We start from the raw sequence: 53,333 nt of genomic DNA, 5'->3' as shown, positions 1-53,333 counted from the left end.
GGCGGAAGGGGCCAGTAGCGCCGCCCCCTCAAATGGATAAGCTCAAATCTCTAGAAGCCCAAGCCCAAGCCCACCTCAAAGAAACACAAACTTGGCAATAAAGATCGCACAAAGCACCCAAAGGCTAGCCGAGATCTCCTTGTACTTCCCAGTCCCCGCCTTGAGCACCACATAGCTGATGAACCCCAAGGCAATCCCATCGGCCACCGAAAACGTCAACGGCATCATGATCACCGTGACAATTGCCGGAATGCTGTCAGTCGCCTCATCCCAGTGAATGTGCGCCATGCTTCCCATCATCAGCATCGCCACATAGATCAGCGCCCCCGCGGTGGCATAAGCAGGAATCATCCCCGCCAGCGGGGCAAAGAACATCGCCGCGACAAACAGCAGCCCGACCACCACGGCGGTCAGCCCGGTGCGCCCACCCGCTGCCACGCCCGCAGCACTCTCCACATAGCTGGTCACCGGTGGCACGCCCACCGCAGCACCAAAGACGCTCGACGCACTGTCTGCCTTCAGCGCCCGCGACAGGTTCTCGATCTTGCCATCCGCCGCTACCAGGTTGGCCCGCTGGGCAACGCCCATCAAGGTCCCCGCCGTGTCGAACATATGCACGAACAAGAACGCCAGGACCACGCTGATCATGCTGACGTTGAACACACCCGCCACATCCATGGCCATCCAGGTCGGCGCCAGGCTCGGCGGCAGCGAGAACACCCCGCCATACTGCACCAGGCCCAGACCCCAGCCTGCCAGGGTAACGGTGATGATGGCGATCAGGATCGCGCCGAACACCCGGTGGTAGCTGAGCACGGCAATCATCAGGAAGCACACCGCCGCCAGCAGTGGCCCCGGCTCATGCAGCGAGCCCAGCTTGATCAGGGTGGCAGGGCTATCGACAACGATGCCTGCAGTCTTCAAGCCGATCAGTCCGAGAAACAATCCGACGCCGGCACCCATCGCATGACGCAAGCTCACTGGGATGCTGTTGAGCAGCCACTCACGCACCCGTGACAAGGTCAGGAACATGAACAGCACCCCAGAGACGAACACCGCACCCAGCGCTGCCTCCCAGGTGTACCCCATGGTTCCGACCACGGTATAGGTGAAGAAGGCATTCAGGCCCATGCCCGGTGCCAGGCCAACCGGCCAGTTGGCGTACAGCCCCATCAGCAGGCAACCGAGGGCGGCGGCGATGCAGGTGGCGACGAACGCTGCCCCGTGGTCGATGCCGGCGTCAGCCATGATGTTGGGGTTGACGAAGATGATGTAGGCCATGGTGATGAAGGTGGTCACCCCGGCGATCATTTCGGTCTTGACCGTGGTGCCGTGTCGCTTGAGTTTGAAAATCCGCTCCAGCCAACTCGTTTCGAGCGGTGGGGCGAGATCCAGCGTAGGGGCTTCGGATTTGCGGCTTTCCACAGCGAGTACTCCTCAAGTCTTTCTTGTTGTTCGGAGCCAGTGACCTGCGCTATGCACTTGGTGACTCCGCGAGGGGGATTGGCAGACATCCGACCGTTTGTTGACTTTGGGGTCAAGAAGTTGCTCGCTGGATTATCCTTTTGTGTACAAAGAATGCAAATAATGTTTTATCTTTTGTACGAACAATCTGACGTCTGATGGCTATATGCCGAAAGGCCACCTGCAGAAACGGGTCAGCCTGTGTACAATAGGCCCATACCTTTATCCTTTATTTTCCAACCAGGGCTTGCCATCCACCCTCTGACAGGTATTACAGTCAAGGTCCGACTGGCGGATTCCCGTGCTCGAGTGCCCATGAACGAACAGCTGCAACCTCTCAAGAAACCTGTGCGCAATGGCAAGGCCGGCCGCAGTGGTACCCAGGATGACATCGTCTACGCGCATATTTTCGAGGCGATCCTCGAGCAGCGGCTGGCGCCGGGCACCAAGTTGAGCGAGGAAGCGCTGGGCGAGATCTTCGGTGTCAGCCGCACCATCATCCGTCGCGCTCTGTCGCGTCTGGCCCATGAAAGCGTGGTGCTGCTGCGGCCCAATCGTGGTGCGGTTGTCGCCAGCCCAACGGTTGAAGAAGCCCGCCAGGTGTTTTTCTCCCGGCGTATGGTCGAACGTGCGATCACTGAGCTGGCGGTGCAGCATGCAACGCTTGAGCAACTCAACGAACTGCGCCAGATGGTTCGCGAAGAGCGCGACAGCTTCTCGCGTGGCGACCGTGGCGCGGGTATTCGCCTGTCCGGTGAATTCCACCTCAAGCTGGCCGAGGCTGCCGGTAATGCACCGCTGGTAAGTTTCCAGCGCAGCCTGGTATCGCAGACCTCGTTGATCATCGCCCAGTACGAAAGCGGCAACCGCTCGCATTGCTCGTACGATGAGCACATGCAACTGATCGACGCCATCGAAGCGCGCGATGCGCAGCAGGCGGTGAGCCTGATGATGCATCACATGGACCACATCGACAGCAAGCTGAACCTGGACGAGGAGAGCGCCTCGGACGACCTGCATGCAGTGTTCTCGCACTTGCTGCAGAAAAAGCCCAAGGCTTCTGCCAAAGGTTGATCGTTTGCCTGGATGATAATGGGGCCGTAAAGCGGCCCCAGTCGTTACTGGCCATTAGCCAAAGCTCTGCTAGATTTCACTCCTGCAAACCTTCATCAAGCAGTTGGGCTTGCGCAACCGTTGCGTCCAACTACTTGAGGAAAGGTCCATGACTACGTCCCTGGGTGTGCGCATGGGTGCCGAGCTGGTCGGCACATTCTGGTTGGTCCTGGGGGGATGTGGCAGCGCGGTGCTGGCGGCCAGCTCTCCCATCGGCATCGGCGTTCTGGGTGTCGCGTTCGCGTTCGGTCTCACCGTCCTGACCATGGCCTTCGCCATCGGCCATATCTCTGGTTGTCATCTCAACCCTGCGGTTTCGCTAGGGCTGGTGGTCGGTGGCCGGTTTCCTGCCAAAGAGCTGTTGCCCTACGTCGTCGCCCAGGTGGTCGGGGCAATCCTGGCCGCTGCGGTGATTTACTTCATTGCCAGTGGCAAGGCCGGCTTCGAGTTGTCGTCGGGACTTGCCTCGAACGGCTATGCCGAGCACTCCCCCGGCGGCTATTCGCTGCTGGCGGGGTTCACCAGTGAAGTGGTGATGACGGCGATGTTCCTGGTGATCATCATGGGCGCCACCGATGCTCGTGCGCCGGCGGGCTTTGCGCCAATTGCCATTGGCCTGGCCCTGACCCTTATCCACTTGATCTCCATCCCGGTCACCAACACTTCGGTGAACCCGGCGCGTAGCACCGGGCCGGCGTTGTTCGTGGGAGGCTGGGCGTTGCAGCAGTTGTGGCTGTTCTGGGTGGCGCCGCTGATCGGGGCTGTGATCGGCGGCGCGCTGTATCGAGGGCTGGCGCGCGAACCTTAGCGCTGGTGCACGCAGCGCCCGGCCGCGAAGGTTTCACGCACGGTACGGTCGTCGCCCAGGGTGGTGAGGACGAACAGAGTCTCCTCGATGCTGTTGGACTGCTGAATGCGGTAGTCCAGCAGCGGCGTGGCTTTGTAGTCGAGCACCACGAAGTCGGCGTCGTTGCCAGGCTCCAAGCTGCCGATGCGGTCGTCCAGGCGCAGCGCGCGGGCGCCGCCGAGAGTGGCCAGGTACAGCGACTTGTACGGGTGCAGGCGAGCGCCCTGCAACTGCATGACTTTGTACGCCTCGTTGAGGGTATTGAGCAGCGAGAAGCTGGTGCCGGCTCCCACGTCGGTGCCCAGGCCGACGTTGACCTTGAACTTCTCCGCTTGCGGCAGGTTGAACAGGCCGCTGCCCAGGAACAGGTTGGAGGTCGGGCAGAAGGCGATCGCCGACCCGGTCTCGGCCAGGCGCTGGCATTCTTCATCGCACAGGTGCACGCCGTGGGCGAACACCGAGCGCTCGCCGAGCAGCTCGAAGTGGTCGTAGACGTCCAGATAGCCTGTGCGTTCAGGGAACAGCGCCTTGACCCAGTCGATTTCCTTGAGGTTCTCCGACAGGTGGGTGTGCATGTACACGCCCGGATGCTCCTTGAGCAGTTGTCCGGCCAGGGCCAGTTGCTCTGGGGTGCTGGTCGGGGCGAAGCGAGGAGTAACTGCGTAGTGCAGGCGGCCCTTGCCGTGCCAGCGCTCGATCAGTGCCTTGCTTTCGCTGTAGGAAGATTCGGCGGTGTCGGTGAGGTAGTCCGGTGCGTTGCGGTCCATCATCACCTTGCCGGCGATCAGGCGCAGGTCCAGGCGTTGGGCTTCTTCGAACAGGGCGTTGACCGACTCGGGGTGCACGCTGCCGAACACCAGGGCGGTGGTGGTGCCATTGCGCAGCAGTTCCTGGAGGAAGATCTTCGCGACGTTGTCGGCATGGGCCTTGTCGGCGAACTGCTTCTCGCACGGGAAGGTGTAGGTGTTCAACCAGTCCAGCAGTTGCTCGCCATAGGAGCCGATCATGCCGGTTTGCGGGAAGTGGATATGGGTGTCGATGAAGCCTGGGGTGATCAGGGCATCCTGGTAGTGCACCACTTCGATGTCGGCATCCAGCGTCGGCAGCAGCTCGCTGGCATGCCCCAAGGCACTGATGCGGCCGTCGTCGACTACCAGCAGGCCGTCTTCGTAATAGGCATGGGAGGCCTCCAGGCCGACCTCGGCTGGGTCAGCGATGCTGTGCAGGATGGCCGATCGGTAGGCTTTACGGGTTGCAGTCATATCACGCTCGTCAAATGGCTTGGCTGCGCCGAGAGGGCGGCAGCAGTTGGGCAATGGGGCCGGCGTTCACGCCAGCGTCGTGCTGGCCAAAGCAGGCGTTGTAGGTGACAATGATTTCCGCGGCGATGGACACGGCGATCTCGATCGGCAGCTTGCCCTTGACCTCGGCCAGGCCCATCGGGCAACGCATCCGTGCCAGCAGGGCGTCGTCGTAACCGCGTTCACGCAGGCGGTGCTCGAACTTGACGCGCTTGGTCTTCGAGCCGATCAGACCGAACCAGGTGAAATCGTTGCGCTTGAGGATGGCCGCAGCCAGCTCCAGGTCGAGCTGGTGGTTGTGGGTCATGACGATGCAGTAACTGCCTGCTGGCAGTTCGGCGACTTCGTCGACCGGCTCCTCGCTGATGATCTTGCTCACCCCGGCTGGGATCAGATCGGGGAATTCCTGCACGCGCGAATCGATCCAGCGCACTCGGCAGGGTAGGGCGGCGAGCAAGGGTACCAGAGCGCGACCGACATGGCCCGCGCCGAACACGGCGATCTGTGCCTGTACTGCGGCCATTGGTTCGAACAGCAGCACAGTGGCGCCGCCGCAGCATTGGCCGAGGCTGGCCCCGAGGCTGAAGCGCTCCAGGTGTGGGGTGCTGCGTTGTTCCTCGAGCATCTGCCGGGCGATGTGCAGGGCTTTGTATTCCAGGTGGCCGCCGCCGATGGTGTCGAACATCTGGCTGGCGCTGACGACCATTTTCGAGCCGGCGTTGCGCGGGGTCGAGCCGCGCTCTTCGATGATGGTCACCAGGACGCAGGCTTCGCCGCGAGCTTGCAGGTCGGCGAGGGCGTTGATCCATTGATGCATGATGCAGATCCTCTCTCGATCCCTGTTGGAGCGGACATGCCCGCTCCAACAGAGAGCCGCGGCGTTAGTGCGTTACGGTTTCCACTTCAACTTCTGCAGGTTGCGCTGCGGCCAACGCCTGGCGCATCTGCTCGCAGCCCCACAGTACCCGCTCGGGGGTTGCCGGGGCGTCGATGTTCGGCTGCACCTGGTAGCCGGCAATGCTCGCCACCGCATCCTTGATCGCGCACCAGGCAGCGATGCCGAGCATGAACGGCGGCTCGCCAACGGCCTTGGAATGGAACACGGTGTCCTCCGGATTCTTGCGGTTTTCCACCAGTTTCACCCGCAGGTCCAACGGCATGTCGGCGACGGCGGGAATCTTGTAGCTGGCCGGGCCGTTGGTCATCAGCTTGCCTTTGGCGTTCCACACCAGCTCTTCGGTGGTCAACCAGCCCATACCCTGGATAAAGCCGCCTTCCACCTGGCCGATGTCGATGGCCGGGTTCAGCGAGTCACCGACGTCGTGCAGGATGTCGGCACGCAGCATCTTGTACTCGCCGGTCAACGTATCGACGATCACTTCGACGCAGGCCGCCCCAAAGGCGAAGTAGTAGAACGGCCGACCACGCGCCTGAGTGCGGTCGTAGTAGATCTTCGGGGTGCGGTAGAAGCCGGTGCTCGACAGCGATACCTGGGCAAAGTACGCCTGCTGCACCAACTGCTCGAAACTTACGATCTCTTCGCGAATGCGCACATGGCCATTGCGAAACTCGACGTCTTCCTCGGTGACCTTCCAGTGCCGTGCAGCAAACTCAGTCAACCGTGCCTTGAGGATTTCGGCGGCGTTCTGAGCGGCCTTGCCGTTCAGGTCGGCGCCACTGGAGGCGGCGGTTGGCGAGGTGTTGGGCACCTTGTCGGTGTTGGTTGCGGTGATCTGGATGCGATCGAAATCGACCTGGAATACCTGCGCCACCACCTGCGCGACCTTGGTGTTCAAACCCTGGCCCATCTCGGTGCCGCCGTGGTTGAGGTGAATGCTGCCGTCGGTATAGATGTGGATCAGCGCACCGGCCTGGTTGAGGAAGGTGGCGGTAAAGGAAATACCGAACTTCACCGGCGTTAGCGCCAGGCCCTTTTTCAGGATTGGGCTGTGCTCGTTGAAGCGACGGATCGACTCGCGGCGCTCGGCGTAATCGCTGCTGGCCTCGAGCTCTGCGGTCATCTCCTCGAGCATGTTGTGCTCGACGGTCTGGTAGTAGTGGGTGACGTTGCGCTCGGTCTTGCCGTAGTAGTTGGCCTTGCGCACCGCCAGCGGGTCACGGCCCAGCTGACGGGCGATGTGGTCCATCACCTGCTCGATGGCGACCATCCCTTGCGGGCCGCCGAAGCCGCGGTAGGCGGTATTGGAGGCGGTGTTGGTCTTGCAGCGATGGCCATGCACGGTGGCATCGCCCAGGTAATAGGCGTTGTCGGAGTGGAACATGGCGCGGTCGACGATCGAGCCAGACAGGTCAGGTGAGTAGCCACAGTTGCCGGCCAGGTCGAACTGGATGCCATGCAGGCGGCCGTCGTCATCGAAGCCCACGTCATATTCGACGTAGAACGGGTGACGCTTGCCGGTCATGGTCATGTCTTCGACGCGGGGCAGGCGCATCTTGGTCGGCTGGCCGGTCAGGCGCGCGATCACCGCGCACAGGCAGGCGGGGCTGGCCGCTTGGGTTTCCTTGCCGCCGAAACCGCCACCCATGCGGCGCATGTCGAGGACGATCTTGTTCATCGGTACGTCGAGTACTTCGGCGACCAGCTTCTGCACTTCGGTGGGGTTCTGCGTGGAGCAGTAGACGATCATGCCGCCATCTTCGGTGGGCATCACCGAGGAGATCTGCGTCTCCAGGTAGAAGTGCTCCTGGCCGCCGATGTGCAGCGTGCCCTGCAAGCGGTGCGGGGCGCTGGCCAGTGCTGCTGCCGAGTCACCGCGCTGGTGGGTGTGGCTGTCGAGCACGAAGTGTTTTTTACGCAGCGCTTGGACCACATCGAGCACCGGCTCCAGGTCTTCGTACTCGACGATTGCGGCCATGGCCGCCTGGCGTGCGGTTTCCAGGTCGCGGGCAGCGACGGCGAGCACGGGCTGGCCGAAGAACTCGACCTTGTCGATCGCCAGCAGTGGGTCGCCGGCGACGACCGGGCCGATGTCCTTCAGGCCCGGAATGTCTTCGTGGGTGATGACGATGCGCACACCTTCGAAGGCATAGCAGGGCGTGGTGTCGATGCGCAAGATGCGCGCGTGGGCGCGGTCCGAGGTGCGCGCATAGACGTGCAGCTGGTTGGGGAATTCCAGGCGGTCATCGATGTAGATCGCCTCGCCGGACACATGTTTGTCGGCGCTGTCGTGCTTGACGCTGCGGCCGACCCCGGTGCTCAGGTCCTGGCGGAACAGTTCGGCCATCTCGGCCTGGCTCTTGACGGCGTGATGGTTAGACATAGGCGGTCACCCGGGTTTCGATGTGCGGCGATTGCAGTTCGATGAAGTACTTGCGCAGCAGGTTCTGCGCGGTGAGCAGGCGGTACTCTTTGCTCGCACGGAAGTCCGTGAGCGGGCTGAAGTCTTCAGCCAGCGCCTGGCAGGCGCGCTCCAGGGTGGCCTGGTTCCAAGGCTTGCCGCGCAGTGCCGCTTCACAGGCGTGGGCGCGTTTGGGGATCGCCGCCATGCCGCCGAAGGCGATGCGCACGCCGCTGACCACGCCATTCTCGATGCTCAGGTTGAACGCTGCGCACACCGCCGAGATATCGTCGTCCAGACGCTTGGAGACTTTGTAGGCGCGGAAGGTCCAGTCATTGCTGGCGCGCGGTACGATGATCTTCTCGATGAACTCGCTGTCCTGGCGGGCGGTGATGCGGTAGTCGATGAAGTAGTCTTCCAGGGCCAGGGTGCGCTGACGTTGACCCTGGCGCAGTACCACCTGGGCATCCAGGGCGATCAGCAGGGGCGGTGAGTCGCCAATCGGCGAGGCGTTGCCGATGTTGCCACCCAGGGTGCCCTGGTTGCGGATCTGCAGGGAGGCGAATCGGTGCAGCAGGGCGCCGAAATCTGGGTATTCCTCGCTCAGCGCGCCATAGCAGTCGGTCAGAGGGGTGGCCGCACCGATTTCCAGGTGCGTGGCGCTCTTGTCGATGCGCTTGAGTTCGGCGACGCCACCGACGTAGATCATCACCGGCAAGGTGCGGTGGAACTGGGTGACTTCCAGCGCCAGGTCGGTGCCGCCTGCGAGCAGGCGGGCTTCTGGGTGCGAGCTGTACAGGTCGGCCAGGTCGGCCACGGTAAGCGGTACCAGGCAGCGTTTGTCGCCGCTGTTTAGTTCGCCGGTTTCGCTCGGGGCGATGGCTTTAAGGCGAGCGATGGTTTGCGCCTGCTGGGCATCGAACTGATCGCGGCAGGGCATGGCGCAGCTCTGCTGGGCAGCGGCGAGAATCGGCCGGTAGCCGGTGCAGCGGCACAAGTTGCCGGCGAGGGCTTCCTGGGCTTGGTGCAGGTCATGGCCTTGGCTGTTTTTCTGCAGGGCGAACAGCGACATGACAAAGCCCGGGGTGCAGAAGCCGCATTGCGAACCATGGCAGTCAGCCATTGCCCGCTGCACGCTGTGCAGCTCGCCTTGATGCTTGAGGCCCTCGACGCTGATCAGTTGCTTGCCGTGCAACGACGAGACGAAGGTCAGGCACGAGTTGAGGCTGCGGTAGCGCAGGGTCTCGTGACCTTGGTCGTCCTGGGTGAGCTCGCCCACGACCACGGTGCAGGCGCCGCAGTCGCCACTGGCGCAGCCTTCCTTGGTTCCGGGTTTGCCTAGGTGCTCACGCAGGTATTGCAGCACCGTCATGTTCGGGTCCAGGGCGTGCTCATTACGCAGCTCCTGGTTGACGAGAAACTGGATCACGGGGAAGGCCTCGCAATGGTTTTATTGTTGTTCGGGCGGACTCTAAGCAACCCTTGACCCCTTGGTCAATAATTTTCTGACTCAAAGGTCAAGAAATTACCTGTGATGAGTCTGGGCCGCGAACACTGCCTTAACGTAAGCATAGATCGCGCCGGATTTATTGGGGGTGGAGTGACGAGTTGCGCAGGTATTTGGCGTTTGCAGCCAGCTTGCTTGTAGTTTGCAGGCTTTGCTCCCAGGCAGGCGTTGCGCGTTTGCCTGGGGGCCAGCTCCACTAAGGGCGGAGCTGGTGATCATGCACCGCCAGGCAAATCGCAAAGAGCTTCCCGTTGCCTGGCAGCGAATGTGTGGCGAGGGCTACAGTCCAGCCATGATCACAGCCCTGACGCGGCTGTACCGTTGTTCAACTTTGGCTGCCGGTAAAGCTCGAGCAACACCTGATCGAGCACCTGGGATGCCCCCCAAGGCTTGGGATCATTCAAGATCGCCGCCACCGCCCAGGTATGGCCGTTGCTGTCCCGGCTAAACCCGGCGATCGCCCGCACTGTGTTGAGCGTCCCGGTCTTGATGTGGCCCTCACCGGTCAAGGCGGTACGCTTGAGCCGCTTGCGCATGGTGCCATCCATGCCTACCAGCGGCATGGAACTGATGAACTCGGCAGAGTAGGGGCTCTTCCAGGCCGCTTGCAGCAACTGCGCCATCTCGCGGGTGCTAACGCGTTCAGCGCGAGACAAGCCGGAGCCGTTTTCCATCACCAGGTGCGGCGCGGTGATGCCCTTTTTCGCCATCCACTGACGCACCACGCGCTGGGCAGCACGCGCATCATCGCCGTCGGCATCGGTGCGGAATTGTGCACCCAGGCTGAGGAACAGCTGCTGGGCCATGGTGTTGTTGCTGTATTTGTTGATGTCGCGAATCACTTCTACCAGGTCCGGCGAGAACGCCCGGGCCAGCAGGCGTGCGCTCTTGGGCACGTTCTCGATGCGGTCACGGCCCTGAATGCTGCCACCAAGCTCGTTCCAGATTGCCCGTACGGCCCCGGCGGCGTAGGCCGGATGGTCGAGCAGCGCCAGGTAGGTCTGCGAGTTGCAGCCTTCACCTAACTGGCCGCTGACCACGACACTGACTCCATCAGGTTGAACCTGCGGGTTGTAGCGCACCTCGCCGGTGCATTGCTTGGAGGCTACGGCCTTGACCTGATTGTCGATGCGGATCGTGGCGATGGGTGGCTCGACCGCCACCAGCACTTTGCCGCCATCGTTACGGGCAACGAAGCGCAACGCTTTGAGGTTAACCAGCAGCGAGTCCGGCTTGACCAGGAACGGCTTGTTCATGTCGCCGCCGTCATCGTCGAAGTGCGGCAGGTTGGGCTGGACGAAGTGGCTGCGATCGAGCACCAAATCACCCGTGACCGTGCGCACGCCGTTGGCACGCAGATCGCGCATCAGCAGCCAAAGCTTTTCCATGTTCAGCTTGGGATCACCGCCGCCCTTGAGGTACAGGTTGCCGTTGAGCACGCCGTTGCTCAGGGTGCCATCGGTATAGAACTCGGTTTTCCACTGGAAGGTGGGGCCAAGCAGCTCAAGGGCTGCGTAGGTGGTCACCAGCTTCATGGTCGAAGCCGGGTTGACCGACACATCGGCGTTGAACACCGTTGCTGTGCCAGGGCCGTCCAGAGGCAGCATCACCAACGACAGGGCCGAATCTTGCAGTTTGTTGGTCTTGAGAGCCTGCTGCACCTTCGGTGGCAGGGTGGTGTTGACGGCGGCAGCCTGGCTGGGCATGGCCAAGGGCAGCATGAGGCCGGCGAGAAACAGTGGGCGGAGCGCTTTGATCATAAGAACTGGAACCCTGCGGGCGAGGGGAAAGATAACGGGGCTGTAAAAGATGATGGCCCCAGATCGAAATATAGTGCGCATTATGCCCCAAGCGCACCGAACATGGGCCCCGTTCGACACAAATGCGCCGCTTGGCCGCGGAAACTGGTAAAGTGCCGCCGGTAATTACTCAAGAGGATTGTTTCATGGCTACCAACCGTTCCCGTCGTCTGCGCAAGAAACTCTGCGTGGATGAATTCCAGGAGCTGGGCTTCGAGCTGAACCTTGCTTTCAAGGAAGACCTGTCCGACGAAGCCATCGATGCCTTCCTCGACGCATTCCTTGCAGAAGCAATGGATGCCAACGGCCTGGACTACGTAGGCGGTGATGATTTCGGCCTGGTTTGCCTGGCTAACCGTGGCTCGGTCAGCGAAGAGCAGCGCGCTGCTGTTGAAGCCTGGCTCAAAGGCCGTAACGAGCTGACCAAGATCGAAGTCAGCCCGCTGCTGGATGCCTGGTATCCGGAAAAGCCGATCAACTCGGCTTCCTGATCCACGCCTGAGCGGGTGCTTCAAGCACACCGCTCTGCCAAGCCCTGGTAAGTCAGCCTAGCTGATCAGCCAGGGCTTTTTCTATGCGGCGCATTTGTCGAGCCAGCACCTGTCGGCGCAGTTTGAGCTGCTCTAAAGACAGATTCGCCTGCTCCAGCCGCTCACACGCTTCCATCAACTTCCTTGCCTCCAGCATCCGCGCGGCGCTGAGGATCTTGTGTGCCTGTTCGGCGATCGCTTGCGCTTGCTGCTGCGGATCGAGCGCCATGAGTGCGGCAAAGTCATCATGCAAACTCTGCTGCAGGATAGTCAGTAGGCGCCTGCGATCCTGCGGATTATCACCCACCACAGAGGCCAGCCCAGACAAGCAGAAGTGGCGGTTCAGCGATGCCGGTGCTGCTGTGCGAATTGCAGGCGTAACGCTGGCCAGGCGTTGGCTCAAGGTACGCAGACTGATGGGTTTGAGCAGGCAGTCATCCATGCCCGCATCCAGGCATTTTTGCCGCACCTCCGGCTGGGCGTTGGCGGTATAGCCTAGGATAATGCAGCGCGACCTTGCGCCAGCCTGCTCCTCGGCACGTATAGCCCGGGCGACTTGGTAGCCGCTCAAGTGCGGCATATTGCAATCGAGGATCAACACGTCGAAATCTCGTTCACGCCATCGGTCAAGGCCTTCACGGCCATCGCTTGCGGTGGTGTGGCCAAGACCCAGGAAGCTTAGTTGTTGCGCCATCAGCAGCAAGTTAGCCGGATGGTCGTCGATGACCAGGATGCTCAGGTGCGCGTCCGGGACCTCGACCTCAGGTTCGTCCGAGCCTACCGGGAGTGCGGCCTCGACACGCTGCAGGGGCATCAGCAATCGGACCTGGGTGCCGACATCCTGCAGGCTCTTCAGGGTCAGGTTGCCGCCCATCATTTCACACAGGTTGCGGCTGATCGCCAGGCCCAGTCCAGTACCTGCGCGAGCGCCTTCGCTGTGGGCGTTGGCCTGGACGAACGGGTTGAACAGTCGCTGCACCTCGTCATCGGCGATACCGATGCCGCTGTCGCGCACTTCCAGATCCAGCGTCGGCTCGCTCATCATATCCAGATGTGTGATGGCAACGCTGATGCGCACCTGCCCATGCTCAGTGAACTTGATGGCGTTGCTCACCAGGTTGGAGAGCACTTGTTTGAAGCGCAGGGGGTCGATCAACACGTGGCAGCGAGCACTTGAATCGATCATCAACTGCAACGCCAAGCCTTTCTGCCGCGCCTGGCCCTCGAACACCCGCGCGACTGACTCGATCACGCTGGAAAGATTTACCGGCTCCGGCATCAGCGACAGATGACCCGATTCGATTCTTACTATGTCGAGGATGTCGCCAATCAGGCCCAGCAAATCCTTGGCCGACTGATAAGCGACCTCGATCGCCGGTTTGTCCAGGCGCCCCTGCTCGGCGTGCCCGACGGCCAACTCAAGCATGCCGATAACCGCGTTCATCGGGGTGCGGATTTCATGGCTGATGGTGGCGAGAAACGTACTCTTGGCGCGGTTGGCATCGTCGGCCTGCTTCTTTGCCAGGCGCAACTCTTCGACCAGCTTGCGCCGATCACTGATATCGATCCAGCCCCCGATGATGCCTTGCAGCTCACCCAACGAGTCGCGGAAGGGCAAAACCCAGTGATAGATCGTCAGCTCGCGATCATTGATGCAAATCTGTCGATCAACGATCAATGGCACGCCGGCTTGCATCACGTGCTGATAGTCGGCCTGGATCTGCTGGGTATGCTCATGATTACTACACAGGCTATCTTCCAGGCGCTTGCCGATGACGTCTGTGGCGCAAGCCTGCAGTGCCTCCAGATAACTGTCGTTGCACGATTGCAGACGGCCTTCACGGTCACGTACGAACAGTGGGTGCGGCGTTCCATTGAGCAGCGCACTCATGAATTCGAGTTGATCATTGAGGGCCTTTTCGGCTTGTTGGCGCTGTTTAATCTGGCGGCGTAGTCGCGCATTCCAGAGCAACGCCAGTAGCAGCAGTAGGCAGATGCCTATGACGATTTGAATCGCCAATTGCCGGTATTTTCGCCAATAGACGTCGTCGTGGTTGGTGTAGCCTCGCCAGCGGTTATTGATCACACCGAGCTCTTCTGGCGAGATGCTCATCAGCGCCTTGTCGAGGATCGATGCCAGCAGTTGCGCCTGCAGGGGCGTGGCCATGGAGAAGCTGGCGGGCTCTGTACCGACTGTGCTGCGGATGATCAGCTCGGAACTGCTGGCCAGCGCGTGATTGGCATCGATCATTGTGGTGATTGCGGCGTCGACAGCGCCACTACTGAGCAGCGCCATGGAGAAATACGGGCTTTCGGTTTCGATCGCCATGACTTGGGGGTGCTGCTCGGAAAGCAGTTCGGCGACTGTGCTGTCACGGGTTACCGCAACGCGTTTTCCCGCCAACTGCTCCAAAGCAGGGGGCGTATCGCTGTCGGCCCGGGTGAGCAGCACGAAGGCGCTCTCCAGGTAGGGGCGGCTGATGCGCAGCTTGCTGTCGCGTTCTTGCTGTTTGGAGATGGCTGCAATGACGTCGGCGCGACCGTCTTCGAGCCGGGTGATCATGTCGCTAAGGCTACTGGACTTCTGAATTTCAAAACGCAGACCGGTACGTAGGCGCAGCAGCTCCAAGAGGTCAGCGGTGATGCCACGAAACTGGCCATTGCTGTCAACGTACGACATGGGCGCGGCAGTTTCATCGATCACCACGCGCATTACGGGATGTTGTGACAGCCATTGCTCTTCGCGCCGCGTAAGTTGCAGTTTACGTTCGCTCAACAGTGTGTCGCTGCCTGCACTCCAGCGTTTGAGGATGTTGGTGCGCACGGTGCTGGGCTGGCTATCGAGTACGGCATCGATCAACGTCTTGAGCATGGTGTCGTCGCTGCGCATGGCAAAACTGAAACCAACGGCCTCATGTTTACCGAAGGCCGCCATGCGCAGACGCGGCAGGTGTCCCCGATTGAGCTGGTAATGGGTGGATATGGTATCGCCGATGAACACGTCGGCCTGACCAAAGGCCACGGCGTTGAGTGCTTGGGTGGAGGATCCGAAAGTCTGCAAGGTCGACTTGGGATAGGCTTGATTCACGCCTTTAGCTGGCAGGTAGTGATAGAGCATGCTCAGGCGCATGCCTTCGAGCCCAGCGTCCAGCGAGCGTTGTTCGTTTTCGCGGGTCACCAGCACCGGCTGGTCTATTGCGTAGGGTCGCGAGAGGGCCAGGCCAGCGGTGGCGGCTTCATAGCCATTGGCACTGCCGAGCATATCGATTTGCCCTTGTTTAAGGGCCTCAACCGCTGCATGGCGGCTAGGGAAGCCCAGCACCCGCACAGGGAGTTGCAGGGCACTACCGATCAGCCCAGCGTATTCGGCAGTAAGCCCTTGGTAGTCACGGCCGCCGCTGGTGATGTCGAACGGGGCGTAATCTGGAAAGGATGTGCCGAGCGTCAAGGTCTGCTTGTTCTTGAGCCATTCTCTTTGTTCGTTCGACAAGGCCGGGTGCATAGCATTGGCGGTCGACCGTGTGAGCAGGGTATAGGATACGACGTCACGCTGGACGACCTGTGCCTGCCCGGTGCTGAAGACCAAGCTAAGCATCAGTAAGGCTAAGTACCGCGCCATTGCCAACCTCAGACCAGCGCGTTGCGTTTTGCCACGTCGATCAGGTCCACCAGGCTGGCGACCTGGAGTTTCTGCATGAGGCGTTTTTTATAGGTGCTAACGGTCTTGTTGCTGAGAAACATGCCCTTGGCTATGTCTTTGTTGCTCTTTCCCTGGGCGAAAAGTTGCAGCACCATCAGTTCTCTATCATTAACTTGTCGGAAAAGGTGTATGTCGGAACTGGTTTTTTCCAAGTCGCCGTGGAGCGCCTGGCTGGGAAAGTAGTTGTAACCGGAAAGTACCGCTTTGATTGCACTGACCAGCTCAGTCAGGTCTTCTTGTTTGCACACATAGCCCGAAGCGCCCGAATGCATGCAGCGTAGGGCGAACAAGGCGGGCGCTTGCGCGGTAAGGATCAGCACTTTGCTGGGCAACGCCATCGACTGGAAGCGTGACAGTATTTCCAGCCCATCCAGTTTGGGGATGGCGATGTCGAGAATCACCAGGTCAGGCCGTACTTCACGAATCAGTTGCATGGCGTCGACGCCATTGTCCGATTCACCCACGATCCTGTAACTCTGATTTTCCAGCAGCATACGTACCGCTAATCGTATAACGGGGTGGTCGTCGACAATAAATATGGATTGCATATTCAACTTCCAGGGCAGGTGTCTGAAACAGTGAGCACCTTATCGCAGATGGAGGAGGTCGGACATGGAGGAAACGGCGTTGAGCCGTATATGGGAAATGGCCTACAGCAAAAGACTATTTGTCCTGCGAGAGCAGCATCAAGATGTTTTGTTTTAACGACAGCCTGGTCATTTGTCAGGGAGATAACTTTGGTTGTTTATTTCGGTGTTGGCAAGGTCGGACGTTTCCTTCAATGCGATTCGGCCAGCTTGCGCTGGCCGTGGTTGTCTCAAGTTGGACTGGAGCGCCCGGTCATTTCGCAGGCCATCTCGCTGGCATAGCTGTCAGTCATTCCGGCGATGAAGTCGATCATGCGCAGGAATGCGTTATGCAGTGAGCCGTGAGGGTCGGGGGCATGATTGCCGATCAGGTCGAGGACGCGGCGGCTCTTGAACGACGGCGTTCGTCCGCCGTGCTGTTCCAGCGCCGCGCCACAGAAGGCGTTGAGGAGGATTTCCAGGGTGGTGTAGGCGCCAATCTCATGCAGCGTCTTGCGCTTGTCCTGGAAGATCTTCTTGCGCGCCATGTCCTTGGCCTGCAACACGCAGCGTTTGGCCGGGCCGTGCATGTGCTCGACCAGGTCGCCCGCCAGCCGGCCGCTTAGCAGGGCAGCCTGCTGCTCGACAAATGCCTGCGCAGCAGCGTTGGTCAGGTGCTCGATGGCTTTGCCGCGCAGAATGGCCAATTTGCGCCGACGAGAATCATTGGCGCCAAGTTGACGGTAGGTCTCTGGCAGGTCGTCACCGACCAGGTCGAGCAGCAGCGTCTCAACTTCGGTGTACTCCAGCAGCTCCATTTCCAGGCCGTCTTCCAGGTCAATCAGCGCATAGCAGATGTCGTCTGCCGCTTCCATCAGGTACACCAGCGGATGACGCGCCCAGCGCTGCTCTTCGAGTTGCGGCAGGCCAAGCTTGCGGGCGATTTGATCCATCAGCGCCAGCTCACTCTGGTAGCAGCCAAACTTGTGCTTCTTGTAGCCCAGGGCGTCGGCATGGCGCGAACTCCACGGGTACTTGAGGTAGGTGCCGAGCGTGGCATAGGTCAGGCGAGTGCCGCCGTCGAACTGGTGGTATTCCAGTTGCGTCAACACGCGAAACCCTTGGGCATTACCCTCGAAATTGAGGAAGTCGGCGCGCTGGTCGTCGCTCATATCATCCAGCCAGCCGCGTCCTGCGGCCTGTTGGAACCAGTAACGGATGGCGTCTTCGCCAGAGTGGCCGAACGGCGGGTTGCCGATATCGTGGGCCAGGCAGGCGGACTGCACGATCATGCCCAGGTCGCTCGGTTCGCACCAGTCGGGCAGATTCTGGCGCAAGGTTTCGCCCACGCGCATGCCTAGCGAGCGGCCGACGCAGCTGACTTCCAGCGAGTGGGTCAGGCGGGTGTGGATGTGGTCGTTGCTGGACACCGGGTGCACCTGGGTCTTACGCCCCAGGCGGCGGAAGGCGCCGGAGAAGATGATGCGGTCGTGGTCCTTGTGGAAGGGGCTGCGCCCCAGTTCTTCCGGGCTGTAAAGGGCTTTGCCCAGGCGTTCGCGGGTCAGCAGGGTATGCCAGTCCAAGGCTCATTTCTCCCGTCGGATAATCGCCATAGCTTCCTGTTTCAGCGGCGCCCGCGCAAGCGGCGGGCGCAACTGATCAATGTCGCCGACCGTTTTGCAGGAATAGGCGTACCAGTGGGATCAGGCTACTGCCCAAACGCACCAAGCGAGAAAGGTTGCCGCTGCGCGCACCCTTGCCCGTCAAGAAACCAAGCGCTACCACTGCGCCAAGGCCCCACAACGGCGCGTGCTTGATACCCAGGCCATCCTGCAACGAGCCGCCCATGCCGCGCAGGCGTCTGACCGGTTCGAGCAGTTGCGCCGACTCATGGCGAATTTCCTGGCGGTGCATTTCCAGGCGCAGGCGCAGCAACGCTTTGCGCAGCTCGCGCGGATTACGGGTGTTGGGGAGTTCGGGCAGGCTCATGGCAACAGGCGCTCCCTGTCCTTGGCGAGCTCCTCGAGGGTGGAGCTGAAAGGGGATGATTCATCGAACACGGCAGCCTTCAAGCGCAAGCCGCAGTAGACCGTTGCTGCGCCATAGAACACACACAGCCCGATGATGCCCGCCAGGCGATAGCTGTCCCACAACAGTACCAGCAGCAAGCCGGACAGCGCCGTCAGCAGCAACAAGGCAAACACCAGCGCCAACCCTGCAAACAGCAGCAGCTTGAGGGTGCGACCTTTCTGCTCTTGCAGTTCGATGCCGAACAGTTCGATATGGCTGTGCAGCAACCCAAGCATGGCCGCGCCCAGGCGTTTGCCAGAGGCGCCAGCCGTGATGGCCTCGTTATCCATGGGCACTCCTCAGCGCCGATTGGCCAGCAGGCCGATCAGCAAGCCGACGCCTGCGGCAATGCCAATAGCCTGCCACGGGTTTTCCTGGACGTACTCTTCGGCACTGGCCAGTGCCGCCTGGCCACGCACGCGCACCGAATCCTGGGTCAGCTGCAGGCTTTCGCGGGCCTGCTCGAGGCGCTCGTGGATCTGCTCGCGCAGCTCATCAGCCTGGTCACCGGCCAGGTTGGCGGTGTCAGCGAGCAGTTTTTCGGTGTCGCGCACCAGTGCCTGGAAGTCAGCCATCAATATCTCTTGAGCAGTCTTTGCCGATTTGCTGGCCATTGGATCTCTCCCTGTTGATGTGTGTGGTTAATTCGAGTGACGCGGTGCAATGAAGGTTCAGTGCCAGTTGCTGGTATGGCGCTTGCTACGTCTGGGGGCGCAGCCGAGCGCCTGTGCGCCCAATTCGTGCGCCACGCCCGCGGATACCGCTAAACCTTAACCCAATCCACGACAAACCCAAGAAAAAACCACGCAAGCTCTGCTCGCCTCACCGAAATGGGGCAGGGGAGTGGGCACCGATTCGGTGCAGGGATGCAGGTTCTTGAACTGTCCTGGTGCTTTTTCAGCAGGTCTGCCTACCTCATGGAAAACATGCACAGCGCGATGGACTCCCTGGTCCATGGCTCCAACACCCTGTTCCTTCTGCTGGGGGCCATCCTGGTCCTGGCGATGCATGCCGGCTTTGCGTTTCTTGAAGTCGGCACGGTGCGCCATAAGAACCAGGTCAATGCCTTGTCGAAGATCCTCAGCGACTTCGCCGTGTCGGCCCTGATGTACTTCTTCGTCGGCTACTGGATCGCCTATGGCGTGAGCTTCCTGCAGCCAGCTGCGCAGCTCGCCAGCGATCACGGCTATGGCCTGGTCAAATGCTTCTTCCTGATTACCTTTGCCGCAGCCATACCGGCAATCATTTCCGGGGGCATTGCTGAACGTGCCCGCTTTGCCCCGCAGTTGTGTGCCACGGCGTTGATCGTGGCGTTGGTTTATCCGTTCTTCGAAGGCATCGTGTGGAATGGCAATCTGGGCATCCAGGCCTGGCTGCAGGCGCGCTTTGGGGCACCGTTCCATGACTTCGCCGGGTCGGTTGTGGTGCACGCGATGGGCGGGTGGCTGGCGCTGGCGGCGGTGCTGTTGCTGGGGGCGCGCCGCGGGCGCTATCGCGATGGCCGCCTGGTGGCGTTTGCGCCGTCGAGTATCCCCTTCCTGGCGCTGGGCTCGTGGATTCTGATCATTGGCTGGTTTGGCTTCAACGTGATGAGTGCGCAAAGCCTGCAGGGCATCAGCGGCCTGGTGGCGATCAATTCGCTGATGGCCATGGTCGGCGGCACGCTGGCCGCGTTGTGGGCAGGTCGCAACGACCCAGGTTTTTTGCACAACGGGCCGCTGGCCGGCTTGGTAGCGATTTGCGCTGGGTCCGACCTGATGCATCCGCTAGGCGCTTTGGCCACTGGCCTGGTAGCGGGGGTGCTGTTCGTCTGGTGCTTCACCGCTGCGCAGAATCGCTGGAAGATCGACGATGTGCTTGGGGTCTGGCCGTTGCATGGGCTGTGCGGGGTATGGGGTGGCATCGCCTGTGGCATCTTTGGCCAGGCTAGTCTGGGTGGCTTGGGTGGCGTCAGTCTGGTCAGCCAGCTGCTGGGCAGCCTGGCAGGTGTGCTGGTGGCATTGCTCGGGGGCTTTGCCGTGTATGGCCTGATCAAGGCGGTGCATGGCTTGCGCTTGAGCCATGAGGAGGAGTTCCAGGGGGCTGACCTGTCGCTGCATCGGATTGGCGCAACCAGCCAGGATTGATCGTGGTCAGGTGCACTTCGCGCGCTGTGGACCTAAAATAAGCATCCCTCCACAGCTTGCGCGGGACTTGCCATGCTGCCTGAATGCCAACTGTTCAGCACCCTCGGTTGCCACTTATGTGAAGTGGCCGAAGCGGTGCTGATGCCCTTTGTCGAACACGGCTTGTTGGTGGAGCTTATCGACATCGCCGACGATGAATCGTTATTCGACCGCTATGGTCTGATCATTCCGGTGCTGCGTCGTTGTGATAACGGTGGCGAGTTGCACTGGCCGTTCGATGCTGAGCAAGTGGTGGCCTTCCTGCAGTAGCGATGGCTTGATTTGACGCAAGGGCAGGTAACTCCGTATGCTGTATATAAATACAGTATTGGGGTGGCCGATGCTCAACGTCGAGCAATTGAAGTACAGCGTCAATCGGATGTCCCCGCAGAAGGTGGGTGACGCCGTGCTGGAGCTGCGCCTCGAAGGCTTGGTGACTGACGACCGAACGCCTTTCGGCAAAGTCCATTTCAACACCTGCTTCGCTGAAATTGAGGCCTTGTTCCAGCGTGCCGGGTTTCACCGGCCACTGGATGTGGTGGGCTATCAGGGCCAGGTTTATGCGCTCTATGATTCCGGCCGCTGGGAGGCTGTGCAGGTGCTGCGCTGGCTCAAGGCGCGCTGTGAAACCGCCGAGGCTGGTTGAGGGCCGGGGCTTGGGGGATAATGCCAACCCCTCGATTGCACGAGCCTGTCATGACCACACCGTTCGACCCCGCCCATCAGCAAGCCAGTACCGTCTGCCTTCCTCCGGGAAATTGGCCAACCGTACTCGACTGTTTGTGTGATCACTTCAAGGGCATCGCTCGTGAACAATGGCTTGATCGCTTTGCCAGGGGACGGGTGCTCAATGCCCAGGGCCAGGCCATCCAGGCAGACCTGGCGTATCGTCGCGGCATGCGCCTGCATTATTTTCGCGAAGTGCCCAATGAGAAGCCGATCCCGGTAGAAGAAACCATCCTGCATGTGGACGATCATCTGGTGGTGGCCGACAAACCGCATTTTCTCCCGGTGACCCCCACCGGTGAGTACGTCGAGCAAACGCTGCTGCGCCGGCTGATCCGCCGTTTGGATAACCCGCACCTGGTGCCACTGCACCGCATCGATCGGCATACCGCAGGTTTGGTGCTGTTTTCGGCGAACCCGCAGACTCGCGGTGCCTATCAGCGGCTGTTCCCCGAGCGGCGCATCGACAAACGTTACCAGGCCATTGCTGCGGCGTTGCCGGCGCTTGAGTTTCCCTTGGTGCACCGCAGCCGTCTGGTGCATGGCGAACCGTTCTTTCGCATGCATGAAGTAGAGGGGGCGCCCAACAGTGAAACACTGGCGCAGGTGCTGGAGAAAAACGGTGGGCTGTGGCGCTATGGCTTGTCGCCGGTGACGGGTAAGACCCACCAGTTGCGGGTGCACATGGCAGCGCTGGGGGCGGGGATCTGTAACGATCCGTTCTACCCGCGGTTGCTGGAAGTGGAGGATGACTATCAGCAGCCGCTTAAGCTGCTGGCGCAGAGCCTGCGCTTTGAGGATCCCTTGAGCGGGCAAGAGCGGTATTTCGAAAGTCGGTTGGCGTTGGACTGGTAGATGGGTGTTGCGGCGCTGATTCTGGGGGCCGCTTCGCGGCCCATCGCAGACACACCAGCGCCTACATAAATCGCAGGTGGGCCAGCTTATACGCTGCGATGGGCCGCCTATAGGCCCACAAGCTCAGCGGTTGAAGCGCTCTACCAGCGAGTATTGCGTACCTGCGGTACTGGTCAGCTCTTCGCTGAGTAGCGCCGAATGCTGCGCCTGCTCGGCGGTTTGGTCGGCCAGCTCGGCAATGGTGCTGATGTTGCGGCTGATCTCGTCGGCCACGGCTGTCTGCTCTTCGGTGGCAGCAGCGATCTGGGTCGCCATGTCGGTAATGTTGGCCACCGCTTCGCTGATACCCAGCAACGCCTGGTCGGCCTGCATTACCCGCTCCACACCTTCCTGGGCCTGGCGATGGCCGTTCTCCATGGTCAGCACGGCGCTGCTCGCAGTCTGCTGCAGCTTGGCGATCAGGCTGTGAATCTGCCCGGTGGATTCGGCGGTGCGTTGCGCAAGTTGGCGTACTTCATCGGCGACTACGGCAAAGCCGCGGCCCATCTCGCCGGCCCGGGCGGCTTCGATCGCAGCGTTGAGGGCCAGCAGGTTGGTCTGGTCGGCAATGCCTTTGATCACGTCAACCACGCCACCGATCTCGTCACTGTCCTTGGCCAGTTGGGTCACGGTCAGGCCGGTCTCGCCCACGGCGCTCGACAGCCGCTCGATGGCATCGCGGGTTTCCCCGGCAATCTGCCGACCTTGGCTGGTCAGGCGATTGGCTTCCTGGGTGGCATCGGCCGTGCGCTGCACGTGGTTGGCCACTTCCTGGGTGGTGGCGGCCATCTGGTTGACGGCGGCGGCGACCTGTTCGGTCTCCACCCGTTGACGTTCCAGGCCCGAGGAGCTCTTGTGCGCCAACGCATCGGACTGACGGGCCTGATCGCTGAGGTGTTCGGCACTGTCTTGCAGGCGTGTCAGGCAGGTCTTCATCCGCGCGTCCTGGCTGAGCATGGCCATTTCCAGACGGGCCTGTACGCCCCGGCTGTCGGTGAACATCTGCGCGATCAACGGATCGGAGGTGGTTTGTTCGGCCAGGCGCAGCAGCCGCTTGAGGCCGCGCTGCTGCCAGCTCAGACCGAGCAGGCCGAGCGGTACAGAGAGGCCCGCAGCCAGGGCGAAGCCCCAGGAATGCCCCAGCCAGTTTCCTATCAGGAAGCCGACCTGGCTGACCAGGATGAACGGCAGCCAGTCTTGCAGTACCGGCAGCCACTTATCGCGGCGCGGTATCGCCGACTTGCCCTGGTTGATGCGCTGGTACAACGCTTCGGCGCGGCGGATCTGTTCGGCAGTAGGCTTGACCCGCACCGATTCGTAGCCGACCACCTGATTGTTATCGAAGATCGGCGTGACGTAGGCGTTGACCCAGTAGTGATCGCCAGACTTGCAGCGGTTCTTGACGATGCCCATCCACGGCAGGCCCTGCTTGAGGGTCTGCCACATGTGGGCAAACACCGCAGGCGGCACGTCAGGGTGACGCACCAGGTTGTGCGCAGCACCGGTCAGCTCCTCGCGAGAGAAACCGCTGATCTCGATGAACGCATCGTTGCAGTAGGTGATCACACCCTTGGCGTTGGTGGTGGAGATCAACCGCTGTTGTGCAGGGAAAGTCCGTTCTCTCTGGGTAATCGGCTGGTTGTTACGCATGGGTCGTCAGGTCCGCAAGGCTTTCGATGGGTATCGGCAAGCCTCTGGTTTTATTGAATGAATATTTAACTTAGTTGATCTGGCGCAAGGGCTCGGTTGCTCACGTAAAGTAGCAAACACGCGCTTTTTGCAGCAGTTGGCGGCAATGTTACTGAATTATTCCAGATTTCTGACGCTCTGGTCGGATCATGACGCATTGCCCAGGCAAGGGCCAGCGCCGAGGCGCCGATTTGGGGCGGGGACAGGGGGCGCAGCGCGCCCCCTTAAGGCTCAGCTTGCGATCAGTTGGCGCAGTACGTAGTGCAAAATCCCGCCTGATTTGAAGTATTCCACTTCGTTAAGTGTATCGATCCGGCACAACACCTCGATCTGCTCCTGCTGGCCGTCTTCACGGGTGATGCGCAGCGTCAGGCTCATGCCCGGGCGAATTGTCGCGCCAGTGAGGCCCAGCAGGTCAATTTGCTCCTTGCCAGTCAGACCCAGGCTCTTGCGGGTTTGCCCGGCCTTGAACTGCAGGGCCAACACGCCCATGCCGATCAAATTGGAGCGGTGGATGCGTTCGAAGCTCTCCGCCAGCACGGCTTTGACCCCGAGCAAGTTGGTACCTTTTGCCGCCCAGTCGCGGCTGGAGCCGGTGCCGTATTCCTGGCCGGCAATCACCACCAGCGGCGTGCCTTCGGCCTGATAGCGCATGGCAGCATCGTAGATCGAGAGCTTCTCGCCGCTGGGCACATGCAGGGTGTTGCCGCCTTCCTCGCCGCCAAGCATTTCGTTGCGGATGCGGATGTTGGCGAAGGTGCCGCGCATCATCACTTCATGGTTGCCGCGGCGTGAGCCGTAGGAGTTGAAGTCACGAGGCTCCACGCCTTTGTCGCGTAGGTAGCGGCCAGCGGGGCTGTCGGCCTTGATGTTGCCGGCCGGGGAGATGTGGTCGGTGGTCACCGAGTCGCCGAGCAGGGCCAGCACGCGCGCGCCGTGGATATCGGCGATGGTCGGCAAAGGGCCGCCGATATCATCGAAGAATGGCGGATGCTGGATGTAGGTGGAGTCATCCTGCCAGACGTAGGTGGCCGCCTGCGGCACTTCGATGGCTTGCCACTGCGCATCGCCTGCGAAAACTTCGGCGTATTCCTTGTGGAACATGGCCGTATCGACTTTGGCCACAGCGTCGGCGATCTCCTGTTGGCTGGGCCAGATGTCGCGCAGGTACACCGGTTGGCCGTCTTTGCCGGTACCCAGCGGATCGCGGGTCAAGTCCAGGCGTACGCTGCCGGCCAGGGCATAGGCTACAACCAGGGGCGGGGAGGCTAGCCAGTTGGTCTTCACCAGCGGGTGCACCCGGCCTTCGAAGTTGCGGTTGCCCGACAGTACCGAGGCGACGGTGAGGTCGGCGCTGCCGATGGCTTTTTCGATGGCTTCATCCAAGGGGCCGGAGTTGCCGATACAGGTGGTGCAGCCATAACCCACCAGATCGAAGCCCAGTTGGTCCAGGTACGGAGTAAGACCAGCAGCCTTGTAGTAATCGGTGACGACCTTGGAGCCGGGAGCCAGCGAACTCTTGACCCAGGGCTTGCGCGTCAGGCCCTTTTCCACGGCCTTTTTCGCCACAAGCCCTGCCGCCATCATCACGCTGGGGTTGGAGGTATTGGTACAAGAGGTGATCGCCGCGATTACTACCGCGCCATCACGCAGGGTGTAGGTTTGCCCGCCATGGCTGAAATCGATCTCGCCGGCCTGATCGGCGTTGCCTACCGCCACGCCGCCGCCACCTTCGCTCTCCAGGCGGCCGACTTCTTTGGCCTGGGGTCTGGGTTGCAGATCGATGAAGCCGTTGAAGGCCTGGGCGACCTGCGACAGGGCAACCCGGTCCTGCGGGCGTTTAGGGCCAGCCAGGCTGGCCTCGACCTCGTGCATGTCCAGGGACAGGCTGTCACTGAACACCGGCTCCTGGCCAGGCAGGCGCCACAGACCTTGTTCTTTGCAATAGGCCTCTACCAGTTGCACGGTCTGTTCGGGACGCCCCGTGAGGCGCAGGTAATCCAGCGTGACTTGGTCGACCGGGAAGAAACCACAGGTTGCGCCGTACTCCGGGGCCATGTTGGCCAGGGTGGCGCGGTCGGCCAGCGGCAGCTGGGCCAGGCCATCGCCGTAGAATTCGACGAATTTGCCGACCACACCCTTCTTGCGCAGCATCTGGGTCACGGTGAGCACCAAATCGGTGGCGGTAATGCCCTCGCGCAGTTTGCCGGTCAACTTGAAGCCGATCACTTCCGGGATCAGCATCGATACGGGTTGGCCGAGCATGGCCGCTTCCGCCTCGATCCCGCCGACGCCCCAGCCGAGTACGCCCAGGCCGTTGATCATGGTGGTATGCGAGTCGGTGCCGACCAGGGTGTCGGGGAAGGCATAGGTGCGACCGTCTTCTTCGCCAGTCCACACGGTGCGGCCGAGGTATTCGAGGTTGACCTGGTGGCAGATGCCGGTGCCCGGCGGCACTACACTGAAGTTGTCGAAGGCGCTCTGCCCCCAGCGCAGAAACGCATAACGTTCACCGTTGCGCTGCATCTCGATGTCGACGTTCTCGGCAAAAGCGTTTTGGCTGGCATAGCGGTCGACCATCACCGAGTGGTCGATCACCAGGTCGACCGGTGATAGGGGATTGATCCGCTGCGGGTCGCCACCGGCCTTGGCCATGGCCGCACGCATAGCCGCCAGGTCGACCACCGCAGGTACGCCGGTGAAGTCCTGCATCAGCACCCGGGCAGGGCGGTATTGGATCTCGCGATCGGAGCGACGATCCTTGAGCCACTGCGCCAGGGCTTGCAGGTCAGCGCCGGTAACGGTCTTGCCGTCTTCCCAGCGCAACAGGTTTTCCAACAGCACCTTGAGCGACATGGGCAGGCGCTGCAGATCACCCAACTGGCGGGCTGCGTCAGTCAGGCTGTAATAGTGGTAGACGCGGTCGCCTACGTGCAGGGTTTTGAGGGTCTTCAGGCTATCGAGCGAGGGCATTGCCAACTCCTTCTGCGCCGGTGCCCGGCCCCTCGTGAAGGCCGGTGTCACCGCTCTGTACCGGTCCGCACGGTACGGACCTGGCTGAATGGTCAGGTTAGACCGATTTCCCGGTCCCGACCCTGTACTGGACAGGCGGGGCATGTCGCAGGTTCCGATCTTCCTTTATCATCGCCGCCCTGCCGGTGCGTGACGTGCGCTGGATCAAGGCTGGCGGTACCCGCCAGCGATGTGGAGTGAGAAATGAATACCCTGTTCATGCATTGCCGGCCCGGTTTCGAGGGCGAGGTTTGCGCCGAGATCAGCGAACACGCCGCCCGCCTGGGCGTTGCTGGCTACGCCAAGGGCAAGCCGCAGAGCGCTTGCGCCGAGTTTGTCTGCACCGAGCCGGACGGTGCCGAGCGCCTGATGCGTGAACTGCGCTTCACGCAGTTGATTTTCCCGCGCCAGTGGGCGCGCGGCAGTTTTGTCGAGTTGCCAGAAACCGACCGCATCAGCGTGCTGCTCGAACACCTGGCGGATGCGCCGGTTGCCGGTAGCCTGTGGCTGGAAGTGGTCGACAGCAACGACGGCAAGGAGCTGTCGACCTTCTGCCGCAAGTTTGAAGTGCCACTGCGCAAAGCCCTGGAAAAGGCTGGGCGCTTGGTCGACGATGCCAACCGTCCGCGCTTGCTGCTGACCTTCATCAGTGGTCGCCGGGTGTTTGTCGGTGTATCGGAGGCGAACAATTGCGCGCTGTGGCCGATGGGTATCCCGCGCTTGAAGTTCCCCCGGGAAGCGCCGAGCCGTTCGACGCTCAAGCTGGAAGAGGCATGGCATCAGTTCATCCCGCGGGATCAGTGGGAGCTGCGCCTGCACGATGACATGACCGGGGTCGACCTTGGTGCATCGCCAGGTGGCTGGACCTACCAGCTGGTCAAGCGCGGCATGCTGGTGACCGCCATCGACAATGGCCCGATGGCTGAAAGCTTGATGGACACTGGCCTGGTGCAGCATTTGATGGCTGATGGCTTTACCTGGCAGCCCAAGCAGATGGTCGACTGGATGGTCTGCGATATCGTCGAGAAGCCTGCGCGCAGTGCGGCGCTGATCGAGACATGGCTGGGTGAGGGGTTGTGTCGTGAGGCGGTGGTCAACCTCAAGCTGCCGATGAAGCAGCGCTACGCCGAGGTGCGGCGCTTGCTCGATCGTATCGAGGAGGGCTTCAAGGCGCGCAAGATCAAGGTTTCGATCGCCTGCAAACAGCTGTATCACGACCGCGAGGAAGTTACCTGCCATTTGCGCAGGCTCGATCTCAAGCCGCGTAATGGCGCGGCTTGATCACGCGCTGACTCAGCGCTTGCCGAGGATCTTGCCGAGCGTTTCCGGGCGTGGGGCGCCTTGCTGGCTTTGCAGGCGTCCCTGTTCGTCCAGGTAGAAGATGGCCGGGGTGGCTGCCAGCCCCAGCTCTTCCATCAAGGCCAGGTTGCTGTCGAGCTGTTTTTGCACGTTTTCGGGGATCTTATCCAAGGCCTTGAGGCTGCTGGCCTTGCCGGCTTTCTCATGCTGTTGCAGCGCCTTGGCCGGGTCTTTGGCGGCCAGCAGCGCAGCCGACTTGCCAGGGCTGTCCTCGCGAATGATGCCGACCATGATGTGACGTAACTGCACCTTGCCAGACTCGACCCAAGGGCGTGCCTGCTGCCAGAACATGTTGCAGTAAGGGCAGTTGGGGTCGCTGAACAGATACACCGTGCGCGGTGCGTCGGGCTTGCCGTCGGCGATCCAGGCGGTCTTCTCCATTTTCGCCCAGATGGCCTTGCTCATCGGCGCATACACCAGCTTTTCCAGCGGCTCGGCGCTGAGGTCCTGGCCCTGCTCGTCGAACAGACTGCCGACCAGTACATGCTTGCCGTCGGGTGTCAGGTACAGGGCAATGCCGTTGTTCTGGTATTCAGCGGCATAGCCGCGCAGGCCGTTGGGCGCGTCGAAGCTACCCTTGATCACTGCGCCCTTGGCTTGTAGTTGCTTGATTGCCTGGGGCAGTTCCTCGGCGTGCAGCAGCGGGGCTGCCAGCAGGGCGAGGGTCAGTGGCAGGAGCGCATTCAATCGCATGTCAATTTCCTTTTACGGCAGAGGCGGGCGGGTTGGCCCGCTCGAAGGGTTCCAGGGCGTGGTGCAGGCTGGCGCGGGACAGTTCACCCAGGTGGCTGCCGACCAGTCGCCCTTCGGCGTTGTAGAACAAAGTGGTGGGCAGGGCCATGGAGCCGACCCGCTGGGCCAGTAGGCCGCTGCCATCGAACAGGACGTGGGTCAGGCTCAGGCCAGTGGTTGCCAAAAAGGTGCTGACGTTCTCTGGCGTCTCGCCCTGGTTGACGAACAAGAAGGTCACATGCGGATAGTCGTGCTGGGCTTGCTGGAGCACCGGCATTTCACGTCGGCACGGCGGGCACCAGGTGGACCAGATATTGATCACCAGTGGCTTGCCGCGGTAGTCGTGCAGGGCCATGGATTTGCCAGCGGCGGTGCGCAAGGTCAGGTCAGGCAGCTCGGTACCCTTGCTGTACAGGTGGCTACCCAGGCTCGCTAGCACCCAGAACAGTGCGCCACTGGCCAGCGCCCAGCCCAGTGGCTGGCGCAAGCCGGGCTGGCGCCAGCCCTGCCAGAGGGTGCCAAGGACGATCCCGACCAGGCCGCCCCAGAACAGAAAGCCGCCATCGCGAATATCGATGATCTGCAGCGGTTCGTCGCGGTACATCGGCCAGTAGAGCAGAACGAAGCCTAGGCGCGCGCCGAGCAACCCCAAAAGGAACAGGTTGAACAGCGCCGACTCCGGACTTTGCCCGCCGCGCCGGGCGACCCACCAACCGACCACGCAGGCAATGCCGAGCGCTGCGAGCAGCAACAGGTGGTTCAGGGCCATGGTCAGCGGCCCAAGGGTTACGGTCAGCATCAGCCTTGGCTCCTGGTCTGTGCCCAATGTTGCAGAAAACCGCTCGCATCCACTTCACCGGTGATGCGCCGCGCACGGCGCTCGTTCCCTTCTGGGCCGATCCAGATCAGGCTTGGCGGACCGGGCACCTGATAGCGTTGCAGCAGTGCCCGGCTAGCTGGGCTGTCGGCGGTTACGTCCAGGCGCAGCAGGTGCACACCGGCCAGGCTGTTGAGCACATCGGCCCGGGCGAAGACCTGTTTCTCCATGACCTTGCACGACACGCACCAGTCGGCATAGTAGTCGACCAGCACCCATTGGCCACGGCCCTTGGCGGCATCCAGTTCGCGTTGCAGGTCTTCGGGTCGGCTGACAGTGATGAAGGCATCCTCGGCCTTAGCCGCAGCCGGCGTATTGCTGCCGGCGAACGGCTGCAAGGGTTGCCACAGATCGCTACTGCCAGCAGCAGCGCCAACCAGCAATAGTCCGCCCCACAGTGCGCCGAGCAAGGGAATCGCACGCAGCGCAGGCAGACGCTGCAGGGCGGGCCAAGCCGCCCAGCCCAGGGCGATCAACCAGCTGCCGCTAAGGCCCAGCAGCAGTGGAGCGGGCAGCAGGGTGCGCACGGTGTACAGCGCCATGGCCAGGAACACGAAGCCGAACAGACCTTTGACCAGGTTCATCCAGGCGCCTGGGCGTGGCAGATAGCGGTTGCCCAAGGTCACCAGCAACAGCAGTGGCACACCCATGCCCAAGCCCAGGCTGAACAGTACCAGCGCGCCATGCAGCACATCGCCACTCTGCGCGATGTAGAGCAGCGCACCGGCCAGCGGCGCGGTCATGCATGGCCCCATCAGCAAGCCGGACAGCGCACCGAGCAGCGCCGCGCCGTACAGGTTGCCGCCACGTGTGCCTTGCCCTGCGCGATCGAGGCGGTCGCGCAGGGCCGTGGGCAATTGCAGCTCGAAAGCGCCAAACATGGGCAACGCGAGCAGCACGAACAGCCCGGCCAGGCTGCCCAGCAGCCAGGGTTGTTGCAACCACGCTTGCAGGCTGGCGCCCAGCAGTGCGGCGACTACGCCCAGGCCTGCGTAGACCAGCGCCATGCTCAGCACATAGACCCCCGCCAGCAGCCAGCCACGCCGGGCGCTGGCGCCGTTGCCCAGGACCAGCCCCGCCAGGATCGGCAGCATTGGCAGCGAGCAGGGGGTGAACGCCAGCAGCAGGCCCAGGCCGAAGAAGGCCAGCAGACCCCAGAGCAGATTGTCCTGCTGCAGGTTGCTGGCTAGGGCCTGGTCGCTGGCTTGGTCGGCGACTGTTGCGCTGCTGCTGTTGCCTAGATCGATGGCGGTCGTTTGCGGCGGGTAGCACAGGCCGGCATCAGCGCAGCCCTGCCAGCCCAGGCGCAGCTGGCCGCTGGCTTCGGCCGGCAACAGCAGTTCAAGCTCGCTGCGGTAGATCGCGCTGTCGCCGAAGAACTCGTCGTGATGGTTCAGCGCGGCTGGCAGTTGCGGGTGTTGGGCGGGAGGCAGGCCGTCGAACTTTAGCCGTTTCTGATAGAGGTAGTAGCCTTCCTTGATCTGGAAATGTACGCGCATCTGGCCTGATGGCAGGCGGTCGTGGGTGAGGACGAACGCTTGGTTGACGGGCAGGAAGTCAGGTTTGACGTCGAACGGATTGGCCTGCAGAGGCCCCGCCAGCAGAAAGGTCAGGATGATCAGGAAAACGCGCATGTCTTGGCCTTGGTAATGCAGATAAGCGGCCATGCTGGCCTGGGTCGATTAACCGAGAGTTAACCCGGAATTACTCACCTATTGATTCGGGGGAGTTGCTCATGCGCCCTGAGCGGCAATGGCGGATGCCCAGCCGCGACGAACCGCGCACCAGCGGTCATAATCCTCACTTAATCACCTTGTGGCGCAATACTCACCCCCCTATTGGAGACCACCCCATGCACGTACTGCTCTGCGAGGACGACGACCTGATCGCCAGTGGCATCTGCGCGGGCCTCGCCGCCCAGGGTCTGACCGTGGATCGGGTGGCCAATGCTTCTTCGGCGCAGGCGTTGCTCAAGGCCGCGCAGTTCGATGTGATGATCCTCGACTTGGGGCTGCCTGACGAAGATGGCCTGAAGCTTCTGCGCCGCTTGCGTCAGCAAGGCGAGACGCTGCCGGTCTTGGTGCTGACCGCCCGCGATGCCGTGACCGACCGGGTCGACGGGCTGCAGGCCGGTGCCGACGATTACCTGCTCAAGCCGTTCGACCTGCGCGAATTGGCCGCCCGCTTGCACACTCTGATGCGGCGCATGGCTGGGCGTGCGGTCAACATCATCGAGCACGGTCCTCTGCACTATGACCCCAGCAGTTGCGAAGCGACCCTGGCCGGCCAACCGGTAGACCTGTCGCGGCGCGAGCAGGCCTTGCTCCAGGCGCTGCTGCAGAATCCGGGGCGAGTGCTCTCCAGCGAACAACTCAAGGATTGCGTCTACGGTTTCAGCGATGAGGTAGAGAGCAATGCGCTGAACGTTCACATCCATCACCTGCGGCGCAAGCTTGGCAACAGCATCGTCGAGACCGTTCGCGGCCTCGGCTATCGCCTGGGCCCGGCGCAGGCACCTGAAGAGATTGCCCCATGAGCTTGCGTGTGCGTCTGTCGCTGATCCTGGGCAGCGCTTTCATCCTGATTTGGGCGCTGGCGGCGGCGTGGATGTTGCGCGACCTGCGCCAGCAGATGATGTTTTCCCTCGACCAGCGCCTGGTGGCCTCGGCGCGCATGGTCGCCGGGCTGATCGACCAGCTGCCGCAACCGCTGGCGGCCAAGGGCGAGGATGCGCACTTTTCCGCCGACCAGCTCAGCGTACCGGATGGCATGGCCTGCCAGGTCAGCTCGCTGCGCGGCGAGATCCTCGCCAGCAATCACAAGCACGACGGCGCCATGGACGACCAGCGCAGCGGCTTTCGCGATCAGACCATCGATGACGCCCGCTGGCGCACCTTCACCTACAACCATGGTGATGTGCGTATCACCACCGCTGACCGTCACCAGGAACGAGAGGCACTGAACCAGTCGATCCTGCTGGCGGCCTCGGCACCGGTGCTGATGGCGCTGCTCGGTAGCCTGGGTTTGCTCTGGATCGGCCTGGGCAAGGGTCTGGAGCCGCTCAATCGAATGCGCGATGCCTTGCGCAAGCGACGTGCCGATAGTGTCGAGCCGTTGCAGGTGGCGGGTATGCCCAGCGAGCTGCAGCCCTTGCTCGAAACCCAGAACCAGTTGTTCTTGCGGATCGCTCAGACGCTTGAGCGTGAGCGGCGCCTGACGGACGACGCCGCCCACGAGCTGCGCAGCCCGCTGACTGCGATCAAGACCCACCTGCAAGTGGCGCAGATGACCGACGGCGTCGTGCGTGATCAGGCCCTGGCGCATGCCGAGCAGGGCGCAGATCGCATGCATCGCACCTTGGAGCAGTTGCTGCTGCTGGCCCGGGTAGAGGGCAGCCTGTCCTTCGACGATGGCGTGCAGTGCAGTGCCGAGCAGGTCGCACGCCAAGCCGTGCAGGATGCCGGTGGGGGGGATAACCGGCGGATCATTGTGCGCTTGCCGGAAGACGCCACCCGGATCTACCTCGGTATGCCGGCACCGCTGGCGGTGGCGGCGCTGCGCAATCTGCTCGACAACGCCCTGCGTCATGGCGGGGATGCGCCCGTGGAGCTGGAGTTGCAGATGGCCGATGGGCAGGTCGGGTTCATGGTTCGCGACCATGGCCCAGGGATCAAGGACGGTGATCTTGAACACCTGACCGAACGCTTCTGGCGCAACAGCCAGAGTGGTGGCTGTGGCTTGGGCTTGGCGATCGTTCAGGCGATTGTCCAGCGCTGCGCCGGTAGTTTGCGCTTTGACAGCCGCAGCGATGGCTTGCGGGTCTGGCTGCAGGTGCCCGCACGTTCGGGACACTGATCGTCAGCTGGCCTCTTCACCGCGCAAAAGCATGAAGGGGCCATGGCCTGCTGTCAGGCGCTAATGGCTCGCCAGCCCAGCGCTATTCAAAGCTGCGCCCGGCACGCCAATAGCCCATCAATGTCAGGCTATTGCGATTCAGCCCGCGTTCCTTGATCAGATAGCGGCGAATGTCCATGACCGTGGCCGATTCGCCAGCGACCCAGGCATAGAACTCGTTGCTCTCGCCGCTGGCCAGTTCCCACAAGATGCGCTGTTCGATGTCCACCTCTTCCAGCTTTACCGCTGCTGGGGCGAACGTGCTTGGCAGTGTGGCCAACTCGCGAACAGCATGGCTCATGGCATGCCCGTGATCGCAGCGCAGCAAGTCGCGCGGCAACCAGTGCAGGTGGGTGGCGGGGCTGTGCGAAAGCGCTAGGCAGTCGGCTTGCAACGGCACCTCGATAAAGGCCTCGACAGGCAGTTCAGGTTGGGTTTCGGCCAATTGTACGAGAATGCCCCCAATCGCCGGTAGCGCGGTTTCATCGCCCACCAGCAGTACCCGCTTGACCGCCTGTGGTAGCTTCCACTCATAACCTCCCGGGTCTCCCCGGTAGACCAGGTTGGGTGCGACCATCTGTAGGCAATCACCGATGCGCGCCTGGGTCGCCCAGGCCGAGGCGGGGCCATTGACGCCATGCAGGACGAAATCTATCGCGACTTCGCCTGCCTCACGGTCCAAGCTGCGGATGGTGTAGGTGCGCATCGGCGGCGTGTGTGCGGCGGCCAGGTTGCGCCGGGCCTGTTGCCATTGGCCGTCCTTGGGCAGCTTCGGCGGTTGGCCAGAGGGCGAGGGGAAGAACACCTTGACCCGTTGATCAGGTGCCAGGGTGCTCATCAGGCGCACGTCTTCTCCGCTAAACACATAACGGCACAGCGAAGGGCTTAGCGGTTGGATGGCTTTGAGCTGGATGTCGAAAATGCGATAGGCCGTTGCCTTGCTCCGGCGGATCAGGCCGGACAGGAAGGAGGTCATCAGTTGTACCTCGTGCGTAGAGGAAGGTACTAAAGGGACGACCGGGCACTGCAACGAATTAGCGCAGACCTGCGCGGGTGACCTGGCTGATGAGGATGGCCCTTGGTTCGCGCTTGAGCGACAATGGGCACCCATCCGCGGAGTAGCCCATGACCGATTTCACCCCTGACGCCGTCCTCGACGCCTCCGGCCTGAATTGCCCGGAGCCGGTAATGATGTTGCATCAGCACGTACGCAACCTGGCCGCTGGCGGCCTGCTCAAGGTGATCGCCACCGACCCGTCGACCCGCCGCGACATCCCTAAGTTCTGTACCTTCCTGGGGCACGAGCTGCTCGAACAGCAAGAGCAGGCCGGCACCTACCTGTACTGGATCCGCAAGAAGGCCGACTGAACCGCGCTGGATCGAGCCCGCCGTAGCGCCTACACTGCGTTCCCCTGACAGGAGAGCGCCATGCTGATAGTTGCCGACGAGAATATCCCGCTGCTCGATGCCTTCTTTGCCGGATTTGGCGAGATCCGCCGTTATCCCGGACGCAGCATCGACGCGCAGTGCGTCAAGGACGCTGACGTGCTGCTGGTACGCTCGGTGACTCGCGTCGACCGGCAACTGCTGCAGGGCAGCAAGGTGCGCTTCGTCGGCACCTGCACCATCGGCACCGATCATCTGGACCTGGATTACTTCGCCCAAGCCGGCATCCACTGGAGCAGTGCACCGGGCTGCAACGCCCGCGGCGTGGTCGATTACGTGCTGGGCAGTCTGCTGACGCTGGCTGAGCTCGATGGCGAAAACCTCGCCGAGCGGGTCTATGGCGTGGTCGGCGCAGGGCAGGTCGGTGAGCGCCTGGTGCGCGTTCTTCATGGCCTGGGCTGGAAGGTGTTGGTCTGCGATCCGCCGCGCCAGGCCGCTGAAGGGGGTGACTTCGTCGACCTGCAAACGCTGCTTGAACAGTGTGATGTGATCAGCCTGCACACGCCGCTACAGCGCGACGCTGAGCACAGCACCTGGCACTTGCTGGGGCGCGAGCAACTGGCGCAGTTGCGTCCGGGCGCCTGGCTGATCAACGCCAGCCGCGGTCCGGTAGTGGATAACCAGGCCCTGCGCGATCTGCTGCTGGAGCGTGACGACGTGCATGCGGTGCTGGACGTCTGGGAGCGTGAGCCTGAGGTCGATCTCGACCTGGCTGACCTGTGCACCTTGGCCACGCCGCATATCGCCGGCTACAGCCTGGATGGCAAACAGCGCGGCACTGCGCAGATCTACCAGGCGTTGTGCAAGGTGCGTGGTGAGGCTGAGCAGGTGCAGTTGGCGGACTTGTTGCCCGAACCCGACCTTGCTCAGATCGAACTCAATGCCAGCAGTGACCCCGCCTGGGCCCTGGCGACCTTGTGCCGGGCGGTGTATGACCCTCGCCGAGACGATGCTGATTTTCGTCGCAGCCTCAGTGAAGATCCGGTCGAGCAGCGGGCGACGTTCGACTTGCTGCGCAAGCATTACCCACAGCGGCGCGAGATCGAGGGGCTGGCAGTGAAGTTGCGGGGCGAGTCGCCGCAGTTGGCGCAGATGGTCAATGCGTTGGGGGCTGTGCTGGTCTGATTGTCCCGCGATGCTTATGTATCGCCCAATAAAAACCCGGCGCATGCGCCGGGTTGAGTCAATTCTGTGTATCAGGCCTTGTTCGAGCGTTCGACGCGGCTTTTTTCCAGGTCTTCGCAGGCCTTTTTGATCATCTCATCGGTGATCGGGACCTCGCGGCCCTGGGCATCGATGATCGAGCCGCAATCCAGGTCGTGCTGTGGCTTGGTGGTCTTGGGCGTTTCGCTGCTATGTTGCAAGCTCATTTCCTGTCTCCTCATCAGGTTCAAGCTCAGGGTATCCCCTTGCCGTGACTGGCCTGTGACAGCTCCTTGGGCGTCACGACATGGACAGTCCATCAGAAACCGCGGCAAAGCTCCAGAAGCACTTTAGAACGATAAGCTATAGCCACTGGCGCAAGCTTGCCATCGGACATGCCCCGGTCATTAATGCGATCCACTGCAAGAGGCCTGAGTTCCGCCCGTGTAGATGAATGGTAGGCTGAGCGCTTCCTTGGCTAGATGATCTGCGTCATGCCCGATTCTGTTACTTCACGTCAGCGCCGCGCCTTGCGCCTGGGCTGGCAGTTCCTGCAACCGTACCGCAAGCAGATGCTCCTGGCTTTGCTGGCGCTAGTGGTCACTGCGGGGATTACTTTGTCGATGGGGCAGGGCATTCGCCTGCTGGTGGACCAGGGCTTCATGACCGGTTCGGCCCACCAGCTCAACCAGACCCTGGGCCTGTTCATGCTGCTGGTGGTCGCCTTGGCAGTGGGCACCTTCAGCCGTTTCTACCTGGTGTCGTGGATTGGTGAGCGCTGCGTGGCTGATATCCGCCGGGCCGTGTTCGATCATCTGATCGGCCTGCACCCTGGGTTTTTCGAAGACAACCGCAGCTCGGAGATTCAGTCGCGCTTGACCGCTGATACAACGCTCCTGCAATCGGTGATCGGCTCGTCGCTGTCGATGTTCCTGCGTAATGCTCTGATGGTGCTGGGTGGCGTGGTGCTGCTGTTCATCACCAACCCCAAGCTCACCAGTATCGTGGTGCTGGCTTTGCCGTTGGTGTTGGCGCCGATTCTGTTGTTCGGTCGGCGGGTACGCAGCCTGTCGCGCCAGAGCCAGGATCGGGTGGCCGATGTCGGCAGCTACGTGGCCGAGACGCTCGGCCAGATCAAGACGGTGCAGGCCTACAACCATCAGCCGTTGGATCGCGAGCGCTTCGCTGAGACGGTAGAGGCTGCGTTCACTGTCGCGCGGCGACGCATTGCCCAACGCGCGTGGTTGATCACCTTGGTGATCGTGCTGGTGCTGGGCGCGGTGGGGGTGATGCTCTGGGTGGGCGGCATGGATGTGATCGCCGGACGTATCTCAGCGGGTGAGTTGGCAGCTTTCGTGTTTTATAGCCTGATCGTCGGCAGTGCCTTCGGCACCCTTAGTGAGGTGATCGGTGAGCTACAGCGTGCGGCGGGTGCGGCAGAACGTATTGCCGAGTTGCTGGCGGCGCAGAGTGCGATCCTCGCTCCGGTCGGCGCAGTTGCCCAACCCGGTGAGCGAGCTAGCGGCCGTATCGAGCTGCGTGAGGTGGTTTTTGCCTATCCATCACGGCCGACGGTAGCGGCTTTGGATGGCTTGGACCTGCTTGTCGAGCCGGGGCAGACACTGGCATTGGTCGGTCCCTCAGGGGCGGGCAAATCGACCTTGTTCGACCTGCTGCTGCGTTTCTACGACCCGCAACAGGGGGCGATTCTGCTCGATGGCCAGCCGCTGACGGCACTTGAGCCATCTGCCTTGCGCCGCCAGTTTGCCTTGGTGGCGCAAAACCCAGCGCTATTTCGCGGCACGGTGGAGGCCAACATCCGCTACGGTCGCCCTGATGCAAGCTTTGCCGAAGTCGAGGCGGCAGCGCGTGGCGCGCATGCTCATGAATTCATCCAGCAACTGCCCCAAGGCTATCAAACGTTGCTCGGGGAGGGTGGCATCGGCCTGTCTGGCGGCCAGCGGCAACGCCTGGCGATTGCCCGGGCGCTTCTGGTCGATGCGCCGATACTGCTGCTCGACGAGGCCACCAGTGCCTTGGATGCGCAAAGCGAACACCTGATCCAGCAGGCCTTGCCGAGCCTCATGGCGGGGCGCACAACGCTGGTGATCGCTCATCGGCTCGCCACCGTGCAGCACGCCGAGCGGATTGCGGTGATCGACAAAGGCCGCATCGTCGCGGTGGGCAGCCACCGGCAATTGGTCGAGGAAAACCCGCTCTACGCCAGGCTTGCCCAGCTGCAGTTCACCTCGATTTAAGATTTGTCGCTGCTTGGCGGGCGGATGTAGTTGATTTGTAACATTTCTGTAGCAATTGCCTGAGACTATCTGGCTCAGCTGTGACGTAAGTGCTCGACCTGGCTGCTATCGAACGATGGCAGCTTTTTTTTGGCCTGCGAACGAGGACAAGGATGTCTGTCGCGGCGCTGTTTCGGCACGCCGTTTTCTTCCCTCCTTGTTCCCGAGATCCGCGATGTTGCGTAAATCCCTCCGCGTACAAATCCTCTCTTTGCTCGGCGGCAGCCTGGCGGCGATGCTGCTGATTGCCCTGGTGTGCTTCCAGTTCCTGTCGTCCAGCGTGCGTGGCTATGCCGAGCTGGTCGATGGCCCGCTACGCGCTTCGCAATTGATCGATGAGGCCAACCTGCAGTTCAAGATCCAGGTGCAGGAGTGGAAGAACGTGCTGCTGCGCGGTCGTCAGCCGGCCGAGCTGGATAAGTACTGGCAGCAGTTCCAGGCGCGCGAGCAACAGGTCCAGCAGTTGCTTGGGCAACTGATCCAGAGCAGCGATGACCAGCTCAAGGCGCCACTTGAGCAACTGCGCGACAGTCATCGGCAGTTAGGCCAGGCCTATGCGCAAGGCCGCCAGGCGTTTCTGGCGGCTGGAGGCGATCCGGTCGCAGGTGATCTGGCAGTCAAGGGCGTGGACCGCGCGGCCAGTGAGCAGATGAGTGTGCTGGTCGAGCAGTTGCGCGCTGATGCCCGCGAGCGCGCCGCTGCCATCAATGCCAGCGCGCAGCGAACTGTGTGGATCGGCTTGCTGGTGATGCTCGGCTCGGCGCTGCTGGTCGGCGTGCTCAGCCTGTGGCTGGTCAATCGCAGCCTGATCGAGCCGATTCGCCAACTGATCGACTATGTCGCACAACTGAGCCAAGGGCGCTTCGCTGCGCGCGTGGATGACCGCCGTGAAGACGAACTGGGCCGACTGGCCCGGGCGGCCAATACTTTGCGTGACTTCTTGGCCGAGACCATAGGCCGCCTCAAGGACAACGCCGATGAACTTGAAGGCGCCAGCGGCCAGTTGCGCAACCTGGCCGGCGACATGGCGCGCGGCACGCACGATCAGTTCCAGCGTACCGATCAAGTGGCCACGGCCATGCATGAGATGTCCGCCACCGCTCAAGAAGTGGCGCGTCATGCGGCTGAAGCGGCGCGCGCTGCAGACGATGCCGATCACAGTGCTCAGGCCGGTGAGCAGGTCATGCAGGCCACCATCGACACCATTGCCAACGTCAACCGCGAGATCGCAGGCACCGCTGCGGTGATTCGCGATCTGGAACACGACAGCACGCGCATCGGCAAGGTCCTGGAGGTGATCCGGGGTATCGCCGAGCAGACCAACCTGCTGGCGCTCAATGCCGCGATCGAGGCCGCTCGTGCTGGTGAGGCCGGGCGCGGCTTTGCGGTGGTCGCTGATGAGGTACGCAGCCTGGCCCAACGCACTGCGGCATCGATTGCCGAGATTAATCAGATCATCGAGGCGGTGCAGTCGGGCGCAGTAGAGGCGGTCAAGGCTATCGAGAGTGGCCAGCGGCGCAGCGAAGAGGGTGGCGAGCAGGTGCAGCAGGCGGGGCAGATGCTGCAGCGCATCACTGCGGCGGTGGAGGCGATCCGCGACATGAACCGGCAGATCGCCACGGCGGCTGAGGAGCAGACCAGCGTCGCCGAAGATATCTCGCGCAATCTGATCGAGATCACCCGCATCGCTACGGCCAACCAACAGGCCGTGCAGCACACCGAGCAGGCTGGGCAGCGGCTGCATGGTTTGTCGGGGCAGTTGGGTGAAGTGACATCGCGCTTGAGCGCCTGAAAAAACCAGGGGGAAATCCGCCAGATGGCGCTGATAGAGGCCAAGCATGTGGCGGATTGTCGCCATAAAAGGCACATCAATCAGGGTGCGACGACAGGCCTCAGCCATTAGACATTGGTCTTGGTAAAACTGGCACGGAGTCTGCTTAAGGGCGCAGCGGCGGTCGTACCCGATTCATCGAAACCCCAGGCGCCGGTTGACACTAGGATCAGCCTCGCCAGAACAACAATCCGGGCGTGCATATGCGCAGGGAGCGGTCAGCCAGACACTTCACTTCAATTGGATTGAGCTATGAAAAAAATCCTGCTGACGCTCCTGTGCCTGAGCGTCGTCGGCTGCTCCAAGCCTGCGCAACCGGAAAAAACCGTCGACGTCCTGCTGATCGGCGGCGGCATCATGAGTGCAAGCCTGGGGACTTACCTCACTGAGCTGCAACCGGACTGGAAAGTCGACGTCTACGAGCGCATGGACCAGGTCGCCGAAGAGAGCTCCAACGCCTGGAACAACGCCGGTACCGGCCACTCGGCTTTCTGCGAGCTGAACTACACCAGCGAAGGCAAGGACGGCAAGATCGACATCAGCAAGGCAGTTGGGGTCAACGAGCAGTTCGAGATCTCCAAGCAGTTCTGGGCCTATCAGGTCGAGCAGGGCGTGCTGAGCAATCCCAAGTCGTTCATCAACAACGTGCCGCACATGAGCTTTGTCTGGGGCGATGAGAACATTGCCTTCCTGCACAAGCGTGTCGCTGCCCTGCAGCACAGCTCGCTGTTCCGTGGCATGGAAATCTCCGAAGACCACGAGCAGATCCGTCAGTGGGTGCCACTGGTGATGGAAGGCCGCTCACCTGAGCAGAAGGTTGCGGCAACCCGAATGGCCATCGGCACCGACGTCAACTTCGGCGAGATCACCCGCCAGCTGTTCGCCTCGATGAGCCGCAACCCGAACGTCAAGCTGCACCTGCGTCATGAAGTACGCGACATCGTGCGCAACGACAATGGTTCGTGGAATGTAGTGGTGGCGGACCTGGCCGCCGGCGGCAAGCAAACCACCGTCAATGCCAAGTTCGTCTTCATCGGCGCCGGTGGTGGCGCGCTCAAGCTGCTGCAGAAGTCCGGTATCCCCGAGGCTGAAGGCTACGCCGGCTTCCCGGTGGGTGGCCAGTTCCTGATGACCGACAACCCTGACGTGGTTGCCCGGCATAAGGCCAAGCTGTATGGCAAGGCCTCGGTCGGTGCGCCGCCGATGTCGGTGCCGCACCTGGATACCCGGGTCATTGATGGCAAGGAGGTGCTGCTGTTCGGCCCGTTCGCGACCTTCTCCACCAAGTACCTGAAAAATGGCTCGCTGCTGGACATGTTCGCTTCGCTGACCAGCCACAACATCAGCCCGATGGTGCATGCCGGGATCGACAACATCGACCTGAGCACCTACCTGATGGGCCAGTTGATGCTCAGCTTCGACGACCGCATGAACAACCTGCGCGAGTACTTCCCGAACGCCAAGAATGAAGACTGGAAATTGCTCCAGGCTGGCCAGCGCGTTCAGGTGATCAAGAAGGACCCGCAGCTGGGCGGTATCTTGCAGTTCGGCACTGAAGTGGTGGCCTCCCAGGACGGCAGCATCGCTGCACTGCTCGGCGCCTCGCCTGGCGCCTCGACCGCAGCGCCGATCATGCTGACGGTGCTGGAGAAGACCTTCAAGGATCAGGTCAAGAGCCCTGAGTGGCAGGCCAAGCTCAAGCAGATCGTGCCGACTTATGGCCAGAAGCTGAATAACAACCTTGAGTTGACCAACAAGACCCGTGAGTGGAGCAGCTCGCGTCTGCAACTGCTGTACGTGCCGGTGCAGGCGGAGCAAGCGTTGGCTCAGGCGACTGCGGTGCAGTAAGTCTGGTTGTGAATAGCGCCTCCCTCGGGAGGCGTTGTTTTGTCTGGGATCCGCGTCGGCCTTTTCGCGGGCAAGCCCGCTCCCACAGGCAACTCACCGTTGTTGATGCCGGCGGGATGTTTGTGGGAGCGGGCTTGCCCGCGAAAAGGCCGACGCGTATTCAGCAGACGTTCACGCAGACAACAAAAAGCCCGCGCAAGGCGGGCTTTTCGAGAAGCAGGATTTGGTCGGAGAGACAGGATTCGAACCTGCGGCCTTCTCGTCCCGAACGAGACGCGCTACCTGGCTGCGCTACACTCCGATGAACAAAATCCTACTGCAAGCCATTTTTCGACGCAAGCCCTTGTTGTGAAAAGACTGTTTGCCAAAAAACAGGGTCAGATCACAGCTCTTTTACCGTGCGGATCTGGTCTTTGTTGATGCGTGTGCGCTTGCCATCGAGCTGCTCGAATTCGTAGAAGCCAGAGTCGTCGTCATAGGAAGGGGTGTCCACCGCCTGAATCTCGCGACCGTCATTCAGGGTGATGACGGTAGGCGATGCACAGCCGGCGAGGGCGCCCAGGCCCAGGGCAAGCAGGAAGGCGGGAAGGGTCCGTTGGATCATCGTGTTTCTCCAGTTCGATGGTGCTTGATGACTGTAAGACGCAGCGCGTCCTCGCAAGTTCCTTGCACAGTGCAGCATAGCGCCAATGCGCAAGGGTTGATGTAGAACAACCCTCGCGGCGATGGCGGGCCGGCCTGTGATATAACAAGCGCCATCGACTTCCCTCCCTGCGACGGATCCCCATGAAAGCCAAGGCAGATACTCCCTTCGTGGCGCTGAACATCGCCGTGCTCACGGTCAGCGACACCCGCACTTTTGACACCGATACCTCTGGCCAGCTGTTCGTTGACCGTTTGACCGCCGCTGGCCATCAGCTGGCGCAGCGCGTGCTGCTCAAGGATGACCTGTACAAGATCCGCGCCCAAGTCGCGACCTGGATTGCCGACGAGCACGTACAGGTGGTGCTGATTACCGGCGGCACCGGCTTCACTGGTCGCGACAGCACCCCTGAGGCGGTCGGGTGCCTGCTGGACAAACAAGTGGACGGCTTTGGTGAGCTGTTCCGCCAGATCTCCGTGGCCGATATCGGCACCTCTACCGTACAGTCGCGCGCGCTGGCGGGGCTGGCCAATGGCACCCTGGTCTGCTGCCTGCCAGGCTCAACCAACGCGGTGCGCACCGGTTGGGACGGCATCCTCGCCGAGCAGCTCGACTCGCGGCATCGACCATGCAATTTCGTGCCTCACCTGAAACAGGCAGCGGCCTGTGAAAGCCGTGGTTGAGGGCGTGCAGAACCGGCCGTTGATGCCGGTGGAAGAGGCCCTTGAGCAACTGCTGAAACTGGCTGAGCAGGCGCCCATCGCCGAAACCGAAGTGGTCACCTTGGCCGAGGCCGAGGGGCGCGTGTTGGCTGAAGATCTGCTGGCCGAGCTGGACCTGCCGCCGTGGCCGAACAGTGCCATGGACGGCTACGCACTGCGACTGAGCGATTGGCAGGGCGAGCCGCTGCCGGTGAGCCAGCGCATTTTCGCCGGCCACGCACCGCAGCCATTACAGCCCGGCAGCTGTGCTCGGATATTTACCGGCGCACCGCTGCCCGAGGGCGCCGACTGCGTAGAAATGCAAGAAAACGTCGAGCTGTTGGAAGATGGCCGAGTAAGTTTTCTCGAGCCGTTGCGGGTCGACCAGAACGTTCGCCCACAAGGTCAGGAGACTCGGGCTGGCGAACAGGTGATGAACAAAGGCACCCGGTTGGGCCCAATCGAACTGGGCCTGGCCGCGACCCTGGGGCGCGCCCGCCTCAAGGTCGTGCGCAGGGTGCGCGTGGCGGTGTTGTCGACCGGTGACGAACTGGTCGAGCCTGGCCTGCCGTTGGGCCCCGGCCAGATCTACAACAGCAACCGCCGCCTGCTCGCCAGTTGGTTGCAGCGCTTGGGCTGCGAAGTGGTGGATGTCGGCATTGTTGCCGATGACCTGCAGATCACCCGCGATTGCCTGGCCGGCCTGGCTGATGTCGATCTGATCCTGTCTACCGGTGGGGTATCGGTGGGCGAGGCGGATTATCTGGGCATCGCCCTGCGTGAAGCCGGTGAGTTGGCATTATGGAAGCTGGCCATCAAGCCGGGCAAGCCGCTGACCTTCGGCCACTACCGCGGGGTGCCGGTGATTGGTTTGCCAGGCAACCCGGCCTCGACCCTGGTCACCTTTGGCTTGTTGACCCGGCCTTACCTGCTGCGCCGCCAAGGCGTCACCGAGGTGACACCGCTGCGCTTCAGTGTCCCGGCAGGTTTCGACTGGACCAAGGCAGGCACCCGGCGCGAATACCTGCGGGCACGGATCGAGCAGGGCAGGGTGCGCATCTACAAGAACCAGAGTTCGGGCGTGCTGCGCAGTGCGGCCTGGGCGGAGGGGCTGGTCGAGGTGCTTGAAGGCAGCACGCCGCGCCAAGGCGACAGCGTGTCGTTCATTCCCCTAAGCGAGCTACTTGGCTGAGCGGCCGATCAATACGCCGCTGACGGCTGTGGAACTGGCCGGTGCCTGCTGGGTCAGGCGCATGTGCACGTTCTCCAGTTGTTGCGCGGCAACGCTCCAGTCGTGACGCTGCCGGGCAAACTGGCGGCCCGACTCGCCCAGTTGGCACATCCGCCAAGGCTGATTGAGCAATTGATTGATCTGCAGGGCCAACTGGCCGCCCTCGTCGCTGCCCAGGTAATGCTCGCCGTTATTCACCGCAAGGCCCGATACGCCCTTGCTGGTGGTAATCACCGGCAGGCCGGCGGCCATGGCTTCGAGAATCTTCACCTTGGAGCCACCGGCATAGCGTAGCGGGGCGAAGAACAGCGCCGAGCGCCGCTGCAGTTCGCGTAAATCTGGGCGATAGCCAATCCATTCGATGCGCGGGTCGTTCCAGTGCAGCTTCCAGCTCGACGGCAGGGCATGGCCGGCGATCGCCAGGCGCACAGCCGGGTTGCTCATCCACACCTGGGGCAGGATTTCTTCAAGCGCCCATTCGATCGCCTCAAGGTTTGCCCCGTATTCGAAGTTGCCGACAAACAGCAGGCGCTGGCTGTGCAGGGCGGGGCGCACGTCCTGGTAGTAATCGCAGTCCACACCATTGACCACCACATTCACCGGCCTGCCGCTGATCTGGCCGATCAGTTCGGCGTCATGGGCGCTGACGGCCACCACTTCATTGGGTTGGCGCAAAACGCGTTGCTCCCAGCGCCGGTAGCGCCAACGATCAAACGCATTGAGCGGTCTTAGCCACAGTGGCAGGCGATCCTGGCAGGCTGCGCCCATCACCGACTCGATGGTGTGTTCGCTGAGCATGTAGGGCAGGCCGCGTGCTTGCAGGGCTTTTTCGAACGGCTGGAAGCTGTAGCTGTGCTCGATCTGGATGACATCCCAGGGCTCATCCAACAACTGCTCGAACTGGTGGCGCAGGCACGGCGCCAGGCCGTGGATGATCGCCCGCATGGGGTAGTCGATGATCGGCGAGGCCAACAAGTTCAGTGGGCTGTGCAGTGGGCGCCTGGGCAGAACGATCAGGCGCTCGAGCAGCGGCTCCAGGGCGGCGCGGGCGGCATCGCCCAGGGGGACTTTGGACTGCACCAGCAAGGTGATCCGGTGACCATGCTCGGCCAACTGGCGCAGCAGGTGATATTGCCGGGTCTTGCTGCCACTGGTGGTTGGCCAGGGCAGGTAGGGCAAGGTCCAAAGTATACGCATCTCCCCAATCCTCGCTGTGCGTCGGCTGTTGGATGGCAAGGCGCGCCCGCAGGCAATCAGCTGACCGCTGCTGCCGGGGCGCGTCCATAGATATCAGTAAAGCGTACGATGTCGTCTTCGCCCAGGTACTCACCGCTTTGCACTTCGATCATCACCAGGTCGATCACCCCAGGGTTGGTCAGGCGGTGGGTGCGGCCGGGCTTGATGAAGGTCGACTCGTTGGTGTCGAGCAGGAACTCCTCTTCACCATTGGTCACGCAGGCGATACCGCTGACCACGATCCAGTGCTCGCTGCGATGGTGATGCATCTGCAACGACAGCGATTCACCCGGGCGCACCATGATCCGCTTGATCTTGAAGCGCGGGCCTTCTTCGAGCACGGTGTAGGTGCCCCAGGGGCGGGTGACGGTGCGGTGCAGGCGGTAGGCTTCATGGCCCTGGCGCTTGAGTTGCTGGGCGATCACCTTGACCTCTTGGCTGCGCGCGGCATCGGCGATCAGCAATGCATCCGGGGTGTCGATGACGATCAGGTTGTCCAGGCCAACTGCCCCCACCAGGCGCCGAGGTGCGTCGATGTAGCAGTTGCTGACATCGTGCAGCACGGTCTCGCCATTGCAGTGGTTGCCTTGGGTGTCGGTCTCGCGCAGCTCGCGCACCGCTTCCCAGCTGCCGATATCGCTCCAACCCAGCTCGCAAGGGACGACGGCGACCTGGGTCGATTGCTCCATCAGTGCATAGTCGATGGAGATATCGGGGGCCTGGGCGAAGCTGTCTGGGTCGAGCTCCACTTGCAAGGCGCGATCACCTTGCTTGACCGAACTGACCTGCATGCACTGAGCTACGCTTTCCAGCACTTCTGGCGCATGCGCTTGCAGCTCGCGCAGCAGGGTGTCGACGCGTAGGCAGAACATGCCGGCGTTCCACAAGTGGCGACCGCCGTCGAGGTAGGCTTGCGCGGTTTGCGCATCGGGTTTTTCGACGAAGCGCGCGACTTTATGGCCAAGCTGCTCCAGCGCCTGGCCCTGCTCGATGTAGCCAAAGCCGGTTTCTGCACGGCTGGGGCGCAAGCCAAAGGTACACAGCCAATCTTGATGGGCCAGTTGCGCGGCCTGGGCGACCGCTTGCTCGAAGGCGGGCAGATCCTGGATCAGGTGGTCGGCCGGCAGAATCAGCAGCACGCTATCCTCGCCATAGTGGCGCGCGCAGTGCAGCGCCGCGGCGGCGATGGCGGGCGCGGTGTTGCGCCCACAGGGTTCAAGGATGTAGTCCAGGGCGACGTTGAACGCGTTGACCTGGCGATATTCATCTTGAGTGCGGAAGAACACATCGCGGTTGGTCACTGTCAATACCCGTTCCACGCCCGCGAGGGCACTGGCGCGGGCAAAGGTCTTCTGCAGCAGGCTTTCGCCGTCTGGCAGACGCATGAACGGCTTGGGCATGGCCTCGCGGGAAACCGGCCAAAGACGTGTGCCGGCACCGCCAGCGATGATACAGGGGATCAGAACGCTCATTTCACAGCCTCGAAGCAAGGCGCTTGGGACAGCGCGATCAAAGGGACTTTTCGACCAAAGAAGCAGCGACCTGTCAGGCGTCTGGCGAGGCAAAAAGTCAATTAAATGACTTTTTGGTCCGTCATCGTCCTTGATGGCCAAATATTTGTCGATGATGCACCTCTGGTCCCTGGGTTTCAATGTCATTTGTGTTAATCCGGCTATTTTCTGACGCAATTGCCCTCTGGGTGCAGCAATTCGCCCTCGGCCATGGTCGAGATTGAGGTAGCAACTTTTTCGGTTTTCTTGGGGGCACTGGTCATGGGCGAGCGCAAGGCAATGTTGGTCCTGCACGGCAAGCAGGCCTTGAATGAGCAAGTGCGCGAGGCGGTCGGCGCCATGCGTGAACGGGGCTGGACCCTGGATGTGCGCTTGACTTGGGAAGGCGGCGATGCACAGCGTCTGGTCAGCGAAGCGCTGCAGGCCGGTTACAGCCATATCGTCGCCGGTGGCGGCGACGGTACGCTGCGGGACGTCGCCGAGGCCATGGCACAGGCCAGTAGCCACGCCAGCCTGGTGCTGTTACCGCTGGGTACCGCCAACGATTTCGCCAAGGCTGCCGGCATACCTTTGGAGCCCGCCGAGGCGTTGGCTTTGCTCGAACAGCCAGCGCAGTCGATCGACCTGGGCAGGGTTGGCGATCAACTGTTCCTGAACATGGCCACCGCAGGCTTTGGTAGCCAAGTCACGGCCAATACCTCTGAGGATCTGAAAAAGGTCTTGGGCGCTGCCGCCTACCTGTTCACCGGACTGTCGCGTTTCAGCGAGCTGCAAGCGGCCTCGGTCGAACTGCACGGGCCGGATTTCCAGTGGCAGGGGGATTTATTGGCATTGGGAATTGGCAACGGTCGTCAGGCCGGCGGCGGGCATGTGCTGTGCCCGGACGCACTGGCCGACGACGGCCTGCTCGACATTGGCATCCTGCCGGCCCCGCAGGAAATGGTCGGCGCTTTGCGAGACCTGTTGGCCGGAGAGGGGCTATTCGTTCGTGCGCGCTTGCCTTGGGTGGAGATCAAAAGCTCCCAGGGCCTGGACATCAATCTCGATGGCGAGCCGCTGCAGGCGGACAGCTTGCGTTTCGAGGTGCTGCCCTCGGCCTTGCGGGTGCATTTGCCAGCAGGCTCGCCGGTGCTTAGTCGTCCAGACTGATGATCTTCTCGCGCACGGCAAACAGTACCAGGCCGGCGACATCGTAGATCTGCAGGCGCTTCATGATCTGCGAACGGTGGGTTTCTACGGTTTTGATCGAAAGGCCCAGGCCGTTGGCGATTTCCCGGGTCGACTTGCCACGCACGATCAACCGCAGGATCTCCAATTGGCGTGCGGTGAGGTTGTGGCGGTCGGCGCCAAGCGGCTTGCCATTTTGCGCGTGTAGCAGGGCCTGATTGATTACCGTGTGCGCAATCGCCGGGCTCAGATAGCGCTCATCGGCGCGCAATGCAGTGAGCGCCTGCTCCAGTTCAGTAGCAGTGGTGTCCTTGAGCAGGTAGCCATGAGCGCCGCTTTCCAGCGCGCGCATGATCAGCTCTGGATCGGTGTGCATCGACAGAATCAGCACTTTGCAGGTGTGGCCGTTGGCGCGCAGGTAGGTCAGTGCATCCAGGCCACTGGTCGAGCGCATGGAAATGTCCAGCAGCACGATGTCTGGATTCAAGCGCTTAACCAGGTCGAGCAATTGATCGCCATCATCGGCTTCACCGACCACCAAATAGCCCGGGATGTCGGAAACCAAGGCGCGAACGCCCGCGCGGATGAGCGAGTGGTCATCCACCAGCAATAATCTACAGGTCATGGGTGGCGGGGGTCCTGGCGCGTTCATGGGTGCGCGGTGGCCATGGGAACAGGGCCTCGATTCGGGTGCCCTGATCGGGCTGGCTGATGACGGTCAGGCTACCTTGCAGCGCGGTCGCCCGCTCGTGCATGCCAGCCATCCCACGCTGCCCGGCCTCGGCCGGGTTGTGGGCCGGTATGAAGCCACGGCCGTCATCCTGGATGGTCAGGGCCAAGCCTTCTGGAGTGCGCCGCAGATGGATCTTCAGATTGCGCGCCTGCGCGTGGCGCAGCATGTTGGTCACCGCCTCTTGGGTAATCCGGAAGGCCGCCATGGTTGCCGCTTCGCAAATGCCGCCCAGGCGCTGCTTGCACTCCAGGCTCCAATTTACCCCGCTGTTGGCCAGGGTGCGCACCAGGTGCGCGCGCAGGCTCGCTTCAAGGCCGAGGCTGGCCAGTTGGCGCGGGTTGAGCAAGGCAGAAACATCGCGCACGTTGGTCAAGGTGTCGTCGAGGGTCGCGCGCAGGGTGGCGCATTGCGCTTGCAGCTCACCGGGGATGCGCCGTTGCAGCCAGTCGAGCTGCAGCTTGGCGGCAGTCAACAGCTGGCCAATGTCATCGTGCAGTTCACGGCTCAAGCGCTGGCGTTCGCTTTCCTGGACCTTGAGCATTCGATCGGCAAGCTCGGCCGGTCGCAGGCTGATCGAGCGAGCCCAATGACGCAGTTGCCAGCCGACCCCGGCCATGGCGATTGCCTGCAGCAGGAGCAGGCCCAGGGGCATCGGTAAGGCTTGGTAGTACCACACCAAGTTGGCCGCCAGCGATGCCACGCACAGCGCAGTGGTCGTCCAGCGCAACACGGCGATGCGGGAGCAGCGACGCTGTGGGATATTCAAGCGTAGGAGCATAGATAGGAAAGCCACTGAATTATTGCTGTTGGAGGCCGTGCACGTGTCTGACCAGAGGCTTGGGCATCCTGCTTTCAATCAATCGCCAAGCGCGTATTCAATTGATGGCTATCTGCGATGCCTGCATTCGTTTGCGCGCATGGTATCACTTCAAGTTCATTTGGTCGCGGCTGGCTAACAGTCTGAAACCTCAGGATTTACGGGGCACTGGGGAGGTGTGGGGTCGCATCCTAAACTAGCAAAATGCCATTATCCGGTGGGTTGTCTGTGTTCAACATTCAACTAAGGTGTTGCGCCGGGCATTACTGCAGTCTGAACTTTCCCTATATTTTTAAGTTTGAGCCTGTAAAGGTAGTTACTTGCCAATCTAGTTGCCCGTCTGGCGCTGGCTTTATTTACCCTGGTGATGATGGTGGAGCGTCGGGTGCGGGTGGTTACAGAGGTGATCGTTTGCCTGGCAAGGCGCACACGTTTGCGTAAACGGCTGGCCTAGAGCACTGGCCAGTTCACCGAGTAGCTGGGTCTGTTCGCAGGTGTCCAGGTTCAACCGCCCAGTGCGTGCATCGACTAGCTCCAGTTGCCAGGCAAGCAGGGTCAGGCAGGCGCCCACTGCTGGCAGGGCTTGCGCTTCGAGCTGTGGGTGCTGGCACGCGGGTGCGAGCAGCTGTCCCAGTTCGTTGGCATAGTGAGCCACTTCCTGCAGGCCCAGGTCATTCGCCCGCTGCGCCAGCGTGCCCAGGGTGTCATCCAGGCAATGGCAGGCATCAGGGTCGTTGTCGATCAGCTCAAGGTGTTGCAGGCATTCTTGGGCCTTGGTCAGCAAGATCTGCGCATCCAGCAGAAACTCCTGCAGCGCGCTGCTGTTCAGCGGGGTGCTATTCATCATGAGGCTCCAGCGTGCGAGGCTGAAGCAGGGCTGGGCCACACCAAGTCGATCGCGTGCAAAAGCCTGACTCCGTTCATGCAATGAGAATGGCGTCACATTAATGGCTAATGGATATCGCGAACATCAGGTTGCACCCGATTGCTACCTAGGGGAAACCCTGATAGGTGGTCGGGTTGGGACACAAGTCCCAGGTGTGTTCGGGCAGGAGATGTGGCAGCAGTAAAGCATGATGGTAAAGTGATATCAATCGTCCCGGCGGCTTTTTCCGTGAGGGGTCAAGCTGCGCTCAAAGTCGCCGATACAGGACAGATGATTTCACTTTTCCCGACTCAAGCCTGGGGGTTTTTCCAATGGCCGGCATTCTCGATACGGTAGACCAACGCACCCAACTGGTAGGTGAGAACCGCCTGGAAATCCTGATGTTCCGCCTCGCCGGTCGCCAGTTGTTCGCGATTAACGTATTCAAGGTCCAGGAAGTCCTGCAGCTGCCCAAGCTGACCCTGATGCCGCAGCGTCATGCCTTCGTCTGTGGGGTGGTCAACCTGCGCGGGCAGACCTTGCCGGTGATCGACCTGTCCCAGGCCATCGGCATGCGTCCTCTGCAGCCGGGGCCTGATAGCACCATTATCGTCACCGAGTACAACCGTTCGGTGCAAGCCTTCCTGGTGGGCGGTGTCGATCGCATCGTCAACATGAATTGGGAGGCGATCATGCCACCGCCGACCAGCGCTGGGCGTCAGCACTACCTGACCGCTATCACCAAGGTCGAGGAGAAGCTGGTGGAGATCATTGACGTCGAGAAAGTGCTCGCCGAGATCGTTCCGTACAGTGCCAAGGTCTCCAACGACAAGCTCGCCGATCCGATCCTGGCGCGCGCCCGCGGGCGCGAGGTGCTGTTGGTCGATGACTCCACCGTGGCCCTCGCGCAGTTGCGTGACACGCTGTCGCAGCTGGGGGTCAAGCTGCACGTGGCCAGCGATGGCCTCAAGGCTTTACGCATGCTCAAAGGCTGGGCCGATGCGGGCGAGGATGTCTGCGAAAAGCTGTTGATGATCTTTACCGACGCGGAAATGCCTGAGATGGATGGCTATCGGCTGACCACCGAAATTCGCTCCGATGCGCGCCTGCGCGGGCTTTACGTGGTGCTGCACACCTCGTTGTCGGGTAGCTTCAACGAATCGATGGTGAAGAAGGTAGGGTGCGACAACTTCCTCTCCAAGTTCCAGCCGGATCGTCTGGTGGATGTGGTGCGCCAGCGCTTGTTGCTTGATCACGCCCCCGCTTGAGCACTGCGCGCGCCGCCCGCCGGGTATAAGCTAGGCGTTTTCGACTGGCATGAGGCGGGCAGGGATGTTTCTGAGTGCGTTGTATCGGTATCCGGTGAAGTCGTGTCAGGCGCAAAGCCTGGCGACCAGCGCGGTAGATCTGCTGGGGTTGCAGGGTGATCGGCGTTGGCTGGTGGTGGAAGAGTCCAATGGCCGCTTTCTTACCCAGCGGGCCTGGCCGCGGCTGACGCAGCTTGAAGCCAGCCTTGGCCCGACGGGGCAGTTGCTGCTTCAAACGTCTGGACAGATGCCGCTGGAAGTGGCTGTGCCGGGCGTGGATGACGACCTGCGCGGGGTGACTATCTGGCGTGACACCTTGCGCGTGCCGGATGCCGGCGATGCGGCAGCGGCTTGGCTCAGTGAGTTGCTCGGCAAGCCGGTGCGTCTGGTGTACTGCCCGCAGCAGCGTGCGCGCTACCTGCCGAGCGGATATGGACTGAACAGTGATCGGGCGGCGTTTCCGGATGGCTTTCCGTTGTTGCTGATTGGGCAGGGCTCGCTCGATGAGCTGAATCGGCGGATTGGCCGGGACATGGAAATGCTGCGGTTTCGGCCGAACCTGGTGGTGCAGGGGGCTGAGCCTTTTGCCGAGGATGGCTGGAAGCGGATTCGTATTGGTGATCTGACCTTTCGGGTGCTCAAGCCTAGTGTGCGGTGCATTCTGACTACGCTTGATCCTGGGACGGGGGAGCGTAGTGCCGATCGGGAGCCTTTGGCGACTTTGAAGACGTTTCGGGAGCGGGAGGGGGATGTGCTGTTTGGGCAGAATCTGGCTGCGGATGGGGCGGGGGAGATTGCGGTTGGGATGGGTGTTGAGGTGCTTGAGTAGGATTCTGGGTTTCTCGCTTTATGAGATATCCATCCTGATTTCCTGTGTTTTGTGTGATTATCCATTCACGATGGTGATATTTCGGCACCTTTCCGCCCTTACGGCGGGTCACTTTTTGGCAAACGCCCCAAAAAGTAACCAAAAAGGTCTGCGCTCCACCATCCGGCCCTACGCTGCGCTTCGG

General features: G+C 61.8%; 45 protein-coding genes, 1 tRNA gene and 1 pseudogene. 21 read left to right on the top strand and 26 right to left on the bottom strand.

Annotation, left to right across the window (positions count from 1 at the left end; all coding sequences use genetic code 11):
• Positions 1-75: 75 nt before the first annotated feature.
• The gene (locus ACF8K2_RS05285; protein WP_186556281.1) at positions 76-1,425 is read right to left on the bottom strand and encodes an NCS2 family permease; all 1,350 of its coding nucleotides are present in this window, start codon (positions 1,423-1,425) and stop codon (positions 76-78) included.
• A gap of 354 nt (positions 1,426-1,779) precedes the next feature.
• Between ACF8K2_RS05285 and ACF8K2_RS05280 the strand changes: the two genes are divergently transcribed.
• A complete protein-coding gene (locus tag ACF8K2_RS05280) occupies positions 1,780-2,538 on the top strand; it encodes a GntR family transcriptional regulator (RefSeq protein WP_186556282.1) in 759 nt (252 codons plus the stop codon).
• A 148-nt stretch (positions 2,539-2,686) separates the two neighbouring features.
• Positions 2,687-3,385: an aquaporin Z gene (aqpZ, locus tag ACF8K2_RS05275; RefSeq protein WP_186556283.1), complete on the top strand. Its 699-nt coding sequence runs from the start codon at positions 2,687-2,689 to the stop codon at positions 3,383-3,385.
• On the opposite strand, the gene guaD is transcribed toward aqpZ, so the two are convergent.
• The 5 genes from guaD to dacB form a co-directional block, all read right to left on the bottom strand.
• Positions 3,382-4,686: a guanine deaminase gene (guaD, locus tag ACF8K2_RS05270; RefSeq protein WP_312153587.1), complete on the bottom strand. Its 1,305-nt coding sequence runs from the start codon at positions 4,684-4,686 to the stop codon at positions 3,382-3,384. The genes aqpZ and guaD overlap by 4 nt on opposite strands.
• 10 nt (positions 4,687-4,696) lie before the next feature.
• Positions 4,697-5,542, bottom strand: coding sequence for a xanthine dehydrogenase accessory protein XdhC (gene xdhC, locus ACF8K2_RS05265; protein ID WP_392463768.1), 846 nt, complete (start codon positions 5,540-5,542; stop codon positions 4,697-4,699).
• Between the two features lie 64 nt (positions 5,543-5,606).
• On the bottom strand, positions 5,607-8,006 hold the full coding sequence (xdhB, locus tag ACF8K2_RS05260; protein WP_392463766.1) for a xanthine dehydrogenase molybdopterin binding subunit: 2,400 nt from the start codon (positions 8,004-8,006) through the stop codon (positions 5,607-5,609).
• Positions 7,999-9,453 carry a xanthine dehydrogenase small subunit gene (gene xdhA / locus ACF8K2_RS05255; RefSeq protein WP_392463765.1) on the bottom strand — a complete coding sequence of 485 codons (1,455 nt, stop codon included), beginning with the start codon at positions 9,451-9,453 and terminating at the stop codon, positions 7,999-8,001. Before xdhA ends, xdhB begins: the two co-directional genes overlap by 8 nt.
• A gap of 374 nt (positions 9,454-9,827) precedes the next feature.
• A complete protein-coding gene (gene dacB / locus ACF8K2_RS05250; RefSeq protein ID WP_186556288.1) occupies positions 9,828-11,291 on the bottom strand; it encodes a D-alanyl-D-alanine carboxypeptidase/D-alanyl-D-alanine-endopeptidase in 1,464 nt (487 codons plus the stop codon).
• A gap of 185 nt (positions 11,292-11,476) precedes the next feature.
• Here dacB and ACF8K2_RS05245 point away from each other — a divergent pair, with 185 nt between their 5' ends.
• Entirely contained in the window at positions 11,477-11,821 is a 345-nt protein-coding gene (locus ACF8K2_RS05245) for a YggL family protein (RefSeq protein ID WP_186556289.1), read from the top strand.
• Between the two features lie 52 nt (positions 11,822-11,873).
• On the opposite strand, the gene ACF8K2_RS05240 is transcribed toward ACF8K2_RS05245, so the two are convergent.
• The 6 genes from ACF8K2_RS05240 to ACF8K2_RS05215 form a co-directional block, all read right to left on the bottom strand.
• Positions 11,874-15,479, bottom strand: a complete 3,606-nt coding sequence (locus tag ACF8K2_RS05240) for a transporter substrate-binding domain-containing protein (protein ID WP_392463763.1) — start codon at positions 15,477-15,479, stop codon at positions 11,874-11,876.
• 8 nt (positions 15,480-15,487) lie between these two features.
• Positions 15,488-16,108 carry a response regulator gene (locus tag ACF8K2_RS05235; protein ID WP_392463762.1) on the bottom strand — a complete coding sequence of 207 codons (621 nt, stop codon included), beginning with the start codon at positions 16,106-16,108 and terminating at the stop codon, positions 15,488-15,490.
• A gap of 269 nt (positions 16,109-16,377) precedes the next feature.
• Positions 16,378-17,709 carry a deoxyguanosinetriphosphate triphosphohydrolase gene (locus tag ACF8K2_RS05230; RefSeq protein ID WP_392463761.1) on the bottom strand — a complete coding sequence of 444 codons (1,332 nt, stop codon included), beginning with the start codon at positions 17,707-17,709 and terminating at the stop codon, positions 16,378-16,380.
• Positions 17,710-17,785: 76 nt separating this feature from the next.
• A complete protein-coding gene (locus ACF8K2_RS05225) occupies positions 17,786-18,115 on the bottom strand; it encodes a hypothetical protein (RefSeq protein ID WP_312152813.1) in 330 nt (109 codons plus the stop codon).
• Positions 18,112-18,486, bottom strand: a complete 375-nt coding sequence (locus ACF8K2_RS05220) for a phage holin family protein (RefSeq protein WP_186556294.1) — start codon at positions 18,484-18,486, stop codon at positions 18,112-18,114. Before ACF8K2_RS05220 ends, ACF8K2_RS05225 begins: the two co-directional genes overlap by 4 nt.
• Positions 18,487-18,495: 9 nt before the next feature.
• Complete coding sequence (locus tag ACF8K2_RS05215) at positions 18,496-18,810, bottom strand: YqjD family protein (RefSeq protein ID WP_312152811.1); 315 nt, start codon at positions 18,808-18,810, stop codon at positions 18,496-18,498.
• Positions 18,811-19,113: 303 nt separating this feature from the next.
• Here ACF8K2_RS05215 and ACF8K2_RS05210 point away from each other — a divergent pair, with 303 nt between their 5' ends.
• The 4 genes from ACF8K2_RS05210 to ACF8K2_RS05195 all read left to right on the top strand — a co-directional run bounded on the left by ACF8K2_RS05210 (position 19,114) and on the right by ACF8K2_RS05195 (position 21,942).
• A complete protein-coding gene (locus ACF8K2_RS05210; protein ID WP_392463759.1) occupies positions 19,114-20,322 on the top strand; it encodes an ammonium transporter in 1,209 nt (402 codons plus the stop codon).
• Positions 20,323-20,394: 72 nt separating this feature from the next.
• Positions 20,395-20,631 carry a glutaredoxin family protein gene (locus ACF8K2_RS05205; RefSeq protein WP_392463757.1) on the top strand — a complete coding sequence of 79 codons (237 nt, stop codon included), beginning with the start codon at positions 20,395-20,397 and terminating at the stop codon, positions 20,629-20,631.
• A gap of 70 nt (positions 20,632-20,701) precedes the next feature.
• Positions 20,702-21,007 (top strand): transcriptional regulator, encoded by a 306-nt coding sequence (locus ACF8K2_RS05200; RefSeq protein ID WP_186556355.1) that lies wholly within the window; start codon positions 20,702-20,704, stop codon positions 21,005-21,007.
• Positions 21,008-21,057: 50 nt separating this feature from the next.
• Positions 21,058-21,942, top strand: a complete 885-nt coding sequence (locus tag ACF8K2_RS05195) for a pseudouridine synthase (RefSeq protein ID WP_392463755.1) — start codon at positions 21,058-21,060, stop codon at positions 21,940-21,942.
• Positions 21,943-22,065: 123 nt separating this feature from the next.
• On the opposite strand, the gene ACF8K2_RS05190 is transcribed toward ACF8K2_RS05195, so the two are convergent.
• Complete coding sequence (locus ACF8K2_RS05190; RefSeq protein WP_186556299.1) at positions 22,066-23,631, bottom strand: PAS domain-containing methyl-accepting chemotaxis protein; 1,566 nt, start codon at positions 23,629-23,631, stop codon at positions 22,066-22,068.
• 270 nt (positions 23,632-23,901) lie between these two features.
• Entirely contained in the window at positions 23,902-26,643 is a 2,742-nt protein-coding gene (gene acnA, locus ACF8K2_RS05185; protein WP_186556300.1) for an aconitate hydratase AcnA, read from the bottom strand.
• 243 nt (positions 26,644-26,886) lie between these two features.
• Between acnA and rlmM the strand changes: the two genes are divergently transcribed.
• Complete coding sequence (rlmM, locus tag ACF8K2_RS05180) at positions 26,887-27,963, top strand: 23S rRNA (cytidine(2498)-2'-O)-methyltransferase RlmM (RefSeq protein WP_392463754.1); 1,077 nt, start codon at positions 26,887-26,889, stop codon at positions 27,961-27,963.
• 12 nt (positions 27,964-27,975) lie between these two features.
• Here rlmM and dsbG read toward each other — a convergent pair whose 3' ends face one another.
• From dsbG to dsbD, 3 genes are read right to left on the bottom strand one after another with little or no spacing between them, the layout of a single operon-like run.
• Positions 27,976-28,734: a thiol:disulfide interchange protein DsbG gene (dsbG, locus tag ACF8K2_RS05175; protein WP_186556302.1), complete on the bottom strand. Its 759-nt coding sequence runs from the start codon at positions 28,732-28,734 to the stop codon at positions 27,976-27,978.
• A 1-nt stretch (position 28,735) separates the two neighbouring features.
• Positions 28,736-29,572, bottom strand: a complete 837-nt coding sequence (locus tag ACF8K2_RS05170; protein ID WP_392463753.1) for a prolipoprotein diacylglyceryl transferase family protein — start codon at positions 29,570-29,572, stop codon at positions 28,736-28,738.
• Complete coding sequence (dsbD, locus tag ACF8K2_RS05165; RefSeq protein ID WP_392463772.1) at positions 29,572-31,284, bottom strand: protein-disulfide reductase DsbD; 1,713 nt, start codon at positions 31,282-31,284, stop codon at positions 29,572-29,574. Before dsbD ends, ACF8K2_RS05170 begins: the two co-directional genes overlap by 1 nt.
• Before the next feature lie 218 nt (positions 31,285-31,502).
• Between dsbD and ACF8K2_RS05160 the strand changes: the two genes are divergently transcribed.
• Both ACF8K2_RS05160 and ACF8K2_RS05155 read left to right on the top strand, forming a co-directional pair.
• On the top strand, positions 31,503-32,186 hold the full coding sequence (locus ACF8K2_RS05160; protein ID WP_392463751.1) for a response regulator: 684 nt from the start codon (positions 31,503-31,505) through the stop codon (positions 32,184-32,186).
• Entirely contained in the window at positions 32,183-33,505 is a 1,323-nt protein-coding gene (locus ACF8K2_RS05155) for an ATP-binding protein (protein ID WP_186556306.1), read from the top strand. The genes ACF8K2_RS05160 and ACF8K2_RS05155 overlap by 4 nt, the downstream gene beginning before the upstream one ends.
• Positions 33,506-33,587: 82 nt before the next feature.
• On the opposite strand, the gene ACF8K2_RS05150 is transcribed toward ACF8K2_RS05155, so the two are convergent.
• Entirely contained in the window at positions 33,588-34,520 is a 933-nt protein-coding gene (locus ACF8K2_RS05150) for a siderophore-interacting protein (protein WP_392463749.1), read from the bottom strand.
• Positions 34,521-34,669: 149 nt separating this feature from the next.
• On the opposite strand from ACF8K2_RS05150, the gene tusA reads away from it, so the two are divergent.
• Positions 34,670-34,912 carry a sulfurtransferase TusA gene (gene tusA, locus ACF8K2_RS05145; protein WP_186556308.1) on the top strand — a complete coding sequence of 81 codons (243 nt, stop codon included), beginning with the start codon at positions 34,670-34,672 and terminating at the stop codon, positions 34,910-34,912.
• Between the two features lie 60 nt (positions 34,913-34,972).
• Complete coding sequence (gene pdxB / locus ACF8K2_RS05140) at positions 34,973-36,115, top strand: 4-phosphoerythronate dehydrogenase PdxB (RefSeq protein ID WP_392463748.1); 1,143 nt, start codon at positions 34,973-34,975, stop codon at positions 36,113-36,115.
• A 71-nt stretch (positions 36,116-36,186) separates the two neighbouring features.
• Here pdxB and ACF8K2_RS05135 read toward each other — a convergent pair whose 3' ends face one another.
• Entirely contained in the window at positions 36,187-36,360 is a 174-nt protein-coding gene (locus tag ACF8K2_RS05135) for a PA1571 family protein (RefSeq protein WP_186556310.1), read from the bottom strand.
• 267 nt (positions 36,361-36,627) lie between these two features.
• On the opposite strand from ACF8K2_RS05135, the gene ACF8K2_RS05130 reads away from it, so the two are divergent.
• The 4 genes and pseudogenes from ACF8K2_RS05130 (at position 36,628) to mqo (ending at position 42,109) form a co-directional block, all read left to right on the top strand.
• On the top strand, positions 36,628-38,391 hold the full coding sequence (locus ACF8K2_RS05130) for an ABC transporter transmembrane domain-containing protein (protein WP_186556311.1): 1,764 nt from the start codon (positions 36,628-36,630) through the stop codon (positions 38,389-38,391).
• Positions 38,392-38,506: 115 nt separating this feature from the next.
• Positions 38,507-39,337: pseudogene (locus ACF8K2_RS05125) on the top strand (HAMP domain-containing protein); the annotation flags it as partial.
• A gap of 117 nt (positions 39,338-39,454) precedes the next feature.
• Positions 39,455-40,222 carry a methyl-accepting chemotaxis protein gene (locus tag ACF8K2_RS05120; RefSeq protein WP_392463771.1) on the top strand — a complete coding sequence of 256 codons (768 nt, stop codon included), beginning with the start codon at positions 39,455-39,457 and terminating at the stop codon, positions 40,220-40,222.
• 291 nt (positions 40,223-40,513) lie between these two features.
• Entirely contained in the window at positions 40,514-42,109 is a 1,596-nt protein-coding gene (gene mqo, locus ACF8K2_RS05115; RefSeq protein WP_392463746.1) for a malate dehydrogenase (quinone), read from the top strand.
• A gap of 224 nt (positions 42,110-42,333) precedes the next feature.
• On the opposite strand, the gene ACF8K2_RS05110 is transcribed toward mqo, so the two are convergent.
• Positions 42,334-42,410: transfer RNA gene (locus tag ACF8K2_RS05110), tRNA-Pro, on the bottom strand.
• Positions 42,411-42,491: 81 nt separating this feature from the next.
• Positions 42,492-42,713, bottom strand: coding sequence for a YgdI/YgdR family lipoprotein (locus tag ACF8K2_RS05105; protein WP_023632528.1), 222 nt, complete (start codon positions 42,711-42,713; stop codon positions 42,492-42,494).
• A 182-nt stretch (positions 42,714-42,895) separates the two neighbouring features.
• Here ACF8K2_RS05105 and moaB point away from each other — a divergent pair, with 182 nt between their 5' ends.
• Positions 42,896-43,435 (top strand): molybdenum cofactor biosynthesis protein B, encoded by a 540-nt coding sequence (gene moaB / locus ACF8K2_RS05100; protein WP_186556314.1) that lies wholly within the window; start codon positions 42,896-42,898, stop codon positions 43,433-43,435.
• A complete protein-coding gene (gene glp, locus ACF8K2_RS05095) occupies positions 43,419-44,645 on the top strand; it encodes a gephyrin-like molybdotransferase Glp (protein ID WP_392463744.1) in 1,227 nt (408 codons plus the stop codon). Before moaB ends, glp begins: the two co-directional genes overlap by 17 nt.
• Here glp and ACF8K2_RS05090 read toward each other — a convergent pair.
• Complete coding sequence (locus tag ACF8K2_RS05090) at positions 44,634-45,881, bottom strand: glycosyltransferase family 4 protein (protein ID WP_392463742.1); 1,248 nt, start codon at positions 45,879-45,881, stop codon at positions 44,634-44,636. The two genes, glp and ACF8K2_RS05090, sit on opposite strands and share 12 nt — an antisense overlap.
• A gap of 56 nt (positions 45,882-45,937) precedes the next feature.
• Positions 45,938-47,392 carry a mannose-1-phosphate guanylyltransferase/mannose-6-phosphate isomerase gene (locus ACF8K2_RS05085; protein WP_392463740.1) on the bottom strand — a complete coding sequence of 485 codons (1,455 nt, stop codon included), beginning with the start codon at positions 47,390-47,392 and terminating at the stop codon, positions 45,938-45,940.
• A 300-nt stretch (positions 47,393-47,692) separates the two neighbouring features.
• Between ACF8K2_RS05085 and yegS the strand changes: the two genes are divergently transcribed.
• Positions 47,693-48,580 carry a lipid kinase YegS gene (gene yegS, locus ACF8K2_RS05080; protein WP_392463739.1) on the top strand — a complete coding sequence of 296 codons (888 nt, stop codon included), beginning with the start codon at positions 47,693-47,695 and terminating at the stop codon, positions 48,578-48,580.
• On the opposite strand, the gene ACF8K2_RS05075 is transcribed toward yegS, so the two are convergent.
• The 3 genes from ACF8K2_RS05075 to ACF8K2_RS05065 form a co-directional block, all read right to left on the bottom strand.
• A complete protein-coding gene (locus ACF8K2_RS05075; RefSeq protein WP_186556318.1) occupies positions 48,564-49,223 on the bottom strand; it encodes a response regulator transcription factor in 660 nt (219 codons plus the stop codon). The two genes, yegS and ACF8K2_RS05075, sit on opposite strands and share 17 nt — an antisense overlap.
• A complete protein-coding gene (locus ACF8K2_RS05070; RefSeq protein WP_392463770.1) occupies positions 49,213-50,109 on the bottom strand; it encodes a sensor histidine kinase in 897 nt (298 codons plus the stop codon). Before ACF8K2_RS05070 ends, ACF8K2_RS05075 begins: the two co-directional genes overlap by 11 nt.
• A gap of 391 nt (positions 50,110-50,500) precedes the next feature.
• Positions 50,501-50,995, bottom strand: coding sequence for a histidine kinase (locus ACF8K2_RS05065; RefSeq protein WP_392463738.1), 495 nt, complete (start codon positions 50,993-50,995; stop codon positions 50,501-50,503).
• A 350-nt stretch (positions 50,996-51,345) separates the two neighbouring features.
• On the opposite strand from ACF8K2_RS05065, the gene ACF8K2_RS05060 reads away from it, so the two are divergent.
• Entirely contained in the window at positions 51,346-52,281 is a 936-nt protein-coding gene (locus tag ACF8K2_RS05060; protein ID WP_186556321.1) for a chemotaxis protein CheV, read from the top strand.
• A 64-nt stretch (positions 52,282-52,345) separates the two neighbouring features.
• Positions 52,346-53,149, top strand: a complete 804-nt coding sequence (locus tag ACF8K2_RS05055) for an MOSC domain-containing protein (protein ID WP_392463737.1) — start codon at positions 52,346-52,348, stop codon at positions 53,147-53,149.
• Positions 53,150-53,333: the final 184 nt, after the last annotated feature.

This window comes from Pseudomonas sp. xss_2, from assembly GCF_043104195.1.
Lineage (GTDB): Bacteria > Pseudomonadota > Gammaproteobacteria > Pseudomonadales > Pseudomonadaceae > Aquipseudomonas > Aquipseudomonas urmiensis.
This window is presented reverse-complemented; position numbering and strand designations above follow the sequence as displayed.

Coding starts and splice junctions, on each gene's coding strand:
- ACF8K2_RS05280 (WP_186556282.1), top strand. CDS start 1,780: ATGAACGAACAGCTGCAACCTCTCAAGAAACCTGTGCGCAATGGCAAG.
- aqpZ (WP_186556283.1), top strand. CDS start 2,687: ATGACTACGTCCCTGGGTGTGCGCATGGGTGCCGAGCTGGTCGGCACA.
- guaD (WP_312153587.1), bottom strand. CDS start 4,686: ATGACTGCAACCCGTAAAGCCTACCGATCGGCCATCCTGCACAGCATC.
- xdhC (WP_392463768.1), bottom strand. CDS start 5,542: ATGCATCAATGGATCAACGCCCTCGCCGACCTGCAAGCTCGCGGCGAA.
- xdhB (WP_392463766.1), bottom strand. CDS start 8,006: ATGTCTAACCATCACGCCGTCAAGAGCCAGGCCGAGATGGCCGAACTG.
- dacB (WP_186556288.1), bottom strand. CDS start 11,291: ATGATCAAAGCGCTCCGCCCACTGTTTCTCGCCGGCCTCATGCTGCCC.
- ACF8K2_RS05245 (WP_186556289.1), top strand. CDS start 11,477: ATGGCTACCAACCGTTCCCGTCGTCTGCGCAAGAAACTCTGCGTGGAT.
- ACF8K2_RS05240 (WP_392463763.1), bottom strand. CDS start 15,479: ATGGCGCGGTACTTAGCCTTACTGATGCTTAGCTTGGTCTTCAGCACC.
- ACF8K2_RS05235 (WP_392463762.1), bottom strand. CDS start 16,108: ATGCAATCCATATTTATTGTCGACGACCACCCCGTTATACGATTAGCG.
- ACF8K2_RS05225 (WP_312152813.1), bottom strand. CDS start 18,115: ATGAGCCTGCCCGAACTCCCCAACACCCGTAATCCGCGCGAGCTGCGC.
- ACF8K2_RS05220 (WP_186556294.1), bottom strand. CDS start 18,486: ATGGATAACGAGGCCATCACGGCTGGCGCCTCTGGCAAACGCCTGGGC.
- ACF8K2_RS05215 (WP_312152811.1), bottom strand. CDS start 18,810: ATGGCCAGCAAATCGGCAAAGACTGCTCAAGAGATATTGATGGCTGAC.
- ACF8K2_RS05210 (WP_392463759.1), top strand. CDS start 19,114: ATGGAAAACATGCACAGCGCGATGGACTCCCTGGTCCATGGCTCCAAC.
- ACF8K2_RS05205 (WP_392463757.1), top strand. CDS start 20,395: ATGCTGCCTGAATGCCAACTGTTCAGCACCCTCGGTTGCCACTTATGT.
- ACF8K2_RS05200 (WP_186556355.1), top strand. CDS start 20,702: ATGCTCAACGTCGAGCAATTGAAGTACAGCGTCAATCGGATGTCCCCG.
- ACF8K2_RS05195 (WP_392463755.1), top strand. CDS start 21,058: ATGACCACACCGTTCGACCCCGCCCATCAGCAAGCCAGTACCGTCTGC.
- ACF8K2_RS05190 (WP_186556299.1), bottom strand. CDS start 23,631: ATGCGTAACAACCAGCCGATTACCCAGAGAGAACGGACTTTCCCTGCA.
- acnA (WP_186556300.1), bottom strand. CDS start 26,643: ATGCCCTCGCTCGATAGCCTGAAGACCCTCAAAACCCTGCACGTAGGC.
- rlmM (WP_392463754.1), top strand. CDS start 26,887: ATGAATACCCTGTTCATGCATTGCCGGCCCGGTTTCGAGGGCGAGGTT.
- dsbG (WP_186556302.1), bottom strand. CDS start 28,734: ATGCGATTGAATGCGCTCCTGCCACTGACCCTCGCCCTGCTGGCAGCC.
- ACF8K2_RS05170 (WP_392463753.1), bottom strand. CDS start 29,572: ATGCTGACCGTAACCCTTGGGCCGCTGACCATGGCCCTGAACCACCTG.
- dsbD (WP_392463772.1), bottom strand. CDS start 31,284: ATGCGCGTTTTCCTGATCATCCTGACCTTTCTGCTGGCGGGGCCTCTG.
- ACF8K2_RS05160 (WP_392463751.1), top strand. CDS start 31,503: ATGCACGTACTGCTCTGCGAGGACGACGACCTGATCGCCAGTGGCATC.
- ACF8K2_RS05155 (WP_186556306.1), top strand. CDS start 32,183: ATGAGCTTGCGTGTGCGTCTGTCGCTGATCCTGGGCAGCGCTTTCATC.
- ACF8K2_RS05150 (WP_392463749.1), bottom strand. CDS start 34,520: ATGACCTCCTTCCTGTCCGGCCTGATCCGCCGGAGCAAGGCAACGGCC.
- tusA (WP_186556308.1), top strand. CDS start 34,670: ATGACCGATTTCACCCCTGACGCCGTCCTCGACGCCTCCGGCCTGAAT.
- pdxB (WP_392463748.1), top strand. CDS start 34,973: ATGCTGATAGTTGCCGACGAGAATATCCCGCTGCTCGATGCCTTCTTT.
- ACF8K2_RS05135 (WP_186556310.1), bottom strand. CDS start 36,360: ATGAGCTTGCAACATAGCAGCGAAACGCCCAAGACCACCAAGCCACAG.
- ACF8K2_RS05130 (WP_186556311.1), top strand. CDS start 36,628: ATGCCCGATTCTGTTACTTCACGTCAGCGCCGCGCCTTGCGCCTGGGC.
- ACF8K2_RS05120 (WP_392463771.1), top strand. CDS start 39,455: ATGGCGCGCGGCACGCACGATCAGTTCCAGCGTACCGATCAAGTGGCC.
- mqo (WP_392463746.1), top strand. CDS start 40,514: ATGAAAAAAATCCTGCTGACGCTCCTGTGCCTGAGCGTCGTCGGCTGC.
- ACF8K2_RS05105 (WP_023632528.1), bottom strand. CDS start 42,713: ATGATCCAACGGACCCTTCCCGCCTTCCTGCTTGCCCTGGGCCTGGGC.
- moaB (WP_186556314.1), top strand. CDS start 42,896: ATGAAAGCCAAGGCAGATACTCCCTTCGTGGCGCTGAACATCGCCGTG.
- ACF8K2_RS05090 (WP_392463742.1), bottom strand. CDS start 45,881: ATGCGTATACTTTGGACCTTGCCCTACCTGCCCTGGCCAACCACCAGT.
- ACF8K2_RS05085 (WP_392463740.1), bottom strand. CDS start 47,392: ATGAGCGTTCTGATCCCCTGTATCATCGCTGGCGGTGCCGGCACACGT.
- yegS (WP_392463739.1), top strand. CDS start 47,693: ATGGGCGAGCGCAAGGCAATGTTGGTCCTGCACGGCAAGCAGGCCTTG.
- ACF8K2_RS05075 (WP_186556318.1), bottom strand. CDS start 49,223: ATGACCTGTAGATTATTGCTGGTGGATGACCACTCGCTCATCCGCGCG.
- ACF8K2_RS05070 (WP_392463770.1), bottom strand. CDS start 50,109: ATGCTCCTACGCTTGAATATCCCACAGCGTCGCTGCTCCCGCATCGCC.
- ACF8K2_RS05065 (WP_392463738.1), bottom strand. CDS start 50,995: ATGATGAATAGCACCCCGCTGAACAGCAGCGCGCTGCAGGAGTTTCTG.
- ACF8K2_RS05060 (WP_186556321.1), top strand. CDS start 51,346: ATGGCCGGCATTCTCGATACGGTAGACCAACGCACCCAACTGGTAGGT.
- ACF8K2_RS05055 (WP_392463737.1), top strand. CDS start 52,346: ATGTTTCTGAGTGCGTTGTATCGGTATCCGGTGAAGTCGTGTCAGGCG.